Consider the following 57,671-nt stretch of genomic DNA (forward strand, 5'->3'; position numbering starts at 1 on the left):
CCCGCTTGTGTCTTGAGGAGGGAATAGAATCTAAGGTGAGAGCGGTGAATGGCAAGTTGATAGCCCGAGGTGCCTCGAGCACGTGTGGGAGCACAAGCTGCCATTCACCGTTCCACTTTGGCGAGAGCCCGAACAGTTGGATGAGGGCCAAATCTCGAACCACAAGCGTGGGCCAAGCCAAAGCGCTCTCACTCCTTGAGTCTAAGAGGGTTTGGCCATGTTTTCCTCTGTCGGCATCGATGTTTCCAGCACCACACTTGCCGTGCACATCCGCCCCGAAGGTTTGAACTTCAATGTTTCCAATGACCTGAACGGATTCAGTCAGCTTGTCGAAAAACTCGGCGAGTATCAGGTTTCAGCAATCATCCTTGAAGCGACCGGCGGTTACGAATGCAACGTCCTGCGGGCTCTACATGACGCTGGTCTTCCGGCGTACCGGATAAACCCCAGCCGCGTCCGGGCCTTTGCCAAATCCATGGGTAAACAAGCCAAGACCGACCCCATCGACGCTGCGGTGCTGGCTCACTTCGCCGAAGTGCTGCCGCCTCAACGGTATACGGTAATGACGCCTGAACGGGCCTTGCTGCGCGAGTTGCTGATGCAGCGGGATCGCTTCGTCCAGCAACGTGACGATGACAAACGTCGGCTGAAGCAGGCCCAGTCAACCAGCGTCTGCTTCCGTCTGGAGCGCCACATTGTTTACCTGAAAGGTGAAATCAAAGCGCTCGAACTCGAGATCGCTGAACAGGCCGTGAAGCTCAATGACGACCGTGTCCCACGCCTCTTGGAGGTCAAAGGCATTGGCTTGGTCACGGCAACCAAGCTGGTGGCTCTGCTGCCGGAGTTGGGCCAGGTGGACCGTAAGGAAATCGCGGCACTGGTGGGTGTTGCACCGTTCAACCAAGACAGCGGCAAACACGCGGGCAAGCGCGAGATCTGGGGTGGCCGGTCACGTGTCAGGCGAGCGCTGTACATGGCCTGCTGGATCGTCATCCGATACAACCAAGACTTCGGAGCCCGCTATGCGGCTTTGCGGGCCGAGGGGAAATGCGCGAAGGTGGCGATAGTGGCGTGCATGCGGGTCTTGATCATACGGCTGAATGCGATGCTAAAGGCCGGAACACCTTGGCAGGAGCAGGTGGCCCATCCGTAAGAGTCAGCCATGCTGGCGATGCCCGGCAGAGCCGGGCCAAGGGCGCTACGCGCCCCATCGCCAGCAAGGCCAGCTTCCACAAGAAGACAGTTGCTCCCACAGAACAACACATGACGCGTTGCAGCTAGAGCAAGCGCCCAGCGTCAGTACTTCATCAACCACGGCTGCAGGTCCTGGAGGTTGCTCACCACCAGTTGCTGGGCCTCGGGCAGTATCGCCATGTTGCGGTGGTCGATTTGATACCGCTGCAACACATACTTCACCAATGCCCTGCGGCTAGGCACCACCAATTGGCCATCGGTCATGCCGAAGTCGGTTTCGATGATTGCCTGCTGCGCCGTGTTCAACCGCCCATCAGGCGCGAAGATGACCGGCACCTCGACATTCCAGTCTTCATCCTGCTCACGCGTGTTCGGCGACGCGTCGAGCAAGCCTGGCTGCCCACGCAGGCGGCTGAGGACGAAGTCGCGGTACTGGCCGTTCTTTTCGCAGTAGGCCCGCACGTGCCAGCGCATGCCGGTGTACACCAGCGTGTGCGGGGCGATCAAGCGCACCTCGACGTTGGGGGTGTTGAAGGATACGTATTCGGTTTCCAGGCGCAGGCCTTCACGGCAAGCCTTGAGCAATGGGCGCAGCACCTCTGGCCGAATAGGGCGGTCAGGCACCTCCAGTACACGGGTGTGCGCGTAGGCCAGTGCCAACCCGTCGATGTGCGGCGCCCGTTCGTTGTTCTGGTAGAGCAGGTGCAGATAGGCGCTGGCGCTGTTATCGATGAACAGCGGCTCGAACTGCTCGCTCGGTACATAGCCCTTGATCTGCTTGTCATACGTCAAGTTTTCGGGCGCATGTTCGGTGATGTAGGTATTGATGTCCTTCGACGCCTGCTGGCGGCTGATGCCAAAGCTCTGCATCAGGTGGCCCGTGGTCAGCCGGCCTTCCCACCAGGCAACGGTTTCGATCAAACGATAGCGAAGTGCCAGGTCCCAGCGTACCTGCTCGATGGATTGCTTGCGTTTCATACCCTCTCCATGTGCGCGATTACTTTACCTGTATAAGTCTACATTCTAGACGTGTAGTTTTGCATTACATATCTTTGGTTCGTCTTCGGAACGCTCCGAAGGTAGCAAAGGACATGAGCATGACGATGCCGGAAGTGGTTGCGACGGTTGCCTTGGTGGCGATGGGGATCATCTTGCTGGTGCTGATTCAGCAGGGGTTGAGGCTGGGCGAGCTGGGCAAGAAGGTGGAGCACTGCCAGAAGGATTTGCGCTGGTTGCAGATTTGGGAGATGGAGAACCGCGAGCTGAGGGCGGCGTTGCGGGCGGAGCGGGAACATGTGGGGCAGTTGCGGCGCAAGGTGGAAATCTTGCAGGGCATGACCCATGCGAATGAGCGTTGAGTATGGGCAGCACTGAACGGATTGGAGACTGCTCAGGCAAGCCATGCTTGAACTGGCCGGGCATGGGGCTCATGTTCGAGCCCCTTATCAACGGTGCTGGCCAGTGAACTTACGCCGCTTCGAGCACTGCCATACGGCCATTGGGCAACGTGAGCAATAGTTGATTTTCTGTCGACTGAATCAGTTGCCGTGCCCTATCTTCGATGCGCTGCAGGACTACCGTCTTGTCGCCCATGTTTCCCCGTACCAACTCGCGATGTTGGGCATTGAGGAACCCCTTGTACTGTTGCATTGCACCCTGATACCGCTCTGCGCCATCTTCCAGTATCTGCTGGGCGAGCATCGGCTTGCCTACACGGGCGGCCAGCAAATATTCCGTGTGAATGCCCAGCGGCATGATCTCCAGCATCATGTGGGCGAAGTTGACCACCAGCTCGTAGTGCTTACTGCTTACCTCGCTGCTGTTTTGCGCCAATGCCAGGACGTTGTCGATGAACGACATCGCATGGTTACGCTTGGCTGCAGCTGATGCCAGCAAGGGGTAAGCCACATCCTTGATTTCGCTTGCCAGGCTGCGGTCTTTGAGCAAGGTGCGGGCGACTTCGATACTGCCGATGTAGTCGGTGACCTTGTCCATGTAATAGACGATGTTCTGGGTATGCAGCTCTTTGGCGATTTCGTCGACCGTGTTCTGAATCTTGTCGAGTTTTGCCGCCAGGTACTTGGTCTGGATGATCAGCGCCCCGAGAATCACGCAGGTGGACGCGGCGGTGGCCATGACGGTAGTCATCTGCGCGGCCTTGAGTGCTTCTTCGGCGGACTTGAACACGGCTTCTTTGAACGGCAGGTGCTGGATGACGCCCGTCTTGCCACTGCCCGCCGCGTAATACGCCACGCCGTCATGGATGACTGCCTTGCCTGCCGCCAGCGCATCCAGGAGGGGCTTCGAAAAGGCCGCCTCGTCGAGTACCCAGATTTTGCTCAGAAGTTCTGCTGCTGCCTGCATTAGAAGTGATCCTCTTTTTCATACTGGCGCCGCATGAACGCGATTTGAATGACTGCCGGGATCGTGACCCGATAGGCCGTACCGCTGAGCAGAGGAACGGTCACAGCGATCGCTGCCAAAGGCCCGGCGATGGCCGCTACCGCGCGCCCGCCTACCAGCGCTGCAGCACCGCCGAGGGTCACCCCGATCGCATTGCTGAATGACGCAGTGGTACCCCTTGCAAGCCACGATGACCACTGCAGCGAACCCAGACCACCTGCACGAATGGCATTGATGATCGCGGCCAGCGGCAGCGCGCCGAGCGCGCCATTGAGGTTCATTTCCTCGGCTGTGCTACGCCGCTGTTCCGGCGACATTTGTTCCCAGCTCTTTTCTACCAGTTTTTCGATGAGCTGGTTTTCGATGGCGTAGGCGCTGGCTTTGCTGTCGTACTTCACATCGGTCTTGTCGCAGACGTCGCAGAGCATTTCCTTGTAGAGCACACCCTGACGGCGGAACAGGTTGACGATGGAGTCACCCGCGAAATGCTGCAACTCACCGGCAACCAGTTGCCAGCAGCGACGCCATTGATCTGGCTGGCCCTGCAGTTTCTTGAATTGCGGCTCATCGGCGATTTCGCTTGCTCTGCGCTTTTCTCCGTCCTTGTCGAACATGAGATAGGCCGCCAGGTTGCGGATGTCGTCTTCCCGGCAGTATTGCAGGAAGGCCAGGTCATCATCCGCGCGGTAGCTGATACCCATTCTGAAGTCCCTATGGTTGTGTAAAGCGGTTGTCTGTAGAAGCCAGGATTACCCGGGTGGCCTCGCCAGCGCCGAGCGCCTGCAATTGCTTGCACCCGGCTTCGTTCTTCTTGACGTACGTTTCCCAACTCATTGCCTGGCGATAATGCAGTTCGTACTGCCGATCGATGCGACAGGCGTCCGGCCGCTGGTCGTAGATGCGGCACCCGGCGTTGGCTTCATCCAGGTGCCGGCATACACCGTCGCCGCGGTCCATCACCGCGGTCTCAGCAAGCAAGTGCACACGTCGGCAGCATTCCATGCAGCGGCTGCAGGCAAAGGGCGTGGGGGTATCAGGCATACTCACCCATCGCGGCCTGGGCCTGGACCAACCGTTCACGGTCCTCGCTGAGACGGCGCTGGTCCTGGCCAAGGCTGCCACGCAGGCTCTGCAGTTTGTCCTTGATATCGGCAAAGTTGGTCTTCAGGTGACTATCGACCATGGCGTTCAGCGACCGCGAGAATTCCCAGGCCGTTTCGTCGGCGAATGCTTGGATTGCCTGTTCGCGGCGCTCGCGCTCCTGCTCCTCGCGTTTGGCTTGTTCTTCCAGTCGCTGCTGCTCAGGGTCGCCGGCAAAGGCGGAATACAGCGCACTGCCTACCTGGAAAGCAATACCGATGACGGGGATGACCTTACCGACGATCTGTTCGGCAACCTTGCCCATGGTGACTGGCCCGACCCCTTTGAACAGTGTCGGCAGCCACTGTTTGCCGACTTTCAGCGCGCTGACGACATGCTCGGCCTTGAGCATGCTGCTGGCCTGACGGACACCGGATTCGAGCAGGCTCAAGTCGACGCCCTGCGATGCGGGCAACTGGTTGGCGGGGGCCTGCGCTGTATCGAGGTCGGGTGCAGCCTGAGCGTTGTAAGCCTGTGGTTGTACCTGTACCTCTCGAATGACCTCGTCGAGCATCTCGGAGGCGTCCAGGCCCAGGCGGGTGAGTGCGTCTTCGAGCTCGCTGCAGACTTGTTCGTTGGCCTGCCCGATAAGCTGCTCGACCTTGCCTTGAGCGCCTTCGATGTTTTGGTTAAGCGCTGTGATCGTGCTCTTGCCAATGTAGGCGGCCTTGGCTTCGATCAGCGATTTCAAACCATGGCGAATATCGATTTCGCGGCGCGCGATCTCGCCATAGAAGGCGTCCAGGCGTTTGATCGCAGCTTGGTCCTGGCGTTTGTCCAGCTCGGCTACCGTTGCATCGAGGAAGCTGCGCAGTTCGTTAGCGACACGCGCCACGATTGCCTTCTGCTCCACGGATGCGAAGAACCCTTCCAGATCGCGTTCAAACTTTGGAAAGCCCGAGCTGTTCAGCAGGTTCTGCTTGTTCTCCAGTTTCGCCTTGAGCGCGGAGCGGGCGTTAACCTCGACGATCGGGATATGCCCCAGCACCTTCTGGGAGCCGGCCTTTTGTTGAATGCGCTCGCTGAGTTCGTCCTTGATGCGGGCCAGGTCGATCGGGTCGAAGCGGCTTTTGCAGTTGAGCACCAGAAAGATCATCTTGCCGGCAAGCACCAGTTCCAGCAGCACATCGAGGGTTTTTTCCTCCTCGACCACACCCAGCGGGTTGACCACAAAGATCACCACATCCGACTGCACCAGCTGTTCGCGCGTGATGGCCTCGTGCTCCAGCGGCGCGTCGATGCCGGGTGTATCGAGCACTTCGAAGTCGCCCCAGCGATAGCCCTGCACACGGGCGGTCTCCGGCACATCGGCTACCGCAGCCAACTCTTTGCCAAGCAAGGCGTTGATCAGCGTGCTTTTACCGGCGTTATAGACGCCGTACACCATGATGCTCGCACCCGCTTGCGCCTTCTTCGCCCGGCTCAGTTCGCGAATGCTGGCGACAGTGTGCGGGTTGTAGGTTTCACACAGACCATCCACTTCGTCGTAGAGGGCTAGCAGTTGGGTCATCGGGCCTGGTTGAGTCATTGCGCGGTGCTCGTTTCAAGGGTTATGAGCGCCTGACGCAGGCGCTCCATTTCGATGGTCAGGATTTGGCAGTATTCGAGCATGGAGTCCCGTAGGGGATCGTAGATGCCACGTACCTGCTCGTTGAGGTAGGCAGGCAGGGCGTCGGCGTACTGCTCGAGAGCTGCCTGGCGTTGTTCTTCCAGGTTGTCGCCGACCACCACATTGTGTTTGGCGCGGATGGCCTCGGCGCTGCGACCAATCATGCTCGCGGCACTGCCCAGCGAAGCCCCGGCTGCGGCGCCTGCGGGGCCGCCGACGAAGAAGCCAATGACACCACCGACAACCGCCCCGCCCGCTCCCCAAGCGGTTTTGGTGCTGCTGCGAGTGCCGCTGATGTATTCCTTCTCGACCGTGACCTCGCGGTACGCCGGAATGGCGCCGATGCGGCTGGTATCGAAGGCACGTTGCAGCGCATTTTGCTGGCTTTCACCGATACCCTTCATGGCCTCGCCGGTCAGGCGGCCCAGCAGGGTGGCCAGGCGCTCGCGCAGCTGAGGCTGTGCGTCGCCGGGGCGTGGCCCGTTGTAGAGCTGGTTGACGAAACTGCGCATTTGCGTGACGCCCTTCTGGCTCAGGGTCCGCAGCTCGCGCTCCACTGCCTGCTCCTGCTTCTGGATCTGCAGCTCGAACGTCTCGGTCAGTTCCTTGATCAAGCTCAGGTCGTCGCAGGTTTCAGCCACGGCCTTGCGCAGGTTGTTCAAGGGGGTGGTCAGCTTGAGGTTGAGACCTTCACCTTGCGACAGCGTCTTGAGGGTTTGGAACAGGGTGCCCAGGCCACTTTCCTGCAAGTGCGAGGGGTGGCGCTCGGCGAAGCGGGTCGAGATGGGCAGGATGCGGACATGGCTGGCAGCGTCCTTCTGCATCTCCACCAGGTTGCCGGTGACTTCCTGGATTTGCCGCTGCTGGGTTTCCTTGGATTTCATCAATACTTCGGTGACGAGTTGCCCATCATCGTCTTCGTCTTCTTCGGTGATATCGCTGCCGGTCAGCAGAATCATCAACGAGCGTTTGCCATCGAGCAGGCTCCTGACCTCGCTCATGTCCGACTGGCGGCCAGGCGCTTGCGAGTTCATGGTGTAGAGAATCAGGTCCGCCTGGTCGACATACTTGCGCGCCAAGTTGCCATTGGCCGCATTGGTGGAATGCAGCCCAGGCGAGTCGACCCAGGTGAACCCAGGCAGCTTGAATCCTTGAATCGAACTGGTGGCCTCAGTGGCACCGACCCTGAATTGCTTGGAGCTGCATGCCTCGCCTTCTTTGTCGCCACTGGCGACGTCGGTTCGGTCATGAGAAAAGTAAGTGGGTTTCAGCGTGGCCTGGGCTTTCAGTTGCGCAGTGGGTTCACTGTGCCCCCAAGCCACGTAGTTGCCCAGCGAGCTCTTGCCTGATTTGACCTTGCCGTACACGAACACCAGTAAGGAGTCGTTGAAGTTCTCACGAAAGACCGCGCCCTTCGCACGCACCTCGGCGCGCTCTTCCCAGACCATGAACTGGTCAGTCAGGCGCTGCGCCATCTGGGTCGCACCTTCCTTGAGCGGATTGTTGTCACTGACCGCGCTGGCCATGCTCTCAGTTTGCTGACGCAAGTGCTTTACAAAACCGGTGCGCAGCGTGTCGAAGCTTTGCTGAGCCTGCGCGAGGCTTTGCTTCTGGCTGGCGAATTGACCCTGCAGTTGTTGAAAGACCTGCATCAATTCATCACGAGTAACGGTGCTCATCGATCTATCACGCCTTAAGCAGAAGTTGACGTTTCAGTTGCTGCAGGCGCTCGATACGTGCCTGGGCGACTTGCGCTTGGGCGAGCGCCGCCTGGTCGGAGGCAGATGCTTCGGCAGGGGCGGTCACGGATTCGAGCAGGTTCACGCCCTGCATGAAATGAACGATGTGCCCACCTTCCATAGCGGACGACGCCTGGAGAATGGCTTTGACCGTCTTACCGTAACTGGACGTCGATGACGCGGTGCTGCGGATACGTTGTTCAAGCTGATCCCCCGTCACCCCTTCGAGCGTCAAGCGCGTCATCTTGGTTACGCCTTCAGATACCGGGTTGTGCTTGCCCGGCGAGGCCGCCAGTGTCGATGCCGCCCCTCTGAGCTGGGCCTTGAGTTGTTCCCGCCGCTCACCGGCGAGAGACTGGACGCGGGCCTTGAGGTTTTCTTGCTCGCGCAGGCGCTTGGCTTCCCGCTCCTGCTCAAGCCGCTCGCTGTCGTCGTAGTGCGTGGTACTGCTTGAAGACGAAGGGGTGTCGTCACTGACCGCTTTAGCGATGGCGGCGGCGGCGGCGACTGCCGCAACGCCGATCAACCAAGGTAGAGGCATTGCAAGTCTCCTTACTTGAGGCTGTCGAGTTTGGTGCGTGCTTTCTGCATGTCGGACGTATGGGTCTTGAAGGTCCGGCGAGCGCTGTCGATGTGCTTGACGAAGGCTTTGGCCTTGACCACATACGGCTCGGTGATCTGCTCGATCAGCTTGAGGTCCTGTTCAATCAATGCGTCGATACGCGTGCCCAGCTCCAAGGCGCGCCGTGCCAGGCGCTGTTGCCGGGCGTCAGCGAGCGACTTGGCGAGGCGCTTCGAAAGCGATTGCAGGTGTTGCGCCAGCTGTGGAATGCCGCTTTTTTCGCAGAGCCCTTGCTTGTTTTTCTCTACACCGCTTTTGAAACGCGTGTTGGAAATGACAAAGCATTCAGGCGCCGTGCCTAGATGGATCAGGGCCTGACGTTCGATGGTGTCCTTGACTGCGGCGAGGTCGGCGTCTTGCAGCTTGTCCAGCTGGCTGATCACCAGCACCACGCGTTCACCCACGTCTTGGCCATAGGCGCTGCGCAACTGATCGAGCAGGGCCACTTCTTCCTGGTCAAGCTCACCAGGTGGGGCATGGACGAACAGCACGACATCAGCGGCATCAAGGCCCTGGTTCGCTTGCAGAGTGTCGTCCTGGTCATAGCCCAAGCCTGGGGTGTCCACTAGCACGTAGTGGTCTAGTTCCAGTGCCTGGTTGGTACGGGTGGTACGCACATCACCCGTTTGGAAATGCTCGTCGCTGGCATGGCCGCTGAGCATATTGAGCAGGGAGCTTTTCCCTGCTTTGACCAGGCCCCAGGCGGCAATGCGGGGCTTGGCCGGGGAAGCCTCGTCGCGCTGGCTGGCAAACAGCTGGTACTCCGCCTCCAGCGCCTCAAGTCGTTTGGTTCGGTCCATCAGTCAGCGTCTCCTGTCGCATCACTGTTGCTGCAGTGCATCAGTCCACTGCAAGGCTCCGGATGTTGGGTATGATGTCATATGGCTAGTAAATGTGCAGTTTGACTTTTGTTGAGCGGCGAGGGGGCGCTATGGCTGTTGCATAGCGTGGAACGGCTTGGGTTGAGGAGCAGCGGCTGGGTGCCAAGGCCGCCGCTGATAACGAACAGCAGATGCCTGCTTCAAGGCGCTGCGTTGATTGGATCAGGAGTTTGCAATGCCCACGCTTGAGTTCAAAGGTAAGCAGTTTATTTATTCCCATCACCTTGGGGTGCCGTTCCGAGAATTACAGGTGGTTCCCGAGAAGTCGCTACCCGCTGCAGGCAACGAACCATCGTTGGATGACAACCTGATTATTCAGGGCGACAACCTTGAGGCGCTCAAGGCGCTGTTACCCACTCACGCTGGCAAGGTCGATTGCATTTTTATCGATCCACCGTATAACACCGGTGAAGAAAAATGGTGTTACAACGATAACGTCCGCTCCCCCCTCATGAAGGAATGGCTGAAAAAATCAGCGGATCCGGTAGATAAGGAAGACCTGGAGCGACATGACAAATGGCTGTGCATGATGTGGCCAAGAATCAGTCTTCTCAAAGAGCTGATGTCCTCAAGGGGTAGCATATGGGTGACGCTGGACGATCATGAGCCTCACCGGCTGCGAATGTTGATGGACGAGGTGATAGGGGCGGATAAGTTTGTAGCAAACATCGTGTGGCAGCACGCTGTTCAAGGGAAGGGGTATAGCGATATTTTTTCCGTTCATCATAACCATATTATTGTGTATGGGAATGAAGACTTTTCTTTTGAAGGGTTGGACAGGACGGAAGAGGACAATGTTAATTATGCTAACCCGGACAATGACCCCAACGGGGCATGGCGACTTGGCGATGTCCGTAACGCGCTGTATCGCCCAAAGCTAAAGTATCCGCTAAAGACCCCGTCTGGAAAATATATCGACTCACCGGAAAATGGGTGGAGGTGGAAAAAGGAAACCTTCGAGAAAAAAATTGCCTCCGGGGAGGCGTTGTTTGTTGATGATGAGACCCGTGTCATTCGAAAGATTTACCTGAAGAATCAGGATAAACGAGCGCCGGAAACCATCTGGTTTGCATCAGAGGTTGGAAGTACACGGCACGCCAATACAACGTTGAAGAACATTTTTGGTGGCACGTCACCCTTTCCAACGCCGAAGCCCGTTGAGTTGGTGAGTCGGATTCTAAAACTCGCAGCCTATGAGGACTCGATAGTCCTTGATTCATTTGCCGGTTCGGGCACAACCGCTCACGCCGTGCTCGAAGCCAACAAGGCGGACGATGGCAATCGTCGTTTTGTACTTGTCGAATGTGAAAATTACGCTGATGAGATAACGGCTGAGCGTGTTCGCCGTGTAGTCAAAGGCTATTCCTATACGGGCACCCAGCGCGAAGAATTGCACCGGGAATCTATTAGCTGGAGCGTCTTCGGAAACGAAAAAAAACACAAAAAGGTGATGGAGCGGATTAATTCCATTGAAAAGCGCCATTGCGATAAGTACGACAAGATCACCAAAAAGATCAAGGATGACGTACTCACAGTGACGGGTGAGCGTGCGATAAAAGAAACCGCACCCGGCCTGGGTGGAAGCTTCACCTACTGCACCTTGGGTGAGGTCATTGATGTTGAAAGCCTGCTGACCGGCGAAGGGATGCCTAGCTTTGAGGCGCTGGCCCGCTACGTGTTCTATACCGCCACTGGCCAGTCTCTGGACAGGGTGGGTAAACCCACGGCGGATGGCCTGGTTGGCGAAACCGAGCTGTTCCGTATCCACCTGCTCTACAAACCTGATACGTCGTGGTTGCGCTCCAACGATGCGGCGCTCAATGCCGATCGGGTGGCCATCATTGAAGCCGGTAACAAGCATGGCAAACGGGCGATCGTGTTTGCGGTGGCCAAGTTCATGAGCCAGAAGGAGCTGACGACGCGGCGCATCGAGTTCTGCCAGTTGCCTTATGCCGTGCATCGGATTTTGGGAGATTAAGCATGGAGCTCAAAGAATATCAGCAGGGGGTACTCGAACGGCTGGAGCGTTACCTGGCTGTGCTGGCTGAGGCGCGTGAAGAAGCCGAGGACTTTGTAGCGTTTCAGAAGAGCAAAGGCAGAACGGCCAACGTGGGCGATTACTGCAAGGCGGCGTGGGATCAGCTGAACACGGAACGCTTGTTGCCCTACCTGTATCACGGTGGTAAGCCGGTGGTGGCCCCCTACCTGTCACGTCATGATGGCAAGGGCGACACGATCCCGACTATCTGCCTGAAAGTACCAACCGGCGGCGGTAAAACCCTATTGGCGACTGCCTCGCTTGAGCGCGTGCAGGCGGATTACTTCAAGCGCCAGACGGGCATGGTGTTATGGACCGTACCTTCGGATGCGATTTACCGGCAAACCTGGAAACAATTGGCCAATCGGGAGCACCCCTACCGGCAGATGCTGGAACGGGCATCGGGTGGCCGTGTAAAACTACTTGAGAAAGGGGATGCCTTCACCCGTAAAGAGGTGGAAGAGCAGTTGTGCGTCCTGCTGCTAATGCTGCCGTCGGCGGCGCGCCAGACCAAGGAAACACTGCGGATGTTCCGCGACAGTGGCCGCTTCACGTCTTTCTTCCCCTTGGAAGATGATCACGAAGCGAATGTGCAACTGCTCAAGCAAGTGCCCAACCTTGACCAGAATGACTTGGCCGACCTCGGGTATGCCGATGGCGTGGTTCCGGGGGCGGTATCGATCAAGCAAAGCCTGGGCAATGTGCTGCGGCTAGTACGCCCAGTGGTCGTGATTGATGAGGGCCATAAAGCCTATTCCAATACTGCGCGCGACACCTTGGCTGGCTTCAATCCACGCTTCATCCTGGAGCTGTCCGCAACACCCAATACCAATGGCAGGCATCACTCTAACGTGCTGGTCAACGTTCCAGGTACGGTCCTCAAAGATGAGGAAATGATCAAGCTGCCGATCAATGTCATTAACGAGGCCAAGGGTGGCTGGAAGCAAACGCTGTTGCTGGCTCATGCCAAACAGCAGGAATTGGAAGATGCCGCGTTGGCGTTCCAACGTGCGTCTGGCCGCTATATTCGTCCTATTGTACTTGTGCGTGTGGAGCGTACCGGCAAGGAGCAGCGTGATGCGGGGTTCGTGCATGCCGAGGACGCCCGCGAATACCTGCGTGATCAGCTGGGCGTGAGGGAAGAGCATATTCGGCTCAAGACCTCCAGCAACGACGAGCTGGCAGACGAAGACCTTCTGTCAGCCAATTCCGCGGTGCGCTTCATCATCACCAAAGATGCGCTGCGCGAAGGCTGGGACTGCCCCTTTGCCTACGTGCTGGCTATCCTTTCGCGTACAACGGCAACCACCGCCCTCACCCAAATGATAGGGCGCGTGCTGCGCCAGCCCCACGCACGGACAATCGGTGTAGGCGCGCTGGACGAGTGTTACATCTTCACCTTCGATCAGGATGTGATGGAGGCGGTCAAAGGGGTGCGTAAAGGGCTGGAAGGCGAAGGCATGGCGGACCTGGCGTCCAGCGTCAAAGCGTTGGATTCAGAGAGCGGCCAGGCCCGCAATGTGCGACGGGAAACGGTGCGGCGAAATGAAAAGTTCGCGGGGCTGCCCATTTTTCTACCCCGTGTTTTGCATCGGGACAGCAGCGCACCCCATGGCTACCGTGCATTGGACTACGAGCGCGATGTACTCGGCGAGCTGGATTGGGGGGGCTTGAAATTCCTGGCGGCTGACAAGGCCGTTATGGATGCCGATAAGTTGCAACGGACGGTTGCTCGCGTCAGTCTCAACCAACAAGTAAAAGAGCCTGGGGAAGCGGTCATCGACCTGGAGCAGTATGAAGTCAAGGCTATCCCGGATGAGGGGCTAGATGCTCCCTACCTGGTTCGACAGCTTTTGGACGTCGTCCCTAACCCATGGCAGGGCATGCGTTTGCTCGAGGAAACCCTGGAGGTGCTGCGCAGCAGCGGCATCAGCGATGACCTGCTTTATATCAACCGGCTCGACTTGGTAAACACCATGAAGACGGACCTTCGTGCGCAGGTGAATACCCTGGCAGAGGCCCTATTCCGCGCCAAGTTGGAGAGCGGTGACATCGCGTTGCGGTTGGTATCGTCCAATGACCCGGCGCTAAACTGGGAAATTGCTGAAACGCTGGATATAGACGTGGCTGATGTTGATCCGCTCCTTCATCGAAAGAATGGCGAGCCTTTGCAGAAAAACCTCTTCGAGAAGGTGTACCAGAAAGAGTTCAATAGCCTGGAAAAGAACACGGCCTGGTACCTGGATGAACATAAGTGCGTGTATTGGTGGCACCGTATAGCCGTGAATCAGCGCTCATACGCCTTGCAAGGCTGGCAACGCCACCGTATTTACCCCGACCTGCTGGCCTGCATACAAGGCACTGAGAATGGCAAGCTTCGCTTCTCGGTACTGGAAACCAAGGGCGACCACCTCAAAGGCAACGACGACACCGAATACAAGCGCAAGTTGTTCGAGCTGTTGACCCAGTATGCCGATGAGGCTGCCACGGTGGGTCAGCTTGATCTGGCAGGCCAAGGTGAGGAGATTCACTTTCAGCTGGTGATGGAAAACGATTGGGCGCAGGCCGTTTCAGCCACACTTCAATAATCTACGCTCGGCTTGATCTTCTGTTCGAGCAATAGAAGACAAGCCGCTTGTTTGATCCTGTTGCCTTTGTCTGCAGCCTGCAGTCCCTCGGCGTTGATCGTTTGGAAGAACAGGGGCCAAGCGCCTGCCGCTGACCCCTTGAAACATCACAGTACGTGATTCAACGCATCATGCCGAGTTCGGCATCATCCAGCAGTGCTTTGCCTAAAGCACAGAGGTAGTGCGCCGCCCAGATCAGCTTCGGTTTATCTTCCATCAGCCCGTCGATGGTCAGGTCCCTCGCATAGCCCATCAGTTCCGAGGCCTGTTCGCGGGCGTTTTGACACGGAATGCTGGCTTCGATGCGAAACAGTGGGTGGGTCTGGTTTTCGCCTTGAAAGAAGATAGTTTTACCGACTGTGCATTTTGTGTCTTCGGTAGTCATGGATCAATCTCCCTGGTCTTGTTGATACCTGGGTATGTCTATCGCCGGGAAGCCGGCTCCCACAGGCTTAATGCATCGGTCGCGAGTTGTCTGGCTGCTGTATTTGCGCCAACGCTGATTCGAGCAATCGACGCAGGGCTTCAAGCTCGTGCAGTGAGGCCATGAGCAAAACCGCTGCGGGCGACCTGGGCTGCATCAGCATCGCTTGCTGGGCTACGGCTTCTGCGCAGAGCGCGTAGTCCGAGGCCATGATGATCGTGTCTTCCAAGGAGTGGAGTGGGTGAGGCGGATCAGGAACTATCTTTAGCATCGTACTGTGTTCTCGATAGGGGCTACCGCCAATCCGCTGTCAAACGGAAGGGTGGCAGCTGCGCATGGGTTGACAGACCGGCGAACACAGAAACCGGCGCACGCGAGCGTGCCCCATGCACAACCGCCATGAACGGTTATGCGTGCTGTGTATCGTTGCGGCCTGTCAAAGCCGATCGTTGATGAGCAACGACCCACCGAGACTAAAACCCTGAAAAAATGACCGCAACGGAAAACAGGCGCTGGGAGTATCTTTGGGAAACGTCCTACTCGGAAGGGGTTAAATCCGCTTTTTCCACCTGCACATCCCTAAATCCAAGCACAAAAAAAGACGCCCGAGGGCGCCTTCTTCTTTGGATTTGGTGGAGCCGGGGGGATTTGAACCCCCGTCCGCCAGTACTCCGCTGTCGGTACTACATGCTTAGCCGTGTCTACTGATTTAATCCGCAGCCGCCCGACGGGCAGGGTGCTTTGGATGAGTTGTGTAAGTTTTAGTCACTTCGCCCACAACGTGCTACGCGACGATCCTGTTCTGTATGACAATCAGTTCGGGTTTACAGGCATCCCCTAGTGATTGCTGGAGCCGAAGCTACCAGAAGCAACGGGTCAAGAGGACCGCTTAAGCGGCCAGCTTGAACTCCGCGCCGTAGTTTTCGTCATTGGCAACTATAAAAGTTGCAACAGTGGATTTACGAGTTCTGTTACCAACTCGGCATGCACCTAGAGTTTCGCTACCGGCGTCGAATCCTAATCGGCCCCACACTAGCGTTACGCTAACGCACCTTACGGCGCGTGGGATGGAGTATACGGCATTGCGCGGGCGACGTCGACAGCCGGTCCTGTCGCCCGCTTTTGGGCTCATGCGCCGCCGCTGCCGGTGCCGCTGCCTTTCTCGGTTTTTTCCAGGCGCTCCAGCACTTTGCTGGTGATGGCGATGCATTCCTTGGTGTCGCCCGAGGCCTGGGCGGCCTTGGCTTTGTCGACGTGCTCGGTGATGGCTTTGTCCAGGCCCTCGGAGGTGGCGCCGGCAGTGGCCATGCTGTCGTCGATCTTTTGCAGGTTGGTGGTGCAAAGGTCTTCGGCGGCGAACACCGGCGAAGCCAGCAGGGTGGCGGCCGCGAACAGGGCCGAAAGCGCGGTACCTTTCATGGGTGTCTCCTCTGGGGCCTCTGGAAGGTGGGCCTGTAGGGTGGACTGTGGGGGAATGGCGGGGGTTCAATCGGGATGGTGGCGGGGCGATATGAGAAGGGGGGATGGCACCGGCTTTGCCGGTGTTCGCGGCTGAAGCCGCTCCCACTGGATCGTGCTTGGCCCGGGCTTGCGCTGTACCTGTGTAGGAGCGGCCTTGTGTCGCGATCGGGCCGCAAAGCGGCCCCACGATTTATGCACCCACGCTGACACCCTGGGGCTGCTTCGCAGCCCGATCGCGACACAAGGCCGCTCCTACAAAGGTGAAGGTGCCAGCCTTTAGATGCTGCGGGGGCGGGTGACGCGGTCTACTAGGTAGACCAGGCCGTGGTAGTCGATGCCGCTGTGGCTCGACAGGCCAATCTCGCAGGTGCGGCTGGTGGAGATGCCTTCGCTGCAATACTGCACGGCATCTTTCAGGCTGCGCAGCGAATGGGCGTTCAGCTCGGGGGTGGTGAAGCCTTTGTCGCCGGCAAAGCCGCAGCAATGAATGCCTTCGGGGATGACCACCTGTTTGCTGCAACGCCGCGCCAGGTCGATCAGCGCCTGGCTTTCACCCAGATGCTGGGTGCTGCAGGTCACGTGCACGGCTACGGGTTCGTCCTGGGGGGTGAATTCCAGGCGGTCGAGCAGGTGGGTGCGAATGAAGCGCACCGGGTCGTACAGGTCCAGCCGGGTGTCGCCCAGGTCTTGCACCAGGCGCAGGGTGCAGGGGCTGGTGTCGCAGTAGATCGGGTCGAGGCCGCCACGGCTGGCGTGCAGCAGGGCGTTGATCAGTTCCTGGCGCTTGTGTTCGGCTTGCTCGGGGTAACCTTTGGAGGCGAACGGCTGGCCGCAGCACAGGCTGTCGGCGTTGTCGGGGAACACCACCTGGTAGCCGGCCTTTTCCAGCAGGGCGCGGGTTTTGTCCAGCAGCGAACTTTGCTCGCGGTCGGCATAGGCCGGGCCCATCACCCGTGAAACGCAGGCCGCCAGGTACACCACGCGGGGGCGGGCATCGTTGCTGGCCGGGCCGAAGCTGATCGGGCGCAGCGGTTGCGGCATGGCCGGGGTCCACTGTGGCAGGCGGCCTTTGCTGGCTTTGCTCAGCGAGGCGCTCAAGCGGCCCAGGCGCGGGGCACCCAGCAGTTTGCGGGCGGTGTTGGCAGCGGTCAGGGTCAGGCGCGCACCGCTCAGGGCGGTGTGGAAATGTTCGGCCAGCCAATCGGCGGTTTTTTTGTGGTCGGCGGCCTGGCTGCGCAGTTTCTTCACCAGTTCACCGGTGTTGATGCCGACCGGGCAGCGCTGGGCACACAGGCCAGTGGCGGCGCAGGTGTCGATGCCTTGGTACTGGTAGGTGTGCATCAGGTCGCGGGTGTCGACGCCGGCGCGTTGCTTGGCCTTGATGTCGCGCCACATGACGATGCGCTGGCGTGGGCTGAGGGTCAGGCCCTTGGACGGGCACACCGGTTCGCAGAAGCCGCATTCGATGCACTTGTCGACGATTTCGTCGGCGGCAGGCAGTGGCTTGAGGTTTTTCAGGTGGATGTCCGGGTCTTCGCTCAGCACCACGTCGGGGTTGAGAATGCCGTTGGGGTCGAGCAGGCGCTTGAGCTGCCACATCAGCTGGTAGGCGTCATGGCCCCATTCCAGCTCCACGAACGGCGCCATGTTGCGCCCGGTGCCGTGTTCGGCCTTAAGCGAACCGCCAAACTCCACCGCCACCAGTTGTGCCACGTCGTCCATGAACGCCTGGTAACGGGCGATTTCTTCGGCGCTGTTGAAGCCCTGGGTGAAGACGAAGTGCAGGTTGCCTTCCAGTGCGTGGCCGAAAATGATCGCTTCGTCATAGCGGTGCTTGTCGAACAGCTGGATCAGGCGGTTGACGCCCTCGGCCAGTTGCTCGACGGGGAAGGTCACGTCTTCGATGATCACCGTGGTGCCGGTCTGGCGCACGGCGCCGACGGCGGGGAAGGTGTCCTTGCGGATTTTCCACAGCTGGTTGTACACGGCCGGGTCTTCGCTGAAGTCCACCTGTTGTTCCAGTGGGTAGTCGGCGATCGAGGCCATCACCTGTTGCAGTTGCTCGTGCAGCAGGCTTTGGCTGGCGGCGCGGGACTCGATCAGCAAGGCGCAGGCGTTGTCCGACAGGCCTTTTACCCACAGCGGCATGCCAGGCATGTTCTGCACCGAGCGCAGGCTGCGGCGGTCGAGCAGTTCCACGGCCGAGACTGGCTGGTGCTTGAGCACGGTCACCGCGCGGCAGCAGCTTTCGACGCTGGGGAACACCAGCAGGGCGCTGGCCTTGTGCGGGTGGTCGGGCACAGTGTCGTAGGTGACGGCGCTGATGAAGCCCAGGGTGCCTTCGGAGCCAACCAGCAGGTGTTGCAGGATATCCAGCGGCTGGTCGTAGTCCACCAGTGCGTTCAGTGACAAACCGGTGGTGTTCTTCAGCCGGTATTTGTGTCGGATGCGTTCGGCCAGCGCGGTGTTGGCGCGGGTTTCGCGGCCCAGGCGGGCCAGCGCCTCCAGCAGCTCGGCGTGGCTGGTTTCGAAGGCGGCCACGCTGGCCGGGTCTTCGCTGTCCAGGCGGGTGCCGTCGGCCAGCACCAGGCGCAGGCCGGCCAGGGTGTGGTAGGTGTTCTGCGCGGTGCCGCAGCACATGCCACTGGCGTTGTTGGCGACGATGCCGCCGATCTTGCAGGCGTTGATCGAGGCCGGGTCCGGGCCGATCTTGCGGCCGAAGGGGGCCAGCCAGGCGTTGGCCTGGGCGCCGATCACGCCAGGTTGCAGGCGGATCTGCTCGCCTTGGCCGCGGATTTCCTTACCCCCCCAGCTGTCGCCGAGTACGATCAGCACCGAGTCAGTGATGGCCTGGCCGGACAGGCTGGTGCCGGCGGCGCGGAAGGTGACCGGCACCCGCTCGCGCTGGGCCAGTTTGATCAGGCCGACCACTTCGTCCTCGGACTCGACGCGTACCACCAGCTTGGGGATCAACCGGTAGAAGCTGGCGTCGGTGCCGAAGGCCAGGGTGGAAGTGGGGTCGTCGAAGCGGCGTTCGGCGGGTATCAGGCGCTCGGCATCACGCAGGAACGCGGCGGGCAGGCTCATGCAATCTCCTCGCGGGGCTGTGGCGTCTGTGCGCCACATGCCCCGGGTCAATCAGGCGGTCGTTCTTGCAGGCGGTCAGGCGCCCAGTTCGCGTACCAGCGAGTCACGGGTGATCTCGCTGATCGACTTGGCACCGGTCAGCACCATGGCCACGCGCATTTCTTTCTCGAACAGCTCCAGCAAGTTCTTCACGCCAGCCTGGCCATGCACGGCAAGGGCGTAGAGGAAGGCGCGGCCGATCAAGACGGTGTCGGCGCCCAAGGCGATCATGCGCACCACGTCCAGGCCGCTGCGAATGCCGGAGTCGGCCAGAATCTTGAGGTCGCCCTTGACCGCGTCGGCAATCGCCGGCAGGGCGCGGGCACTGGACAGCACGCCGTCGAGCTGACGCCCGCCGTGGTTGGACACGACGATACCGTCGGCACCGAACTTGACCGCATCGCGGGCGTCGTCGGCGTCGAGGATGCCCTTGATGATCATCGGGCCGTCCCAGTACTCACGAATCCATTCCAGGTCTTTCCAGGAAATGGATGGGTCGAAGTTGTTACCCAGCCAGCCGATGTAGTCGGCAAGGCCGGTTGGGTTGCCACGGTATTTGGAAATGTTGCCCAGGTCATGCGGGCGGCCCATCACGCCGACATCCCATGCCCACTCTGGGTGGGTCATGGCTTGCAGCACGCGGCGCAGCGGGCCGTTCTTGCCGCTCATGCCGGAGTGGGCGTCGCGGTAGCGGGCGCCGGGCACTGGCATGTCGACGGTGAATACCAGGGTCTTGACCCCGGCAGCCTTGGCCCGCTCCAGGGCGTTACGCATGAAGCCGCGGTCCTTGAGCACATACAGCTGGAACCACATCGGCCGGTCGATGGCGGGCGCCACTTCTTCGATCGGGCACACCGACACCGTGGACATGGTGAACGGGATGCCATGGGCGGCCGCCGCACGCGCCGCCTGCACTTCGCCACGGCGGGCGTACATGCCGGTGAGGCCGACCGGGGCCAGGGCCACCGGCATGCTCAGGGTTTCGTCGAACAGGCGGGTGGAAAGGCTGAGCTCGGACATGTTGTTCAGCACGCGCTGGCGCAGGGCAATGCTGGCCAGGTCCGAGACGTTGTGGCGCAGGGTGTGCTCGGCGTAGGCGCCGCCATCGGCGTAGTGGAACAGGAAGGGAGGCAGCTTGCGTTGGGCCGCGGCGCGATAGTCGGTAGAGGCAGAAATGATCATGGATTCTCGCAGCGTTGCTTGTGGGGAGTGCCGGGCGCGCGATGGCGCCCGGCCCCTTTCACTTTAGTGATGAACCAGCATGCCGGTCAGCCAGTAAGCCTGGATCAGGGTGATCAGGCCGACGATGGTGGCGAAGAACAGGCTGTGCTTGACGGTGAAGCGGAACAGGTCCGATTCCTTGCCCACCAGGCCGGTGGCGGCGCAGGCCACGGCGATCGATTGCGGCGAGATCATCTTGCCGGTCACGCCGCCGCTGGTGTTGGCCGCTACCAGCAGGGTGTCGTTGACCCCGATCTGGTGCGCGGTGGTGGCCTGCAGCGAGCTGAACAGGGCGTTGGACGAGGTGTCCGAGCCAGTCAGGAACACGCCCAGCCAGCCGAGGAACGGCGAGAAGAACGGGAATGCAGCGCCGGTGCCGGCCAGCACCAGGGCCATGGTCGAGGACATGCCGGAGTAGTTGGTGACGAAGGCGAAGGCCAGCACCATGCCGATCGACAGAATCGGCCAGCGCAGTTCCCAGAAGGTTTCTTTGAAAGTGGTAAGACCAATTTTGAAGTTGATCTTCAGCACCGCCATGGAGATCAGTGCCGAGAGGAAGATCGCGGTGCCGGTGGCGGAGATCGGGTCGAGCTTGAACACCGCAGGCATGGCGGTCGGCGCGGCAACGATCGGTGCGGTCTTGATCACCAGCTGGTCGAGGTGTGGGATGGCGAAGTTGAACACGAAGTTGTACATCGCGCCGCCTGGGGCGAACGCTGCCTTGAACGGCTTCAGGGTCCAGATGGTGACCAGTACGGTCAGGATCAGGAACGGCGACCAGGCCTTGAAGATCTCGCCAAAGCTGTACGGGCTAGGCTGGCTGCCGCTTGGCTGCACCACGGCGGCGCCGACGCTGCCCTTGGCTTCGCTGAACGAACGCTTGGGCTGCCAGACCTTCAGGAACAGGGTGAGGCAGATCAGGCTGGCCAGTGCCGAGGTGATGTCTGGCAGCTCTGGGCCGATGAAGTTCGAGGTGAAGTATTGGGTGACGGCGAAGCTCAAGCCGGCGACCAGCGCTGCAGGCCAGGTTTCCTTCACGCCGCGCAGGCCGTCCATCATGAACACCAGCCAGAACGGCACGAACAGCGACAGCAGTGGCAGTTGGCGGCCGGTCATGGCGCCGATGTGGAAGGCGTCGATGCCGGTGACCTGGCCGGCCACGATGATCGGGATGCCCAGGGCGCCGAAGGCCACCGGTGCGGTGTTGGCGATCAGGCACAGGCCGGCGGCGTACAGCGGGTTGAAGCCCAGGCCCACCAGCAGCGCGGCAGTGATTGCCACGGGTGCGCCGAAGCCTGCAGCGCCTTCCAGGAAGGCACCGAAGCAGAAGCCGATCAGCAGTACTTGCAGGCGCTGGTCGTCGGTAATCGACAGCACCGAGCTGCGGATCACCTCGAACTGGCCGCTCTTGACCGTGAGTTTGTACAGGAACACCGCGGCAACGATGATCCAGGCAATTGGCCAGAGGCCGTAGAGGAAGCCGTAACCCGCGGAGGCGAAGGCCATGTCGACAGGCATCTGGAAGGCGAAGATGGCCACCAGGATCGACAACGCGAGGGTGATGCTGCCCGCTATGTGGCCCTTGAGGCGGAACACGGCGAGGGCCAGAAAGAAGAACACGATGGGGATGACCGCCGCCAGTGCGGACAGGCCAAGACTACCAAGCGGGCTATAGAGTTGTTGCCAGGTTTGCATATGGGGTGGCCCCTAATTGTTGTTGGTCAGCACTGGCATTGGATAATTGGTAAGACCAATTTACAATGGCTGGTCGCTAGGTTAAAAGCGCTGTCGTGGGTGTGTCAATTTGTCCTGCGCAAAACTTTGGTCGCGTGCCGATGAGCGGGCACCTGATGCGCTGGGAAAATCGCGGCTTGATGGGTGTGTGCGCGGCCTGGATCGGCGAGAATAGGCGCCCCTGAAATTTGCTGGGGGTTTGTGGAGAGCATGTGATGGTTTTTGATCAGGTCCGCCAACGGCGCCTGTCCGACGACATTGTCGATCGGTTGGAAGGGATGATTCTGGAAGGCACGCTGACCTCGGGGCAGCGGCTGCCGGCCGAGCGCGTCCTTGCCGAGCAATTTGGTGTGTCCCGCCCGTCACTGCGTGAGGCGATCCAGAAGCTGGTGGCCAAAGGGCTGCTGGTCAGCCGTCAGGGCGGGGGCAATTTTGTTGCCGAGTCGCTGGGGTCCACCTTCAGCGACCCATTGCTGCAGTTGCTCGAGCACAGTGCTGAGGCGCAGCGTGACCTGCTCGAATTCCGCCATACCCTGGAGGCGTCCTGTGCCTACTATGCTGCCCAGCGTGCCACCGAGCCTGACCGAGCGCGGTTGAAGGCGGCCTTCGATGTGTTGCAGGACTGCTATGCCAGGGTCGACGAAGTGACCCGGGCGGAGGAGGGCGCGGCGGATGCACGCTTCCACTTGGCAATTGCCGAGGCCAGCCATAACGCAGTGTTGCTGCATACCATTCGGGGGTTGTTCGACCTGCTCAAGCGCAACGTGGTGACTAACATTGGCGGCATGTACCAGCAGCGCACCGAAACCCGGGACATGCTGATCAGTCAGCACCGGGAGCTGTACCTGGCGATTGTCGAGGGCAGGGCGGAGGATGCGCGCGAGGTGTCCAGCCGGCACATTCTGTATGTGCAGGAGGTGCTGCAAGAGGCGCACGAAGAGGCGCAGCGGGTGGCGCGGGCAGAGCGGCGTAGCGGGCGTTGAGATTTGTGGTGGCAGTGCTGGCCTCTTCGCGGGTGAACCCGCTCCCACAGGGTTCTCACAGCCTTCAAGGGCAGTGATATACCTGTGGGGGCGGGTTTACCCGCGAAGAGGGCCGAACAGGCGAAAGAAGATCTAGTCTTCCTTGCCCTTGTTCCGCACAGCCCGCTGCAGCTCGCGGTTGGAGTCGCGCTCGCGCATGGTGTCGCGCTTGTCGAACTCCTTCTTGCCCTTGCCCAGTGCGATTTCGCACTTGATCAGGTGCTTGCTCCAGTACAGCGCCAAGGCCACGCAGGTGTAGCCTTTTTGCGCCACGGCCGCTTCCAGGCGCTCAAGCTCGCGCTTGTTCAGCAGCAGCTTGCGGGTGCGGATGGGGTCGGCGATGACGTGGGTGCTGGCGGTGGTCAGCGGGGTGATGTGGCTGCCGAACAGCCAGGCTTCACCGTCCTTGAGCAGCACGTAGCTGTCGGTCAGGTGCGCCTTGCCAGCTCGCAGGCTTTTTACTTCCCAGCCGGACAGGACCAGCCCGGCCTCGAACTTGTGTTCGATGAAGTAATCGTGTCGCGCTTTCTTGTTTTGCGCGATGGTCCCGGTCGGATGTTTTTTTTGCTTAGCCATAGGGGCGGCATTATAGGCAAGTCCGCGCGTCGTCCGCTATGGGATTTCGGTGTGCTTGAGCCACCGGAATGAATACCGGACAATACAACCCCTGTCATACGCACAGAACCTGTTTTCGGCACGCTGCGAAGCGCCGCCACCCAGCCTTGGAAGTGACGCCTGGATGACTACCCATATTCAACGCTCCGCCCTGCTGCCATACCCCGCCCAGGCGCTCTACGATCTGGTCAACGATGTGGCCAGCTACCCTGAGTTTCTGCCGTGGTGCTCGGCCTCGACGGTGATCGAAGCCAGTGACACGCACATGCGGGCCAAGCTCGAAGTGGCCAAGGGCGGCATGAGCCAGCACTTCGTCACGCGAAATGTGCTGGTGCCAGGGCAGTCCATCGAGATGAACCTCGAAGAGGGGCCATTCACTCAGCTGCATGGTGTGTGGGTGTTCAAACCGCTGGGTGAAAAAGCCTGCAAGATCAGCCTGGACCTGTCCTTCGATTATGCCGGGCCGATCGTGCGTGCCACGTTGGGGCCGCTGTTCAACCAGGCAGCCAACACCCTGGTCGACGCCTTCTGCCAGCGCGCCAAGCAATTGCATGCCTGACGGATAAGGCGCAAAAAAAAGCCCGGACCAGGTCCGGGCTTTTTTGTATCTGCTGTGCGATTACCGGGTTTCCAGTGGTGCTGGCGTCGGGACTGGGGTGGTCTCGATGGTATCGATTTCGCGCTGGATGGACTCTTCGGTCGAACCAGGCTTGGCTGGTTTTTCCACCGGCTGTGGTGCCGGCTGTTCGGCCTGGCCTGGCTCGGTGGCTGGGCTGACGGTGGTGTCGCTGCTGCCGCCGAGGATTTCCTGGTCGCGGCTTACGCCCGGCATGAAGTCGCCAGACAGGCTGACCAGTTGGTCGCTTTCGTTGAAGAAGATGCTCATGCGCTCTTGCTGGCGTTTACCGCCACCAGGCTGCAGGCTGTACAGGTAATCCCAACGGTTGGTGTTGAAGGTATCCTGAATCAGCGGGTTGCCCATGATAAACCTTACTTGCCGTCGGGTCATTCCCGGGCGTAATTGGTCTATCATGTCTTGCGTGACGACATTGCCCTGCTGGATGTCGATTTTGTAAACCCCGGGAAACGAGCAACCGGCGAGTGCGAGCAGTCCCACTAGGGTGAGGCTGGTTAGCAAGAGCTTGGTGTTTTGCATCGGTGGGCGACTTCCACTATCTTGGCTGGACAACGTAAACCCCGATCATACCCGTATTAAGAGAAGCTGCGAAGCAGCATCGGCGAGAAAGCTGACCATGGTTGAAAATAGCGAATTGCGCAAAGCCGGTCTCAAGGTGACCCTGCCTCGAGTAAAGATCCTTCAGATGCTCGACTCTACCGAGCAGCGTCACATGAGTGCAGAGGATGTCTACAAGGCGCTGATGGAGGCTGGCGAAGATGTGGGCCTGGCCACCGTCTATCGCGTGCTGACTCAGTTCGAAGCGGCGGGTCTGGTGGTTCGCCACAACTTCGACGGCGGCCACGCGGTGTTCGAACTGGCCGATGGCGGTCACCACGACCATATGGTGAACGTGGATACCAGTGAAGTCATCGAGTTCATGGATGCCGAAATCGAGAAGCGCCAGCGCGAAATCGTGGCCGAGCATGGCTACGAGCTGGTGGACCACAATCTGGTCCTGTACGTGCGTAAGAAGAAGTAACGATTTATATCGTTATGAATAGCAAAGGCGACCTTCGGGTCGCCTTTGTGCTTTCTGAGGGTCTTAAGGCAACGCAGGTCGCTTTCACAACAACTGCATTGGCCTGGTAGAGCAGCTCAAGCCTTTCCAGAAACCACCATCTTGCGCGCATGCGCCAAGGACTCTTTGGTCAGGTCGATGCCGCCCAGCATCCGCGCCACTTCTTCTACCCGCTCACGTTTGCCCAGGCTGGCCACGGCGGTGTGGGTGGTATCACTGTTGCGCACCTTGTGTACGAACAGGTGATGATGCCCTTGTGCTGCTACCTGTGGCAGGTGTGTCACGGTCAGCACCTGGCCACGCTCGCCCAGGCGACGCAGCAATTGGCCGACGATTTCGGCAGTGGGGCCGCCGATACCCACGTCGACTTCGTCGAATACCAGGGTCGGGATGCGCGAGGTCTGTGCCGTGATCACCTGGATCGCCAGGCTGATACGCGACAGTTCGCCGCCCGAGGCCACCTTCGCCAGGCCTTTGAGTGGTTGGCCGGGGTTTGCGCTGACCAGCAGCTCGATCTGCTCCAGGCCATGGGGTGAGAGGTCGGAGCCCTCGTTAGGTGTCAGCTCGATGCAGAAGCGACCGCCAGGCATGCCCAGGCGCTGGATTTCCTGTTCGACGGCGCCCGCCAGTTGCTGGGCTGCCTGCTGACGCAGGCCGCTGAGTTCGCGGGCCTTCTCTTTATAGTGCTGGGCGAAGGCGGCAAGCTCTTCACCCAGGCGCTCGATCGACTCGTCACTGGCGTTAAGGCCTTCGATTTCTTCCATCAGCCGTTGCTGCAGGTGAGGCAGTTCGGTGGGGTGCACGCGGTGTTTGCGCGCCAGCGTATAGAGGGTGTCGAGGCGCTCTTCCAAGGCCTGCAGGCGCATCGGGTCGGCATCGAAGTTGTCGAGGAAGCGGTTGAGTTCGCCCACGGCTTCCTCGACCTGGATTTGCGCGCTGGCGATCAGGTTGGCTGCTTCGCCCAGTGCCTTGGGTGAGTTGGTGGCGGCACCCAGACGATTGAGGCAGGAGGTGAGGGCACTGAGCACGTTGCCCGAGTCGCTCTCGCTGCACTGGTCGATGACCTGGCGACAGATGCCGAACAGGGCTTCGGCGCTGGTCAGGTTCTTGTGCTCCTGTTCCAGCTGCTCCAGTTCGTGCTCGCCAAGGCCCAGGTTGTCCAGTTCTTCCAGTTGGTAGCTGAGCAGTTGGTGGCGGGCGCGCTGCTCGTCGCCGGAATTGGACAGGCGCTCCAGCTCCAGGCGGGTTTGGTTCCAGCGCTTGGCTGCCAGCTGTACCTGGCGGGCCAGGTCGACGGCGCCCGCATACTCGTCGAGCAAGCGGCGATGGGTGTCGGTCTTGAGCAGCGACTGGTGCTCGTGCTGGCTATGGATGTCGATCAGCAGTTCGCCCAGCGCTTTAAGGTCGCCAAGCGGGCAGGGCGTGCCGTTGATGTAGCCGCGGCTGCGGCCTTCGGCGGTGATCACCCGGCGCAGGATGCACAGGCCGTCGTTGTCCAGGTCGCGCTCGGTCAGCCAGGCATGCGCCTCGGGGATGTCCAGCAGGTCGAAGGTGGCGAGGATGTCTGCCTTGTCGGTGCCGGGGCGCACCACGCCGCTGTCGGCCCGGTCGCCCAAGGCCAGGCCAAGGGCGTCGAGCATGATCGATTTGCCGGCGCCGGTCTCACCGGTGATGACAGACATGCCACGGGCGATTTCGAGGTCGAGGTGCTCGACGATGGCGTAATTGTGAATGGACAGGTGCACCAGCATGGGGCGGCTCCCGAAAGTCAGGTCTGGTTATTTATACAGTACTTTTTTCAGGCCTGCCAATGCCCCTTGGCAGATTCTGTTGCGGCCCTGAAAACCACCTTGCCCCTTGAAGCTGGTTTTTCAGGCCCCATATAGCCGGCAGACACGGCGAGCTTTGCTCGTACTACAGAAATTGCGGAGGAGAGAACCCATGGCTGACGATCAGCTGAACGAGAAAGACCTTAATGCCGAAGAAGCCGCTGCAGTGGATAACGGCGCCCGCGTTCAGGAGCTCGAGGAGCAGCTGGCCGCCGCCAAGGATCAGTCCCTGCGTGTCGCAGCAGAAGCGCAGAACAGCATTCGCCGCGCCGAGCAGGAAGTCGACAAGGCCCGCAAGTTCGCCCTCGAGAAATTCTCCAGCGACCTGCTGCCGGTGATCGACAGCCTGGAACTGGCCTTGGCTCACTCCAGCGCCGACGACGAGCACGTCAAGCAGATTCGTGAAGGCGTCGAGCTGACCCTGAAGATGTTCCAGGACACCCTCAAGCGCTACAACCTCGAAGCTGTCGACCCGCACGGTCAGCCGTTCAACCCTGAGCACCACCAGGCCATGGCCATGCAGGAAAACGCCGAAGTAGAGCCAAACAGCGTGCTGAACGTGTTCCAGAAAGGCTACCTGCTGAATGGCCGCCTGCTGCGCCCCGCCATGGTGGTGGTCAGCAAGGCGCCGGCTGCCCCGCAACCTTCTATCGACGAGAAGGCTTGAAATTAGTCCGGGCATCCCCATCTAGGTGTCAAGCGATCAAGTATTACCGCAGTTGGCCGAAGTAGCCGCTGCCGCCAAATTCAAGTTTCGGGAGAGTTAACATGGGCAAAATCATCGGTATCGACCTGGGGACCACCAACTCGTGCGTCTCCATTCTGGAAAACGGTAACGTCAAGGTCATCGAAAACGCCGAAGGCGCGCGTACTACCCCTTCGATCGTGGCTTATGCCAACGACGGCGAAATCCTGGTTGGCCAGTCGGCCAAGCGCCAGGCTGTGACCAACCCGCACAACACCCTGTTCGCAGTGAAGCGCCTGATTGGCCGCCGCTTCGAAGAAGAGGTCGTGCAGAAAGACATCAAGCTGGTGCCATACAAAATCGTCAAGGGCGGTAACGGCGACGCTTGGGTACAGGCCGGCGGCAAGGACATGGCGCCACCGCAAATCAGCGCCGAAGTGCTGAAAAAAATGAAGAAGACCGCCGAAGACTACCTCGGCGAGCCTGTCACCGAGGCGGTCATCACCGTTCCGGCCTACTTCAACGACAGCCAGCGCCAGGCCACCAAGGATGCCGGCCGCATCGCTGGTCTGGACGTCAAGCGCATCATCAACGAGCCGACCGCCGCTGCTCTGGCTTACGGCATGGACAAGGCCAAAGGCGACCACACCGTCATCGTTTATGACCTGGGTGGTGGTACCTTCGACGTTTCGGTCATCGAAATCGCCGAAGTCGACGGTGAGCATCAGTTCGAAGTACTGGCCACCAACGGCGACACCTTCCTGGGTGGCGAAGACTTCGACATGCGCCTGATCGACTACCTTGTCGACGAGTTCAAGAAAGAGTCCGGCATGGACCTGAAGAACGATCCGCTGGCCCTGCAGCGCCTGAAAGAAGCTGCCGAGAAAGCCAAGATCGAGCTGTCCTCGACTCAGTCGACCGACGTCAACCTGCCGTACATCACCGCAGATGCGACGGGTCCGAAGCACCTGAACGTGAAAATCTCCCGCGCCAAGCTGGAGTCGCTGGTAGAAGACCTGGTTCAACGTACCATCGAGCCTTGCCGCATCGCCCTGAAAGACGCCGGCATCGACGCCAGCAAGATCGACGACGTGATCCTGGTCGGTGGCCAGACCCGTATGCCGCTGGTGCAGAAAACCGTTGCTGACTTCTTCGGTAAAGAAGCGCGCAAGGACGTCAACCCGGACGAAGCAGTTGCCATGGGTGCTGCCATCCAGGGCGCGGTATTGGCCGGTGACGTGAAAGACGTACTGCTGCTGGACGTCAGCCCGCTGACCCTGGGTATCGAAACTATGGGTGGCGTGATGACCGCGCTGATCGAGAAGAACACCACCATCCCGACCAAAAAGTCGCAGGTGTTCTCGACCGCCGATGACAACCAGGGCGCCGTGACCATTCACGTGCTGCAGGGTGAGCGTAAGCAGGCTGCGCAGAACAAGTCGCTGGGCAAGTTTGACCTGGCTGACATTCCGCCAGCACCACGTGGCGTACCGCAGATCGAAGTGACCTTCGACATCGACGCCAACGGCATCCTGCACGTTGGCGCCAAAGACAAGGCCACCGGCAAGGCTCAGTCGATCGTGATCAAGGCCAACTCCGGTCTGTCGGACGAGGAAATCGAGCGCATGGTGCGTGACGCCGAGGCCAACGCCGAGGAAGACCGCAAGTTCGAAGAACTGGCCGCTGCCCGTAACCAGGGTGACGCGCTGGTGCACTCGACTCGCAAGATGGTCGTTGATGCCGGTGACAAGGTCACTGCTGAAGAGAAGACCGCGATCGAAGCTGCCGTGGTTGCCCTGGAAGCCGCTGTCAAAGGCGACGACAAGGCCGCAATCGACGCCAAGGTCGAAGAGCTGTCCAAAGTCTCTGCCCCGGTTGCCCAGAAGATGTACGCCGAGCAGTCGGCCGAACAGCCTCAGGGTGGCGCGCAGCAGGCCGAGCCGGAAGCCAAGCACGATGACGTGGTTGACGCCGAGTTCGAAGAAGTGAAAGGCGACGACAAGAAGTAATCGTTGCATGTTGTCGGCCAGTTCACCGGTGTTTGCCGGTGAACTGGTAGGATGTCGCCGCGCGGGGGCTTGCTCCCGCGTTGGCGTATCTGGAATTCGAGAATTTTTACAGCATCTGTCAGCGCTCCTTGGGGGTGGGCAGGTGCTGACGGCGCGGCGCAGATGCCTGACGCCTAACAAGGTGCAAATGACCTATGTCCAAGCGTGATTATTATGAGGTCCTGGGTGTCGAGCGCGGCGCCAGCGAAGCTGACCTCAAGAAGGCGTATCGCCGTCTGGCGATGAAGTATCACCCGGACCGCAACCCGGGCGATAAAGAGTCGGAAGACAAGTTCAAGGAGGCCAACGAGGCCTACGAAGTGCTGTCTGACGCGAGCAAGCGCGCGGCCTTCGACCAGTATGGCCACGCTGGCGTCGACCCAAGCATGGGTGGCGGCGGTGCCGGCTTCGGTGGCGCCAACTTCTCCGACATCTTCGGTGATGTGTTCAGCGATTTCTTCGGTGGCGGCCGCGGTGGCGGACGTGGCGGTGCCCAGCGCGGCAGCGACCTGCGCTACACCCTTGAACTGAACCTGGAAGAAGCGGTGCGCGGCACCACGGTCAGCATTCGCGTGCCTACCTTGGTCAACTGCCAGCCTTGCGACGGTTCCGGTGCCAAGAAGGGTTCGACCCCTTCGACCTGCCCGACCTGCGGCGGCATCGGCCAGGTGCGCATGCAGCAAGGCTTCTTCTCGGTGCAGCAGACCTGCCCGCGCTGCCACGGTCAAGGCAAGATCATTACCGACCCGTGCACCTCGTGCCACGGCGAAGGTCGTGTCGAGGAATACAAGACGCTGTCGGTCAAGGTGCCGGCGGGTGTCGATACCGGTGACCGCATTCGCCTGTCGGGCGAGGGTGAGGCCGGTACCCATGGTGGCCCGACCGGTGACCTGTACGTGGTGATCAGCGTGCGTGAGCACGAGATCTTCCAGCGCGACGGCAAGCACCTGTACTGCGAAGTGCCGATCAGCTACACCGATGCCGCCCTGGGCGGCGAGCTGGAAGTGCCGACCCTGGATGGCCGCGTGAAGCTGAAAATTCCGGAAGGCACCCAGACCGGCAAGCAGTTCCGTTTGCGCGGCAAGGGCGTTGCTCCGGTACGTGGTGGTGGTGCGGGCGACCTGCTGTGCCGCGTGGCGGTGGAAACCCCGGTCAACCTCAGCCGCCGCCAGCGCGAGCTGCTCGAGGAGCTGCGTGATTCGCTGGAAGGCGACAGCTCCCACTCGCCCAAGGCCAGTGGCTGGTTCGATGGCGTGAAGCGCTTCTTCGGCGATCTCTGACAAGGAAATGGCTATGCGACGTATTGCGGTAATGGGTGCGGCTGGGCGGATGGGCAAGACCCTGATCGAAGCCGTACAGCAAACCCCTGGTGCTGGGCTGACGGCGGCGATCGATCGCCCTGACAGCTCGCTGGTGGGCGCTGATGCTGGTGAGCTGGCGGCCCTCGGCCGGATCGGAGTGTTGCTCTCCGATGACCTGGCCAAGGTGGCTGACGAGTTCGACGTGCTGATCGACTTCACGCACCCTTCGGTGACCCTGAAGAACCTGGCGTTCTGCCGCAAGCACGGCAAAGCCATGATCATTGGCACCACGGGCTTCTCTGTCGAAGAGAAGCAGTTGCTGGCCGAGGCCGGCAAGGACATTCCAATCGTGTTCGCCGCCAACTTCAGTGTGGGTGTGAACCTTAGCCTCAAGTTGCTGGATATGGCGGCGCGGGTGCTGGGTGATGATGTCGATATCGAGATCATCGAGGCGCACCACCGGCACAAGGTCGATGCGCCGTCGGGTACTGCATTGCGCATGGGTGAAGTGGTTGCCAATGCGCTGGGGCGTAACCTGCAGGAAGTGGCGGTGTATGGCCGCGAAGGCCAGACCGGCGCGCGTGATCGCAAGACCATCGGCTTCGCTACCGTGCGGGCCGGCGACGTGGTGGGCGATCACACCGTGTTGTTTGCTGCCGAAGGCGAGCGCCTGGAAATCACTCACAAGGCCTCCAGCCGCATGACCTTCGCCAAGGGGGCCGTGCGTGCGGCGCTGTGGCTGGATGGGCGTGAGCCTGCGCTGTACGACATGCAGGATGTGCTCGAGCTGCGTTAAGCCGCTACGCGGTGTTGGTTTCTTCGCGGGTTTGCCCGCGAAGAAACCAACATGGACGTCAGCCTGTCGCATTCATGTGTTTTAGAGACACATCCACGGTAGACCGAAAACGCACTTTTCTGTAAGCTACAGCTTTAGTGTGTCCACTAAAAGCGCGCAGCGAATTGAATTCAGCACATGAAAGCGGGGTGACGTGTCCATACGTCACTCCGCTTTTTTGCAACCTGCGATCGCCCTTTCATGCTTGATTTACGGGAGGTCTTCTTGACAAAGCCAGCCATACTCGCCCTTGCCGACGGCAGTATTTTTCGCGGTGAAGCCATTGGTGCCGACGGTCAGACCGTTGGTGAGGTGGTATTCAACACCGCTATGACCGGCTACCAGGAAATCCTTACAGACCCTTCCTATGCGCAGCAAATCGTTACCCTGACCTACCCGCACATCGGCAACACCGGCACCACGCCGGAAGATGCCGAGTCGAACCGCGTCTGGTCCGCTGGCCTGGTCATCCGTGACCTGCCGCTGCTGGCCAGCAACTGGCGTAACACCCAGTCGCTGCCTGAGTACCTCAAGGCCAACAACGTCGTTGCCATTGCCGGCATCGACACCCGCCGCCTGACCCGTATCCTGCGTGAAAAGGGCGCCCAGAACGGTTGCATCCTCGCCGGTGACAACATCAGCGAAGAAGCCGCCATCGCCGCTGCCCGTGGCTTCCCAGGCCTGAAGGGCATGGACCTGGCCAAGGTTGTCTCCACCAAGGAACGCTACGAATGGCGCTCCAGTGTGTGGGAGCTGAAAACCGACAGCCACCCGACCATCGACGCTGCCGACCTGCCGTATCACGTGGTTGCCTTCGACTACGGCGTCAAGCTGAACATTCTGCGCATGCTGGTTGCCCGTGGCTGCCGCGTGACCGTGGTGCCGGCCCAGACCCCGGCCAGCGAAGTGCTGGCACTCAACCCGGACGGCGTGTTCCTGTCCAACGGCCCTGGTGACCCCGAGCCGTGCGACTACGCCATCCAGGCGATCAAGGAAATCCTCGAAACCGAGATCCCGGTATTCGGCATCTGCCTCGGTCACCAGCTGCTGGCCCTGGCTTCCGGCGCCAAGACCGTGAAAATGGGCCATGGCCACCATGGTGCCAACCACCCGGTCCAGGACCTGGACACCGGCGTGGTCATGATCACCAGCCAGAACCACGGCTTTGCCGTTGACGAAGCCACCCTGCCGGGTAACGTCCGCGCCATCCACAAGTCGCTGTTCGACGGCACCCTGCAAGGTATCGAGCGTACCGACAAGAGCGCGTTCAGCTTCCAGGGCCACCCTGAAGCGAGCCCAGGCCCGACCGACGTCGCGCCACTGTTCGATCGTTTCACCGATGCCATGGCCAAGCGCCGCTGAGCATCCTGCATCAAGGCCCCGGGCCGGCTCCTGCCGCGCCCGGAAGCGCCTGACCCAGATTGTTCAAAGCGGCTTGCCGACTGACCCCGGATTTGAGTGACCACCATGCCAAAACGTACAGACATCAAAAGCATCCTGATTCTCGGCGCTGGCCCGATCGTGATCGGCCAGGCCTGCGAATTCGACTACTCCGGCGCCCAGGCCTGTAAAGCCCTGCGCGAGGAAGGTTTCCGCGTCATCCTGGTGAACTCCAACCCAGCCACCATCATGACCGACCCGGCCATGGCCGACGCCACCTACATCGAGCCGATCAAGTGGCAGTCGGTGGCCAAGATCATCGAGAAAGAGCGCCCAGACGCCGTATTGCCGACCATGGGTGGCCAGACTGCACTGAACTGCGCCCTGGACCTGGAGCGCCACGGCGTTCTGGAGAAGTTCGGCGTAGAGATGATCGGTGCCAACGCCGACACCATCGACAAGGCTGAAGACCGTTCGCGCTTCGACAAGGCGATGAAGGACATCGGCCTGGAGTGCCCGCGCTCCGGTATCGCCCACAGCATGGAAGAGGCCAATGCGGTCCTCGAGAAGCTCGGCTTCCCATGCATCATCCGCCCGTCGTTCACCATGGGTGGCACTGGCGGTGGTATTGCTTACAACCGTGAAGAGTTCGAAGAAATCTGCACCCGTGGTCTGGACCTGTCGCCGACCAAAGAGCTGCTGATCGACGAATCGCTGATCGGCTGGAAAGAGTACGAGATGGAAGTGGTCCGCGACAAAAAGGACAACTGCATCATCGTCTGCTCCATCGAAAACTTCGACCCGATGGGTGTGCACACCGGTGACTCGATCACTGTCGCTCCGGCACAGACCCTGACCGACAAGGAATACCAGATCATGCGCAACGCCTCGCTGGCGGTGCTGCGTGAAATTGGTGTGGAAACCGGCGGTTCCAACGTGCAGTTCGGCATTTGCCCGAACACTGGCCGTATGGTCGTGATCGAGATGAACCCGCGCGTTTCGCGTTCGTCCGCCCTGGCTTCCAAGGCTACCGGCTTCCCGATCGCCAAGATCGCCGCCAAGCTGGCCATTGGCTACACCCTCGACGAGCTGCAGAACGACATCACTGGCGGCCGCACCCCGGCTTCCTTCGAGCCGTCGATCGACTACGTCGTCACCAAGCTGCCACGCTTCGCCTTCGAGAAATTCCCGAAAGCCGACGCCCGCCTGACCACCCAAATGAAATCCGTGGGTGAAGTCATGGCCATCGGCCGTACCTTCCAGGAATCCCTGCAGAAAGCCCTGCGCGGCCTGGAAGTCGGTGCTTGCGGCCTCGACCCTAAAGTCGACCTGGCCAGCCCGGAAGCTGCCAGCATCCTCAAGCGCGAGCTGACCGTGCCGGGTGCCGAGCGTATCTGGTACGTGGCTGACGCCATGCGTTCGGGCATGACCTGTGAAGAAATCTTCGCCCTGACCGGTATCGACATGTGGTTCCTGGTGCAGATGGAAGATCTGATCAAGGAAGAAGAGAAGGTCAAGACCCTGGCCCTGTCGGCGATCGACAAGGACTACATGCTGCGCCTCAAGCGCAAGGGCTTCTCGGATCAGCGTCTGGCTGTGTTGCTGGGCATCACCGACAAGAACCTGCGCCGTCACCGCCACAAGCTGGAAGTGTTCCCGGTGTACAAGCGCGTCGACACCTGCGCCGCCGAGTTCGCCACCGACACCGCCTACCTGTACTCCACCTATGAGGAAGAGTGCGAGGCCAACCCGTCGACCCGCGACAAGATCATGATCCTGGGTGGCGGCCCTAACCGTATCGGCCAGGGTATCGAGTTCGACTACTGCTGCGTACACGCTGCCCTGGCGCTGCGTGAAGACGGTTACGAGACCATCATGGTCAACTGCAACCCGGAAACTGTCTCTACCGACTACGACACTTCCGACCGTCTGTACTTCGAGCCGCTGACCCTGGAAGACGTGCTGGAAGTCTGCCGCGTCGAGAAGCCGAAAGGCGTGATCGTTCACTACGGCGGCCAGACCCCGCTGAAACTGGCCCGCGCTCTGGAAGAAGCTGGCGTACCGATCATCGGTACCAGTCCTGACGCCATCGACCGCGCCGAAGACCGTGAGCGCTTCCAGCAGATGGTTCAGCGCCTGAGCCTGCTGCAGCCGCCAAACGCCACCGTGCGCAGTGAAGAAGAAGCCATCCGCGCTGCGGGCGGCATCGGTTACCCGCTGGTTGTGCGCCCATCCTACGTACTGGGCGGCCGCGCCATGGAAATCGTCTACGAGCTGGACGAGCTGAAGCGCTACCTGCGTGAAGCGGTTCAGGTGTCGAACGACAGCCCGGTACTGCTCGACCACTTCCTCAACTGCGCCATCGAGATGGACGTGGATGCGGTGTGCGACGGCACCGACGTGGTCATCGGCGCGATCATGCAGCACATCGAACAGGCCGGCGTTCACTCCGGTGACTCGGCGTGCTCGCTGCCTCCTTACTCGCTGAGCAAGGAAGTGCAGGACGAAGTCCGCGTACAGGTCAAGAAAATGGCCCTGGAGCTGGGCGTGGTCGGCCTGATGAACGTGCAGCTGGCCCTGCAGGGCGACAAGATCTACGTGATCGAAGTCAACCCGCGTGCCTCGCGTACCGTGCCGTTCGTGTCCAAGTGCATCGGCACTTCCCTGGCCATGATCGCCGCCCGCGTCATGGCTGGCAAAACCCTGAAAGAGCTGGGCTTCACCCAGGAAATCATCCCGAACTTCTACAGCGTCAAGGAAGCCGTCTTCCCGTTCGCCAAGTTCCCAGGGGTTGACCCGATCCTCGGCCCTGAGATGAAATCGACCGGTGAAGTCATGGGTGTCGGTGACAGCTTCGGTGAAGCCTTCGCCAAGGCTCAGATGGGTGCGAGCGAAGTGCTGCCGACCGGCGGTACCGCGTTCATCAGCGTGCGTGACGACGACAAGCCACAAGTGGCAGGCGTTGCTCGCGACCTGATCGCCCTGGGCTTCGAAGTGGTTGCAACTGCTGGCACCGCCAAGGTTATCGAGGCGGCTGGCCTGAAAGTACGCCGTGTGAACAAGGTGACCGAAGGTCGCCCGCACGTGGTCGACATGATCAAGAACGACGAAGTGTCGCTGATCATCAACACCACCGAAGGCCGCCAGTCGATCGCCGATTCCTACTCGATTCGTCGCAATGCGCTGCAGCACAAGATTTACTGCACCACGACCATTGCGGCCGGTGAAGCCATCTGCGAAGCGCTGAAGTTTGGTCCGGAAAAGACCGTTCGTCGCTTGCAAGATCTGCATGCAGGACTGAAAGCATGAGCATTACCAAGTACCCGATGACCGTCCAGGGCGCTCGCGCCCTGGAAGAGGAGCACCTGTTCCTGAGCAAGACCGAGCGCCCACGCCTGAGCCAGGCGATCGGTGAAGCACGTGAGCTGGGTGACCTCAAGGAAAACGCCGAATACCATGCTGCCCGTGAAGAGCAGGGCATGGTCGAGGCGCGTATCCGCGATATCGAAGGCCGTCTGCAGAATTCGGTCGTGATCGACGTGACCACGATCCCTCACACCGGCAAGGTGATTTTCGGTACCACCGTGGTACTGGCCAACACCGAAACCGATGAAGAGGTGACCTATCAGATCGTCGGCGAGGATGAAGCCGACGTGAAACAGGGCAAGCTCTCAAGCGGTGCGCCGATTGCCCGTGCCATCATCGGCAAGGAAGAAGGTGATACTGTCGTCGTCAAGACGCCTAGCGGCACGGTCGAGTACGAGATTGTCGAAGTCAAGCACATCTGACCGGCGCCTGCGGGCGCCATCCCTCGAGGGGATCCTCTGGCAATTGGCCCAGGTGTTCTGGGTCGGTGGCCTGTGGGTGTTCCATGTGGGGCTGGTGCCTGCGCTCAAGGTCAGTGGCCTGGCGCCGCTGCTGGTGCAGGATATCGCCGGGCAGATCGACCGCTGGTTGATCGGCGTGGCGTTGCTTGGTTTGTTGACCCAGCTGGCGGTGCTGGCGAGGGTGGACGGCCTGGCGGCCTGGTGGCGGCAGTTTCGTGGCCAGATGTTGTTGCTCGGTTTCGGTGCGTGCGTGGGGTATTACACCTTGCGCTACGGTATTTCCGTAGGCGAGCGCTGGCAGATGTTCTGTTTCCTGGTGCTGGGTTTTTCCGGCATCGTGCTGGTGGCCCAACCGGTCCCGGTCAGGGCGCGTTCACCGCGCCACTGATCGGAGCTACCGTTACTTGTAACGGTGGATGTTGGACAGCTGCTTGTTCGGCTGTGGGTTCTTGCGGTAGATCAGGGCTTTCTTGCCGATGGTCTGCACCAGCTCGGCACGGCCGGCCTTGCACAGTTCTGCAATGGTTTCGGCACGTTCTTCGCGGTCTTCCGAGCGAATTTCGACCTTGATCAGCTCATGGTCGACCAGCGCGCGCTCCAATTCGGCGATGACGCCTTCATTCAAACCGTTGCCAGCAACGATCAGGACCGGCTTCAGGTCATGACCAATGGACTTGTATTGCTTCTTCTGCTCGTTATTGAGCGGCATAATCTGACCCTTTCCGTCTGATTCTGTAAAATTGACCGGCATTTTACCCGAGGGCCACCGGCTCCGCCCAGTCAATCACGACGCATATCATCGAGGTGCCCCGTGGTACAACGTTCCAAAAGCAGCGCCAACTGGCTGCGAGAGCATTTTAACGACCCTTTTGTGAAGCAGGCGCAGAAGGATGGCTACCGCTCGCGTGCGAGCTACAAACTGCTGGAGATCCAGGAGAAGGACCGTCTGATCCGCCCTGGCATGAGTGTGATCGACCTCGGCGCCGCGCCTGGTGGCTGGTCCCAGGTGACCAGTCGTCTGATTGGTGGCCAGGGTCGCCTGATCGCTTCCGACATTCTGGAAATGGACTCGATCGCTGATGTGACCTTCATTCAGGGTGACTTCACTCACGATGAAGTGCTGCAGCGCATTCTCGAGGCGGTCGGCGATTCGCACGTAGACCTTGTGATTTCCGACATGGCCCCCAATATGAGTGGTACGCCCGCGGTGGACATACCGCGTGCCATGTTCCTCTGTGAGCTGGCCCTCGATCTGGCGACCCGCGTACTCAAGCCCGGCGGCGACTTCCTGATCAAGATTTTCCAGGGCGAAGGTTTTGACGTGTACCTGAAGGACGTGCGCAGCAAGTTCGACAAAGTGCAAATGCGCAAGCCATCTTCGTCGCGGGATCGCTCCCGTGAGCAATACCTGTTGGGCAGAGGCTTCAAAGGGGCATGAAAGGTGTGAAGCGGGGTGGCCGATAGTTAATTCCAATCGGCCACTGCGTCAGGATCGTCCGAACTTCGTGTAGTCTAGCTTTCACAAAGGGTTACAGACGGTGCCTGCGGCTGCGTAGGTAATGTAGTAAGTTAGGGCGATGAATATCATGCGAGGCACGGCTGCGTCGTGCGCCGGCCTCAGAGGGTAGCGAATTGAACGACATGGCAAAGAATCTGATCCTGTGGTTGATCATCGCAGCTGTCCTGGTGACAGTGATGAACAACTTCTCCAGCCCTAACGAGCCGCAGACCCTCAACTACTCCGACTTCATCCAGCAGGTCAAGGATGGCAAGGTCGAGCGTGTGACCGTAGACGGCTACATCATTACCGGCAAGCGCGCCGACGGCGACAGCTTCAAGACCGTGCGTCCGGCCATTACCGACAATGGCCTGATCGGCGACCTGGTCGACAACCATGTGGTTGTCGAAGGCAAGCAGCCTGAGCAGCAGAGCATCTGGACGCAGCTGTTGGTGGCGAGCTTCCCGATCCTGGTGATCATTGCCGTGTTCATGTTCTTCATGCGCCAGATGCAAGGCGGCGCAGGCGGAAAGGGCGGGCCGATGAGCTTTGGCAAGAGCAAGGCGCGCCTGCTGTCCGAAGACCAGGTCAAGACCACGCTGGCCGACGTTGCCGGCTGCGACGAAGCCAAGGAAGAGGTTGGCGAGCTGGTCGAGTTCCTGCGCGATCCAGGCAAGTTCCAGCGCCTGGGTGGCCGCATTCCACGTGGTGTGCTGATGGTTGGCCCGCCCGGTACCGGTAAGACCTTGCTGGCCAAGGCCATTGCTGGCGAAGCGAAAGTGCCGTTCTTCACCATTTCCGGTTCGGACTTCGTGGAGATGTTCGTCGGTGTCGGTGCCAGCCGTGTGCGCGACATGTTCGAGCAGGCCAAGAAGCACGCCCCGTGCATCATCTTCATCGACGAGATCGACGCCGTTGGTCGCCACCGTGGCGCCGGCATGGGCGGCGGTCACGACGAGCGTGAGCAAACCCTCAACCAGTTGCTGGTGGAGATGGACGGCTTCGAGATGAACGATGGCATCATCGTTATCGCTGCTACCAACCGTCCGGACGTACTCGACCCTGCGCTGCTGCGTCCGGGTCGCTTCGACCGCCAGGTGGTGGTCGGCCTGCCGGATATCCGTGGTCGCGAACAGATCCTCAAGGTGCACATGCGCAAAGTACCGGTTGGCGAGAACGTCAACCCGGCGGTCATTGCCCGTGGTACCCCAGGCTTCTCCGGTGCCGACCTGGCCAACCTGGTCAACGAGGCTTCGCTGTTTGCCGCACGCTCCAACAAGCGCCTGGTCGAAATGAAAGAGTTCGAACTGGCCAAGGACAAGATCATGATGGGCGCCGAGCGCAAGACCATGGTCATGTCCGAGAAAGAAAAACGTAACACTGCCTACCACGAGGCTGGCCATGCCATCGTTGGTCGCCTGGTGCCAGAGCACGACCCGGTCTACAAGGTTTCGATCATTCCGCGCGGTCGTGCCTTGGGCGTGACCATGTTCCTGCCGGAAGAAGACCGTTACAGCCTGTCCAAGCGCGCGCTCATCAGCCAGATCTGTTCGCTGTACGGTGGTCGTATCGCCGAAGAAATGACCCTGGGCTTCGATGGCGTGACTACCGGTGCGTCCAACGACATCATGCGTGCCAGCCAGATCGCCCGAAACATGGTGACCAAGTGGGGCTTGTCGGAAAAACTCGGCCCGCTGATGTACGCAGAAGAAGAGGGTGAGGTATTCCTCGGTCGTAGCGCCGGCAGCCAGCACGCCAGTGTGTCCGGCGAGACTGCCAAGCTGATCGACTCCGAAGTGCGCAGCATCATCGATCAGTGCTACGCCACTGCCAAGCAGCTGCTGATCGAGAATCGAGACAAGCTTGAAGCGATGACCGAAGCGTTGATGAAGTACGAAACCATCGATGCCGATCAGATCGACGACATCATGGCTGGGCGTACGCCACGCGAGCCGCGTGACTGGGACGATGACAAGGACTCGGGTACGCCTGCGGCCCAGAATGATCGTCCGGAATCGCCAATCGGCGGCCCAGCAGCTCAACACTAAGGGCATCTATGAGCTCAGTGCAGTACCCGACCCGGTTGCCTTGCGGCAACCGGGTTCTTGATTTGTCACGTACCCATGTCATGGGTATTCTCAATATCACCCCCGATTCCTTCTCCGATGGCGGGCGCTTCAGTCAGCGTGACGAGGCCCTGCGCCATGCCGAGGCAATGGTTGCCGCCGGCGCTACGCTGATCGACATCGGCGGCGAGTCCACGCGGCCGGGCGCACGCGCAGTATCGGTGACCGAAGAGCTGGAGCGGGTGGCGCCAATGGTTGAGGCGATCAATAGTCGCCTTGACGTGGTCATCTCGGTCGATACCTCGACGCCTGCCGTCATCCGCGAGTCCGCGCGTCTAGGCGCCGGGCTGATCAATGACGTGCGCGCCCTGGAGCGCGATGGCGCTCTGGACGCCGCGGCCGATACTGGCCTGCCGGTGTGCCTCATGCACATGCGTGGCGAGCCGGGTAACATGCAGGATGACCCGCATTACGAAGATGTGACCGCCGACGTTGCGCGTTATCTTGAGCAGCGGATGGCCGCCTGTTCGGCGGCGGGCATCGATTCAAACAGAATCATTCTTGATCCGGGCTTTGGTTTCGCCAAGACACTGGCGCACAACCTGAGCCTGTTCAAGCACATGGAAGCGCTCTATCGCCTTGGGCGCCCACTGCTGGTGGGTGTTTCACGAAAGAGCATGATCGGCCTGACGCTGGAACGTCCGGTCGGCGAGCGCTTGTACGGCAGCCTTGCGCTGGCGGCGTTGGCCATGACCAAGGGGGCGAGCATACTTCGTGTCCATGACGTGGCTGAAACTGTCGATGTAGTGCGCATGATCGCTGCAGTGCAAAACGCCGAATAAGAACATTGGAGTCCCTATGAGCAGAAAATACTTTGGTACCGACGGCATTCGTGGCCGCGTCGGCGAATACCCGATCACGCCTGACTTCATGCTGAAGCTTGGCTGGGCGGCCGGCATGGCGTTCCGCAAGCAGGGCCATTGCCGGGTGCTGGTGGGCAAGGACACGCGTATCTCCGGTTACATGTTCGAGTCCGCGCTCGAAGCCGGCCTGGCCGCCGCGGGTGCCGATGTCATGCTGCTGGGGCCAATGCCTACACCGGCCATCGCCTACCTGACGCGCACATTCCATGCCCAGGCGGGCATTGTCATCAGTGCCTCGCACAACCCGCACGAAGACAACGGCATCAAGTTCTTCTCCGGTCAGGGCACCAAGCTGCCTGACGAAGTCGAGCTGATGATCGAGGAACTGCTCGACCAGCCGATGACGGTTGTCGATTCGAGCAAGCTGGGCAAGGTGTCGCGCATCAACGACGCGGCGGGCCGCTACATCGAATTCTGCAAGAGCAGCGTGCCGAGCAGCACCAGCTTCGATGGCCTCAAGCTGGTGGTCGATTGCGCCCACGGCGCCACCTACAAGGTCGCGCCAAGCGTGTTCCGCGAGTTGGGTGCCGATGTGACCGTGCTGCATGCGCAACCAGACGGCCTGAACATCAACGAAGGCTGCGGCTCGACCCACATCGAATCGCTGCAGGCTGCCGTGCTGGTGGGCCATGCCGACCTTGGCATTGCCTTCGATGGCGACGGTGATCGGGTGCTGATGGTCGACCACACCGGCGCCATCGTCGACGGTGACGAACTGCTGTTCATCATTGCTCGCGACTTGCACGATCGTGGCAAGCTGCAAGGTGGGGTAGTCGGCACGCTGATGAGCAACCTGGGCCTGGAGCTTGCACTGAAAGACCTGGATATCCCGTTCGTGCGGGCCAAGGTCGGCGACCGTTATGTCATGGCTGAGCTGCTGGAGCGCGAGTGGCTGGTTGGTGGCGAAAACTCCGGCCATGTCGTGTGCTGCAACCACACCACCACCGGTGACGCGATCATTGCCGCTTTGCAGGTGCTGATGGCGCTCAAGCGCCGTGGCGAAACCTTGGCGCAGGCCCGTCAGGCGCTGCGCAAGTGCCCGCAGGTGTTGATCAACGTGCGCTTCGGCGCCAGCAAGGTCGACCCGCTGGAGCACCCGGCCGTCAAGGATGCCAGTGCCAAGGTCACTGAAGCGTTGGCCGGTCGCGGTCGTGTGCTGTTGCGCAAGTCTGGTACCGAGCCGCTGGTGCGGGTCATGGTCGAAGGCGAAGACGAAACCCAGGTGCGTGGCCATGCTGAAGCACTGGCCAAACTGGTTGGCGAAGTTTGTGTCTGATGGCGCTTGCCAGCGCAGATCTGGTTGGGTAAGATCTGCGCCCACTTTGACCGACGAGGTAAAGCATGCGTCGCCCTATGGTAGCTGGTAACTGGAAGATGCACGGTACCCGCGCTAGCGTCGCTGAGCTGACCGAAGGCTTGAGCAATCTCGCCTTGCCGAGCGGAGTGGAAGTCGCGGTATTTCCACCAGCCCTGTTCATCAATCAAGTGATCGATGGCTTGGCGGGTAAAGAAATTACTGTCGGCGCACAGAATTCTGCTGTACAACCCGAACAGGGTGCGCTGACCGGGGAAGTTGCTCCGGAGCAGCTGGTTGAAGCAGGTTGCAAGTTGGTGTTGATTGGTCACTCGGAGCGTCGCCAAGTCATTGGTGAAACCGACGAAGTGCTCAATCGCAAGTTTGCAGCGGCCCAGGCCAAAGGTTTGAAGCCAGTGCTTTGCATCGGGGAAACCCTTGAAGAGCGCGAGGCTGGCAAAACGCTTGAAGTTGTCGGGCGTCAACTAAGCAGTATCATCGAAGCATTCGGTGTTAAGGCTTTTGCCAATGCAGTAATCGCCTATGAGCCTGTATGGGCCATCGGCACTGGCCTTACGGCCACGCCACAGCAGGCCCAGGATGTGCACGCCGCCATCCGCGGCCAGTTGGCGGCAGAAGATGCTGAAGTAGCTGCGAAGGTGCAGTTGCTCTACGGCGGCAGCGTGAAGGCGGCCAATGCGGCCGAACTGTTCGGCATGCCGGATATCGATGGGGGTCTCATTGGTGGGGCTTCCCTGAACGCAGACGAATTCGGTGCAATTTGTCGCGCCGCAGGAAACTGAACAAATGCTGGAAACAGTCATCGTTGTTTTTCATCTGTTGGCAGCGCTGTCGCTTGTAGTGCTGGTTCTGTTGCAACAGGGTAAAGGTGCTGAAGCAGGTGCATCTTTCGGCGCGGGTGCCTCAAACACCGTGTTCGGGAGCCAAGGCTCTGCAACGTTCCTAAGTAAATTAACTGCTATACTCGCTGCCACTTTCTTTTTGACAGCACTTGGGTTAGGATACTTCGCGAAGCAACAAGCTCACCAGCTTAGCCAAGCAGGTCTTCCAGATCCAGCAGTGCTAGAAGTGAAAGAGCCGCAAAAACCGGCAGTTAATGATGATGTACCGGTGCTCCAACAGCAGAAGAGCGAAACCACCAATAACACGGGTGATGTACCTCCTCCGGCAGAAGAGCAGAAGTAACGGGTTTCAAGTAGTAGTATTGCCGAGGTGGTGGAATTGGTAGACACGCAACCTTGAGGTGGTTGTGCCCATAGGGTGTAGGGGTTCGAGTCCCCTTCTCGGTACCAATTAAAGCTTGAGAGCCCGCTTTAGCGGGCTTTCTTGTAGGTGAATGTTTGGATTTGACCCTCAGTAGGGTTCGGTCTTATACTTTTGCCCCAGCTTTGTCGCGGGGTGGAGCAGCTTGGTAGCTCGTCGGGCTCATAACCCGAAGGTCGTTGGTTCAAATCCAGCCCCCGCAACCAGCTTCAGCGGAGCCCCTTTTCAGGGGCTTTTTGCTAACCGAACAGTTTTCGGCGTCGTTGTCCAACGGCGCTTTCAGGGATGGGCGCTTCGCCCATTTTTTATTTGCACAGCATGCACGAGGGGGTTCAGGTGTCGAGCAAGCTAGAACAGTTGCAGGCCTTGTTGGCCCCGGTTGTCGAGGGTCTGGGCTATCAGTGCTGGGGGATCGAATACGTTTCCCAGGGTAAGCATTCGGTACTGCGCATCTACATCGACAAGGAAGGCGGCATTCTGGTGGAGGACTGCGAAGCGGTCAGTCGTCAGGCCAGCGCAATCCTCGATGTGGAAGATCCAATCAGCAGTGAGTACACCCTCGAGGTGTCTTCTCCAGGCATGGATCGCCCACTGTTCACTCTGGAACAGTTTGCCTCGCATGCCGGCGAACAAGTGAAGATCAAGCTGCGCTCACCCTTCGAGGGTCGTCGTAACTTCCAGGGCCTTCTCCGTGGTGTGGAGGAGCAGGATGTGGTGGTCCAGGTGGACAACCAAGAGTTCCTGTTACCGATCGACTCGATCGACAAGGCCAATATTATTCCCAGTTTTGACTGAGACGTGCCGGGCCCGGCGGACTATCCGGGCCCAATGGCTTGCGCAAGGCGAGGCGTACGATGAGCAAAGAAGTACTGCTGGTTGTTGAATCGGTATCCAACGAAAAAGGTGTACCGCCCGGCGTCATTTTCGAAGCGCTGGAAGTGGCCCTGGCCACTGCAACCAAAAAACGTTTTGAAGACGAAGTCGACCTGCGTGTGGAAATCAATCGCCACACCGGTAGCTACGAGACTTTCCGTCGTTGGACCGTGGTCGACGAAGCCGATCTTGATGATCCGGCAATCGAGACCTGGCTGGACAAGATCAAGGACACCCACCCTGAAGCCAAGGTCGGTGACGTGATCGAGGAGAAGATCGAGTCCATCGAGTTCGGTCGTATCGCCGCCCAGACCGCCAAGCAGGTCATCGTGCAGAAGGTCCGTGAGGCCGAGCGCGCCCAGGTGGTCGATGCCTACCGCGAACGCGTGGGCGAGATCATCTCCGGTACCGTTAAAAAGGTTACCCGCGACAACGTCATCGTTGACCTGGGCAACAATGCCGAGGCCTTGCTGGCTCGCGAAGACATCATTCCGCGCGAAACCTTCCGTGTTGGCGTGCGCCTGCGTGCGCTGCTCAAGGAAATTCGCACTGAAAACCGTGGCCCACAGCTGATTCTGTCGCGCACCGCGCCGCAGATGCTGATCGAGCTTTTCCGCATTGAAGTGCCGGAAATCGCCGAGGGCCTCATCGAAGTCATGGCTGCTTCCCGTGATCCGGGTTCGCGAGCCAAGATCGCCGTCCGCTCCAAGGACAAGCGTATCGACCCGCAAGGTGCCTGCATCGGCATGCGTGGTTCGCGCGTCCAGGCCGTATCCGGGGAGCTGGGTGGTGAGCGTGTGGATATCGTCCTGTGGGACGATAACCCGGCGCAGTTCGTCATCAACGCCATGTCGCCGGCCGAAGTCGCGGCGATCATCGTTGATGAAGATGCCCATGCCATGGACATCGCCGTCGCCGAGGACAACCTGGCCCAGGCCATTGGCCGTGGCGGTCAGAACGTTCGCCTGGCCAGTCAGTTGACCGGCTGGACCCTGAACGTGATGACCGAGAAGGACATCCAGGCCAAGCAACAGGCCGAAACCGGTGACATCCTGCGCAATTTCATCGATGAACTGGAAGTCGACGAGGAGCTGGCCCAAGTGCTGGTCGACGAAGGCTTCACCAGCCTCGAAGAAATTGCCTACGTACCGTTGGAAGAAATGCTCAACATCGATGGCTTTGACGAAGATATCGTCAATGAGCTCCGCGCTCGAGCCAAGGACCGTTTGTTGACCAAGGCCATCGCTACCGAAGAAAAACTGGCAGACGCCCACCCGGCCGAAGACCTGCTCTCCCTCGAGGGCATGGACAAGGACCTGGCGGCTGAACTGGCGGTGCGCGGCGTGGTTAACCGCGAAGACCTGGCCGAGCAGTCGATCGACGATCTGCTCGACATCGACGGCATCGACGAAGAGCGTGCCGGCAAGTTGATCATGGCCGCCCGAGCCCACTGGTTCGAGTAATTAGGCGCGGCCTGAGGAGAGAAGTGCATGACGCAAGTCACGGTGAAAGAACTGGCCCAAGAGGTCGAGGCACCGGTAGAGCGCCTGCTGCAGCAGATGCGTGAGGCAGGTCTGCCGCACACCGACGCCGGTCAGGTAGTGACCGACAATGAGAAGCAGACCCTGCTGACTCATTTGAAAAGCAGCCACAAGAGCAAGGCGGAAGAGCCGCGCAAGATTACCTTGCAGCGCAAAACCACCAGCACCCTGCGTGTCGCCGGTAGCAAGAGCATCAGCGTAGAAGTACGCAAGAAGAAAGTTTTCGTGCAGCGCAGCCCGGAAGAAATCCAGGCTGAGCAGAAGCGTGAGCTGGATGAGCGCCGCGCGGCTGAAAATGCCGCTCGCGACAAGGTCGAGGCCGAAGTTCGCCAGCGCAACGAAGAGCAAGCCCGTCGTCAGGCGGCCGACTCCGCTGTAGCCGCCCCTGCGCCTGCCGCCAAGCCAGAGCCGGCTCCTGCCGCTGCCCCGGCCCCGGTAGTCGCCGACGCTCCGGCCTCCGAAGACGCTGCAGCCCGTGCTGCCGAGCGCAAGAAGGACGAGACCCGTCGCAACGAAAGCCGTACTCGCGATGACGACCGTCGTCGTGGCGAGGCGCCTCGTGTGTCGATCAAGGTCAAGGTCAAGGAGAAGGAAAAGGCGCCGACTCCGCGTGCTGCTCCGCGCACTACCGACGAAGAGAGCGATGGCGCTCGTCGTGGTCGTGGCGGCAAGGGCAAGCTGAAAAAGCGTAATCAGCACGGCTTCCAGAACCCGACTGGCCCCGTCATCCGTGACGTGACCATCGGCGAGACCATCACGGTCTCCGAGCTGGCCAACCAGATGTCCGTCAAGGGCGCTGAAGTGGTCAAGTTCATGTTCAAGATGGGTACTCCGGTCACCATCAACCAGGTGCTCGACCAGGAAACCGCTCAGCTGATCGCAGAAGAGCTGGGCCACAAGGTCACCCTGGTCAGCGACACCGCGCTGGAAGACTCCCTGGCCGAATCGCTGAAATTCGAAGGCCAGACCGAGTCGCGTGCACCGGTGGTTACTGTCATGGGTCACGTTGACCATGGTAAGACCTCGCTGCTCGACTACATCCGTCGTGCCAAGGTTGCCGCTGGCGAAGCCGGTGGTATCACCCAGCACATCGGTGCCTACCACGTGGAAACCGACCGCGGTATGGTCACCTTCCTCGACACCCCGGGCCACGCAGCTTTCACCCAGATGCGTGCACGCGGTGCCAAGGCGACCGACATCGTCATCCTGGTGGTGGCAGCGGACGACGGCGTGATGCCTCAAACCCGCGAAGCCGTTCAGCATGCCAAGGCAGCTGGCGTTCCGCTGGTGGTTGCGGTGAACAAGATCGACAAGCCAGGTGCTGACCTCGATCGCATCCGCAACGAACTGTCCGTCGAAGGCGTAACCTCCGAGGACTGGGGTGGTGACACTCCGTTCGTCAAGGTTTCGGCGAAGATGGGTACCGGCGTCGACGAACTGCTCGAAGCTGTCCTGCTGCAGGCCGAGATCCTCGAACTGACTGCAACCCCGACCGCCCCAGGTCGTGGCGTGGTCGTCGAATCGCGCCTGGACAAGGGCCGTGGCCCAGTGGCGACCATCCTGGTTCAGGACGGTACCCTGCGTCAGGGCGACATGGTTCTGTGCGGTTCCAACTATGGCCGCGTGCGTGCCATGCTCGACGAGAACGGCAAGCCTGTGAAGGAAGCCGGCCCGTCGATCCCGGTCGAAATCCTCGGCCTGGACGGTACCCCGGAAGCCGGTGACGAGCTGTCCGTGGTTGCCGACGAGAAGAAAGCCCGTGAAGTTGCCCTGTTCCGTCAAGGCAAGTACCGCGAGGTCAAGCTGGCCCGTGCTCACGCCGGCAAGCTGGAAAACATCTTCGAGACCATGGGTCAGGAAGAGAAGAAAACCCTCAACATCGTTCTCAAGACCGATGTGCGTGGTTCTCTGGAAGCACTGCAGGGCTCGCTTGGCGGCCTGGGCAACGACGAAGTGCAGGTGCGTGTGATTGGTGGTGGCGTCGGTGGTATCACCGAAAGCGACGCCAACCTGGCACTGGCTTCGAACGCAGTACTGTTCGGCTTCAACGTGCGTGCCGATGCCGGTGCGCGCAAGATCGTCGAGCAAGAAGGTCTGGATATGCGTTACTACAACGTGATCTACGACATCATCGAAGACGTCAAGAAGGCCCTGACCGGCATGCTCGGCAGCGATGTTCGCGAGAACATCCTGGGTGTCGCCGAAGTGCGTGACGTGTTCCGTTCGCCGAAGTTCGGCGCCATCGCTGGCTGTATGGTCATCGAGGGTACCGTTTACCGCAACCGTCCGATCCGCGTACTGCGCGACGACGTTGTGATCTTCGAAGGCGAGCTGGAATCGCTGCGTCGCTTCAAGGACGACGCCTCCGAAGTGCGTTCGGGCATGGAGTGCGGTATTGGCGTCAAGAGCTACAACGACGTCAAGGTCGGCGACAAGATCGAAGTCTTCGAGAAAGTCCAGGTGGCTCGTACCCTTTAAGGGCGAGCGAGCCGCAAGCGCCCGCTACAGGGCGGCTTGCGGTACCTCTTCAGGTAGCGCCCGGTCAGGCATTCGTCTGTCCGGGCGTTTGCCGCTTTAAGTTACAGGTAGCAAGAATGGCCAAAGAATATAGCCGTACCCAACGTATTGGCGATCAGATGCAGCGCGAGCTGGCCGAACTGATCCGTCGCGAAGTCAAGGACCCACGCGTCGGTCTGGTGACCATCACCGCCGTGGACGTCAGCCGTGACCTGGGCCATGCCAAGGTGTTCATCACCGTCATGGGCGAGGAAACCCCGGACGCCGTGCAGCAGTCGCTCAAGGCATTGAACAGCGCTGCCAGCTTCCTGCGTCTGCACCTGGGGCGTTCGATGCAACTGCGCAGCGTGCCGCAGCTGCACTTCCACTTCGATGAAAGTGTCAGCCGTGGTGTGCACCTGTCGGCGCTGATCGAGCGTGCAGTGGCCGAAGACCGCCTGCACAAGGATGCCGACGAGTCGGGCACCAAGGAGTAAGTGGTGGCCCAGGTCAAACGTATCCGCCGCAATGTCAGCGGCATCATCCTGCTCGACAAGCCGCTGGGCTTCACGTCCAACGCCGCCCTGCAAAAGGTGCGCTGGCTGCTCAATGCGGAAAAGGCCGGCCACACCGGTAGCCTCGATCCGTTGGCAACCGGCGTGCTGCCGCTGTGCTTCGGCGAGGCGACCAAGTTTTCGCAGTACTTGCTCGATTCCGACAAGGGCTACGAAACCGTCATGCAGATGGGGCAGACTACCAACACCGGCGATGCCGAGGGCGAGGTACTGCAGACTCGCGACGTGACCGTTGGTCGCGCCGATATCGAGGCGCTGCTGCCACGTTTTCGTGGCCCCATCAGCCAGATACCGCCCATGTACTCGGCGCTCAAGCGTGATGGCCAGCCGCTGTACAAACTGGCGCGTGCAGGAGAGGTAGTGGAGCGCGAGGCGCGTTCTGTTACTATTAACCGCTTGGAGTTGCTCGAGTGCGAAGGCACCCGTGCACGGTTGAGCGTAGGATGCAGCAAAGGCACCTATATCCGCACCCTGGTGGAGGATATCGGTGAAGCCCTAGGCTGCGGCGCTTATGTCGCCGAGCTGCGCAGGACCCAGGCCGGGCCCTTCGCGCTGGCACAGACGGTTACCCTCGAGGAACTCGAACAGGCCCATGCCGACGGTGGCAACGAAGCGCTCGACCGCTTCCTGATGCCATCTGACAGCGGGCTGCAGGACTGGCCGATGGTCAGCCTGTCGGAACACAGTGCGTTCTACTGGCTGCATGGGCAGGCGGTACGCGCGCCGGACGCGCCACAATTTGGCATGGTCCGGGTACAGGATCATAATGCGCGCTTCATCGGTATCGGTGAAGTGAGCGAAGACGGGCGCATTGCGCCGCGTCGGCTGATTCGGTCGGAATGACCGAAACCGCGGGGCCAGGCTGTTGCCGGGTCTCACGGAATCAAGGGTGGCTGTCAGTAGGCACGGTCACACCTTTTTTATTAATACAGGGATTTGTCCCTGGCCTATTGGACCCCGCATGCGGGATCCGTTATCAGGAGAAGCCAAATGGCCCTCAGCGTTGAAGAAAAAGCTCAAATCGTTACCGACTTCCAGCAAGCCGCTGGCGACACTGGTAGCCCAGAAGTTCAGGTTGCTCTGCTGACCGCGAACATCAACAAGCTGCAAGGCCACTTCAAGGCCAACGGTAAAGACCACCACTCGCGTCGTGGCCTGATCCGTATGGTAAACCAGCGTCGTAAGCTGCTGGACTACCTGAAGGGCAAAGACACCACTCGTTACAGCGCCCTGATCGGTCGCCTGGGCCTGCGTCGCTAATAGCGGCCTGGTCAGTGGTGTGCATGGCGTGTCTCATGCATTGGCAACGCTGCCTGGCAGCGTTGTCTATGAGCATGTCATGCGTATCTCCGAGGTTGGCAGCCTGGTGAAGTTGAGCGGTTTTCCGCTCTTCAGCCAGGCTCCCAACCTCGTGTTGTATCTGGACGGTCAATGGGGCCGATTCCCCGTTCTGCCCAAGAATTCGCAAGAAACCAGTTCCCCCAAGAGCCACTGAAAAAGGTAGGAAACCGTGAACCCGGTAATCAAGACTTTCCAGTTCGGTCAATCGACCGTTACTCTCGAAACGGGCCGTATCGCCCGTCAGGCAACCGGCGCCGTGCTGGTTACCGTCGACAACGACGTCACCGTGCTGGTGACTGTGGTAGGCGCCAAACAGGCTGATCCAGGCAAGGGCTTCTTCCCCCTGTCGGTTCACTACCAGGAAAAGACCTACGCCGCCGGCAAGATCCCGGGTGGCTTCTTCAAGCGTGAAGGCCGTCCTTCCGAGAAAGAGACGCTGACCTCGCGCCTGATCGACCGTCCGATCCGTCCGCTGTTCCCGGAAGGCTTCATGAACGAAGTGCAGGTTGTCTGCACCGTGGTTTCCACCAGCAAGAAGACCGACCCGGACATCGCTGCGATGATCGGTACCTCGGCTGCCCTGGCCATTTCCGGCATCCCGTTCGAAGGCCCGATCGGCGCCGCTCGCGTTGCTTTCCACGAAAGCACCGGCTACCTGCTGAACCCGACCTACGAGCAACTGGCTGCCTCGAGCCTGGACATGGTCGTTGCCGGTACCGCCGACGCCGTACTGATGGTTGAATCGGAAGCTCAAGAGCTGACCGAAGACCAGATGCTGGGCGCTGTACTGTTCGCCCACGACGAATTCCAGGCTGTGATCCAGGCTGTCAAAGAGCTGGCCGCCGAAGCTGCCAAGCCGACCTGGGACTGGAAACCTGCAGTTGCCAACACGGAGCTGTTCAACGCTATCCGCGCCGAGTTCGGCGAAGCGGTTTCGCAGGGCTACACCATCACCGTCAAGGCCGACCGCTATGCGCGTCTGGGCGAGCTGCGCGATCAGGCGATCGCCAAGTTCTCCGGTGAAGAAGGCCAGCCTTCGGCTTCCGAAGTGAAAGAAATCTTCGGCGAAATCGAATACCGCACCGTTCGCGAAAACATCGTAAACGGCAAGCCACGTATCGACGGTCGCGACACCAAGACCGTTCGCCCGCTGAACATCGAAGTCGGCGTGCTGCCGAAGACTCACGGTTCGGCGCTGTTCACCCGTGGCGAAACCCAGGCCCTGGTCGTTGCGACCCTGGGTACTGCCCGTGACGCCCAGCTGCTGGATACCCTCGAAGGCGAGAAGAAAGACCCCTTCATGCTGCACTACAACTTCCCGCCGTTCTCGGTAGGTGAGTGTGGCCGTATGGGCGGTGCTGGCCGTCGCGAAATCGGCCACGGCCGTCTGGCCCGTCGTTCGGTTCAGGCCATGCTGCCTGCCGCTGACGTGTTCCCGTACACCATTCGCGTGGTTTCGGAAATCACCGAATCCAACGGCTCCAGCTCCATGGCTTCGGTCTGTGGTGCTTCCCTGGCGCTGATGGACGCTGGTGTGCCGATGAAGGCACCGGTTGCCGGTATCGCCATGGGCCTGGTCAAGGAAGGCGAGAAGTTCGCGGTCCTGACCGACATCCTGGGTGACGAAGACCACCTGGGCGACATGGACTTCAAGGTAGCCGGTACCGCCAAGGGCGTGACCGCGCTGCAGATGGACATCAAGATCAACGGCATCACTGAAGAGATCATGGAAATCGCCCTGGGCCAAGCCCTGGAAGCGCGCCTGAACATCCTCGGTCAGATGAACCAGATCATTGGCCAGTCGCGTACCGAACTGTCGGCCAACGCCCCGACCATGATCGCGATGAAGATCGATACCGACAAGATTCGTGACGTTATCGGCAAAGGCGGCGCCACCATTCGCGCCATCTGCGAAGAGACCAAGGCCTCGATCGACATCGAAGACGACGGCTCGATCAAGATCTTCGGCGAAACCAAGGAAGCGGCAGAGGCTGCCAAGCAGCGCATCCTGGGCATCACCGCAGAGGCCGAGATCGGCAAGATCTACGTCGGCAAGGTTGAGCGCATCGTCGACTTCGGCGCCTTCGTCAACATCCTGCCTGGCAAGGACGGCCTGGTGCACATCTCCATGCTGAGCGATGCTCGCGTCGAGAAAGTCACCGACATCCTCAAAGAAGGCCAGGAAGTCGAAGTGCTGGTACTGGACGTGGACAACCGCGGCCGTATCAAGCTGTCGATCAAGGACGTAGCCGCGGCCAAGGCCTCGGGCGTTTAAGCGACGGTTGCACGCAACACGGAAAGGGCCCTTCGGGGCCCTTTTTTCATGCGCGACGGGAACCTTTAGCGGACTTGCATCTTGCATGCAGGTTTCCCACGCTGATTGCAAAATGCACGAACGCTCAAGTGATGGCGTTTAGCTAAGTCATTGATTTATAAAGGTTCAAGCGAAGCGGTAAAGCTGGCACAGCACATGCAACTACCCTCATACCTGACGCCAGGACATACGGCGCAGACCTTTCGAAAAACAGGAGTGACCCACATGAAGAAGTTCGCCATTGCTGCCGCTACTGCTACCGCTCTGACCCTGACCATGGCTAACGCGGCATTCGCCCAGCAATCCACCCAGGCGCCGATGACACTGGCGGCTGGTGAGGTGACCAAAGCCAAGGAAGCTACCTCCGACACCTGGATCACCACCAAGGTGAAGGCTGACCTGATGACCGAGAAAGGTGTGCCTGGCAGCGACATCAAAGTCGAAACCAACAAGGGTGTCGTGTCGCTGTCGTCCGATGTGGCGGTGACCGATGCACAGAAAGAGATGGCTGTTGCCATCGCCAAGAAGATCAAAGGTGTGCAGGCCGTTTCGGCTGATGGCCTGAAATCCGAATAAGGAATGTCCCGTCGGCCAAACGGATTTGGCCACTTATGCACAAAGCCCCGGCCTGAGCCGGGGCTTTTTCATCTCAGCTAGTACATCGGGTTGCGCGTGATCACATCGCTTTCGAAGCATTCCTGTTCGGCGATCAGGGGCTCGACCAATGGGCGGCTATCGCGGAAATGTGCGGTCTGGGTGTGCGCGTCATACGCCGCATCATCGCGATAGATTTCGTAGAGGTAGATCACGTCTGGGTCGAACCGGTCCTGCGACACATCGAACACCAGGCAGCCTGGCTCGCTGGCGACGGAAGCTGCGGCATTGACTTTGATCGCGGTCAGGAAAGCTTCGGCGCAGCCGGGCTTCACTCGGGTCTTGATAAACAAGCTATACACAAAGCGCTCCTTTTGTTTTAAATTCTGTTTTGAATTGTATACAAAAATGGAGCCCCGCCAATGTCCGAATTGCCTGCACGCCCTGGCCGCCTGAATGGCCTGCGCCACATCGCCTTGCTGGTACCCAACCTTGAAGAGTGTGAGCGTTTCTACGTCGATGTGCTGGGCATGGAAGTGCTGAACCGCGCCAACGAGGACCTGGTGTACCTCACCTGCGGTAACGACAACTTGTCGCTGGGGCGGGGGGCAGGGGCGGCCAATGGGTTGCAGACCCTGGATCACTACGGGTTCATCGTGGACAGCGTGGAGGAGTTGGAGGCCTGGTACCAGTACTTCAAGGCCCATGGCGTGACCTTGTTGGACCGGCCTTTCAACCATGGTGATGGGGCGCGCAGCTTCCACCTGCTGGACCCGGCGGGGAACAAGGTGCAGCCGCTGTATCACCCGGCGGTGTCGGGGCAGCGGTTAGTGAGTGCCTGAATTGATATCACCTGATCGGGCCCCTTCGCGGGTAAACCCGCGAAGAGGCCGGGCCTGCCTTAAGCGATTATTCGGCATCCAGATGCATCGGCGTCACCACCCGGCCATCGCTTTCAGGCTGCCCCAGGCTGGTATCGATGAAGTACACTCGGTCATCTTCCAGCTTGCCCTTGTCCACCAGGTAATCCTTGATACTGCTGGCCCGCTCCTGGCCCAAGGTACGGAGCAGTGCGGTGCTCTCTGCCCAGGACTTGATCACGGCCTCACGTAGCTTGGCGGTGCGCTCGTCGCGGCCCAGTTGCTCCCATTCGGCAGGCGGCTGCTGTTTAAGGCGAGTGCGATAGATGCCCTCAAGCATTGCCGGCTTGTCGCTGTCGTCGACCACCAGCATCGAGGCATTGGCCGGTACTTTGTCGCCACGGCGCTGCAGGATCTTGTACCAGGTAGCCTGGTACTCACGCTCCAGGCGTTGCTGGGCGATCAGCGGGCCATCGCTGGCCTGGGCGCTGGTGCCTTCGATTTCCAGACGCAGTTCCGGGCGCTCCTTAAGTGCTGATGCCAGTTTGTCCAGGGACGACTGGGCATCGCCGCTGAGTTCGCTGGAACCCGGGGCGAACGCTACGTTGCCGAGGTCTTCCGCGCCCCCGCCGCTAATCAGCCCACCAATGAACTTGAACGGTGCCTGTGCCGCACGCAGCACCAGGTTACGCAGGGTTTGCCAAACAATCGGCATCACGCTGAACTGCGGGTTGTTGAGGTCGCCGGTGACCGGCAGTTCGATCGAGATCTTGCCCTCGGTATCCTTAAGCAGTGCCACTGCCAGGCGGATCGGCAGGTCGACCGCGTCCGGGCTGTCGACTTTTTCACCCAGTTGCAGCTGCTCCACCACGACCTTGTTCTCGGCCTTGAGCTGGCCGTTGGTGATCAGGTAGTGCAAGTCGAGGTTGAGCCGGCCTTTGCGGATGCGGAAGCCGGCAAATTTACCGGAGTAGGGCGTCAACGTGGTCAGCTCGACGCGCTTGAAGCTGGTGGCGATGTCCAGGCTGGCCAACGGGTTGAACGGGTTGAGAGCGCCCTTGATGGTAACCGGTGCGTAGCGGTCGACCTTGCCCTTGACGTCCACCTTGGCCGGCAGCGGCTTGCGGTTGTCGATGGTGCCGATCTGGCCATTGAGCTGCTGGATGGCCGTGGCGAAGTTGGGGGTGAGCGACAGGTCGGCGAAGTTGGCCGAGCCGTCGTTGATGTCGATCTGGCCGATGTGAATGCCCAGTGGCTTGCCGCTGCTGGCCGAGGCCTGCTTTGACGTGTTGCTCGCCGGGGCGCCGGCCGGCTGTGGGATCAGCAGGTCATTGACGTTGGTGGTGCGGTCTTCGTTGATGATGAAACGCGCATAGGGCTGCAGCAGGGTTACCTTGTCGATCGACAGTGCATCGCCGTGCACGTAGGACAAGCCGTCGACGTTCACTTGCTGCCATTTGACGAAGTCGCGGCTTTTGATGGTGTCGAGGGTGTGCAACTGGCTGACTTGCGCCTTGCCGGTGACATTGAACGCCAGCGGCGCGGTGTTCTTCAGGTCTACCTTGAGGTCGCTGGAAAGCATGCCGCTGCGCAGCTCCAGCAGGATGAACGGGCTGATGTAGGCTTGGGCCACGCGCAGGTCGATGTCACGGGTGCTCACATCCAGCTTGGCCCAAATTGGCGCCAGGTTGACCTGGCCAGCCGCTTGCAGCTTGCCTTGCTTGCCCACGCCGGTGTCGAGCTTGAGGGTGAAGGGCGACTGGTTGAGGCTGTCGAAACCTTGCAGGTCGGCGTTGAGCGGGCCAATGTCCAAGGCTACCGGTTCTTTCTGGCTGCGGTCCGCCAGGTGCACCAGGTAGTTGCGCAGTTGCACATCCTTGAGCAGCACTTGCCAGGGCTTGCTGGGCGCCTTGGCGGCTTTCTCTTCAGGCGTAGGCTCGGCGGCGGCAGGTTCGGCCTTTTCCTTCGGCGTGGCCTTGGCCGGTTGGCTGGCGAACAGCTTCTGCCAGTCGAGTTGGCCGTCCTTTTCCAGTGCGGCCCAGGTTTCCAGTTTTTCGCTGCGGATCTTGCCCACGGTGACCAGTTGCTTGACCAGATCGACAGAGGTTTCGCTCACCTCCAGGCTGGCCAGGCGTGCCAACGGGCGGCCATCCGGCGCCTTGATGGCGAACGGCGCGATGCGCACGGAGGCGTTGTCCAGTTGCAACTCGGTCTGCTGGGCGAGGTTGAGCTTGTAGTGGGTGTCGAGGCTGATCACGCCGTCTTCCAGCACCAGCGGCACGGCGTCACGGACATAGGGCCAGAACGCCTTCATCTTGCCTTCGGTGACCTTCAGCGTGCCTTCGGAGGCGATCGGCGCCAGGCTGAGGGTGCCTTTCCAGTCGATACGCCCGCCGTTGGGGCCAAGGGCCACCAGGGACATGTCGGCATTGTCGTTGGGCAGGGTGCTGAGGTTTTTCAGCTCCAGGTTCATGTTGTCGTAGAGGAATTCGATCGGCTCGCTAGGGCGCTGGTCCTCGAAGTGCAGGTAGCCGTCGACCAGCTTGATGCTGCC

The 57,671-nt window shown here is 60.2% G+C and carries 50 protein-coding genes, 2 tRNA genes and 1 other RNA gene (1 of these 53 running past the window's edge); 32 read left to right on the top strand and 21 right to left on the bottom strand.

Annotation, left to right across the window (positions count from 1 at the left end):
* The first annotated feature begins 217 nt into the window (after window positions 1–217).
* The gene (locus DM807_RS10365) at window positions 218–1,153 is read left to right on the top strand and encodes an IS110 family transposase (RefSeq protein WP_179026968.1); all 936 of its coding nucleotides are present in this window, start codon (window positions 218–220) and stop codon (window positions 1,151–1,153) included.
* A 143-nt stretch (window positions 1,154–1,296) separates the two neighbouring features.
* Here DM807_RS10365 and DM807_RS10370 read toward each other — a convergent pair whose 3' ends face one another.
* Window positions 1,297–2,172 (bottom strand): BrxR family helix-turn-helix transcriptional regulator, encoded by an 876-nt coding sequence (locus tag DM807_RS10370; RefSeq protein ID WP_060493991.1) that lies wholly within the window; start codon window positions 2,170–2,172, stop codon window positions 1,297–1,299.
* 119 nt (window positions 2,173–2,291) lie between these two features.
* On the opposite strand from DM807_RS10370, the gene DM807_RS10375 reads away from it, so the two are divergent.
* On the top strand, window positions 2,292–2,552 hold the full coding sequence (locus tag DM807_RS10375) for a hypothetical protein (RefSeq protein WP_179027366.1): 261 nt from the start codon (window positions 2,292–2,294) through the stop codon (window positions 2,550–2,552).
* A gap of 109 nt (window positions 2,553–2,661) precedes the next feature.
* Here DM807_RS10375 and DM807_RS10380 read toward each other — a convergent pair whose 3' ends face one another.
* Genes DM807_RS10380 through DM807_RS10410 form a run of 7 tightly spaced genes read right to left on the bottom strand, consistent with a single transcriptional unit; the run spans window position 2,662 to window position 9,507 of the window.
* The gene (locus DM807_RS10380; RefSeq protein ID WP_069942901.1) at window positions 2,662–3,558 is read right to left on the bottom strand and encodes a hypothetical protein; all 897 of its coding nucleotides are present in this window, start codon (window positions 3,556–3,558) and stop codon (window positions 2,662–2,664) included.
* On the bottom strand, window positions 3,558–4,298 hold the full coding sequence (locus DM807_RS10385) for a DUF3944 domain-containing protein (RefSeq protein WP_069942900.1): 741 nt from the start codon (window positions 4,296–4,298) through the stop codon (window positions 3,558–3,560). Before DM807_RS10385 ends, DM807_RS10380 begins: the two co-directional genes overlap by 1 nt.
* A 10-nt stretch (window positions 4,299–4,308) precedes the next feature.
* On the bottom strand, window positions 4,309–4,638 hold the full coding sequence (locus DM807_RS10390; protein WP_069942899.1) for a YkgJ family cysteine cluster protein: 330 nt from the start codon (window positions 4,636–4,638) through the stop codon (window positions 4,309–4,311).
* Complete coding sequence (locus DM807_RS10395; protein WP_179027352.1) at window positions 4,631–6,265, bottom strand: dynamin family protein; 1,635 nt, start codon at window positions 6,263–6,265, stop codon at window positions 4,631–4,633. The genes DM807_RS10390 and DM807_RS10395 overlap by 8 nt, the downstream gene beginning before the upstream one ends.
* Window positions 6,262–8,025, bottom strand: a complete 1,764-nt coding sequence (locus tag DM807_RS10400; RefSeq protein WP_179027353.1) for a dynamin family protein — start codon at window positions 8,023–8,025, stop codon at window positions 6,262–6,264. Before DM807_RS10400 ends, DM807_RS10395 begins: the two co-directional genes overlap by 4 nt.
* Before the next feature lie 7 nt (window positions 8,026–8,032).
* Complete coding sequence (locus tag DM807_RS10405) at window positions 8,033–8,626, bottom strand: hypothetical protein (RefSeq protein WP_179027354.1); 594 nt, start codon at window positions 8,624–8,626, stop codon at window positions 8,033–8,035.
* 11 nt (window positions 8,627–8,637) lie between these two features.
* Entirely contained in the window at window positions 8,638–9,507 is an 870-nt protein-coding gene (locus DM807_RS10410) for a GTPase (RefSeq protein ID WP_179027355.1), read from the bottom strand.
* Window positions 9,508–9,763: 256 nt separating this feature from the next.
* On the opposite strand from DM807_RS10410, the gene DM807_RS10415 reads away from it, so the two are divergent.
* Window positions 9,764–11,566 carry a site-specific DNA-methyltransferase gene (locus DM807_RS10415; RefSeq protein WP_179027356.1) on the top strand — a complete coding sequence of 601 codons (1,803 nt, stop codon included), beginning with the start codon at window positions 9,764–9,766 and terminating at the stop codon, window positions 11,564–11,566.
* 2 nt (window positions 11,567–11,568) lie between these two features.
* A complete protein-coding gene (locus tag DM807_RS10420; protein WP_179027357.1) occupies window positions 11,569–14,214 on the top strand; it encodes a DEAD/DEAH box helicase in 2,646 nt (881 codons plus the stop codon).
* Window positions 14,215–14,374: 160 nt separating this feature from the next.
* Here the strand turns inward: DM807_RS10420 and DM807_RS10425 are convergent, their stop codons facing one another.
* The 7 genes from DM807_RS10425 to DM807_RS10450 form a co-directional block, all read right to left on the bottom strand.
* On the bottom strand, window positions 14,375–14,638 hold the full coding sequence (locus tag DM807_RS10425; RefSeq protein WP_179027358.1) for a DUF3077 domain-containing protein: 264 nt from the start codon (window positions 14,636–14,638) through the stop codon (window positions 14,375–14,377).
* 67 nt (window positions 14,639–14,705) lie between these two features.
* A complete protein-coding gene (locus DM807_RS27670; RefSeq protein WP_069942891.1) occupies window positions 14,706–14,948 on the bottom strand; it encodes a hypothetical protein in 243 nt (80 codons plus the stop codon).
* A 359-nt stretch (window positions 14,949–15,307) separates the two neighbouring features.
* Window positions 15,308–15,706: a transfer-messenger RNA gene (ssrA, locus tag DM807_RS10430) on the bottom strand.
* A gap of 99 nt (window positions 15,707–15,805) precedes the next feature.
* Window positions 15,806–16,096 (bottom strand): hypothetical protein, encoded by a 291-nt coding sequence (locus tag DM807_RS10435; protein ID WP_012274266.1) that lies wholly within the window; start codon window positions 16,094–16,096, stop codon window positions 15,806–15,808.
* 318 nt (window positions 16,097–16,414) lie between these two features.
* Window positions 16,415–19,225 (bottom strand): FAD-binding and (Fe-S)-binding domain-containing protein, encoded by a 2,811-nt coding sequence (locus DM807_RS10440; protein ID WP_179027359.1) that lies wholly within the window; start codon window positions 19,223–19,225, stop codon window positions 16,415–16,417.
* A gap of 75 nt (window positions 19,226–19,300) precedes the next feature.
* Window positions 19,301–20,446, bottom strand: a complete 1,146-nt coding sequence (gene lldD / locus DM807_RS10445; protein WP_012274264.1) for an FMN-dependent L-lactate dehydrogenase LldD — start codon at window positions 20,444–20,446, stop codon at window positions 19,301–19,303.
* A gap of 63 nt (window positions 20,447–20,509) precedes the next feature.
* Window positions 20,510–22,180, bottom strand: coding sequence for a lactate permease LctP family transporter (locus tag DM807_RS10450; RefSeq protein WP_179027360.1), 1,671 nt, complete (start codon window positions 22,178–22,180; stop codon window positions 20,510–20,512).
* Window positions 22,181–22,434: 254 nt separating this feature from the next.
* Here DM807_RS10450 and DM807_RS10455 point away from each other — a divergent pair, with 254 nt between their 5' ends.
* Window positions 22,435–23,202, top strand: a complete 768-nt coding sequence (locus DM807_RS10455) for an FCD domain-containing protein (RefSeq protein ID WP_012274262.1) — start codon at window positions 22,435–22,437, stop codon at window positions 23,200–23,202.
* A gap of 132 nt (window positions 23,203–23,334) precedes the next feature.
* On the opposite strand, the gene smpB is transcribed toward DM807_RS10455, so the two are convergent.
* Window positions 23,335–23,817: an SsrA-binding protein SmpB gene (gene smpB, locus DM807_RS10460; protein WP_012274261.1), complete on the bottom strand. Its 483-nt coding sequence runs from the start codon at window positions 23,815–23,817 to the stop codon at window positions 23,335–23,337.
* A 163-nt stretch (window positions 23,818–23,980) separates the two neighbouring features.
* On the opposite strand from smpB, the gene DM807_RS10465 reads away from it, so the two are divergent.
* The gene (locus tag DM807_RS10465) at window positions 23,981–24,415 is read left to right on the top strand and encodes a type II toxin-antitoxin system RatA family toxin (RefSeq protein WP_012274260.1); all 435 of its coding nucleotides are present in this window, start codon (window positions 23,981–23,983) and stop codon (window positions 24,413–24,415) included.
* Window positions 24,416–24,475: 60 nt separating this feature from the next.
* Here the strand turns inward: DM807_RS10465 and DM807_RS10470 are convergent, their stop codons facing one another.
* Window positions 24,476–25,012 carry an outer membrane protein assembly factor BamE gene (locus DM807_RS10470; protein WP_012274259.1) on the bottom strand — a complete coding sequence of 179 codons (537 nt, stop codon included), beginning with the start codon at window positions 25,010–25,012 and terminating at the stop codon, window positions 24,476–24,478.
* 97 nt (window positions 25,013–25,109) lie between these two features.
* On the opposite strand from DM807_RS10470, the gene fur reads away from it, so the two are divergent.
* Window positions 25,110–25,514 carry a ferric iron uptake transcriptional regulator gene (gene fur / locus DM807_RS10475; protein WP_012274258.1) on the top strand — a complete coding sequence of 135 codons (405 nt, stop codon included), beginning with the start codon at window positions 25,110–25,112 and terminating at the stop codon, window positions 25,512–25,514.
* 116 nt (window positions 25,515–25,630) lie between these two features.
* On the opposite strand, the gene recN is transcribed toward fur, so the two are convergent.
* Entirely contained in the window at window positions 25,631–27,304 is a 1,674-nt protein-coding gene (gene recN, locus DM807_RS10480; RefSeq protein ID WP_179027361.1) for a DNA repair protein RecN, read from the bottom strand.
* A gap of 190 nt (window positions 27,305–27,494) precedes the next feature.
* Here recN and grpE point away from each other — a divergent pair, with 190 nt between their 5' ends.
* From grpE to DM807_RS10520, 8 genes are all read left to right on the top strand, one after another.
* Window positions 27,495–28,049, top strand: coding sequence for a nucleotide exchange factor GrpE (gene grpE / locus DM807_RS10485; protein WP_012274256.1), 555 nt, complete (start codon window positions 27,495–27,497; stop codon window positions 28,047–28,049).
* A gap of 101 nt (window positions 28,050–28,150) precedes the next feature.
* A complete protein-coding gene (gene dnaK / locus DM807_RS10490) occupies window positions 28,151–30,076 on the top strand; it encodes a molecular chaperone DnaK (protein WP_060494570.1) in 1,926 nt (641 codons plus the stop codon).
* Between the two features lie 194 nt (window positions 30,077–30,270).
* On the top strand, window positions 30,271–31,395 hold the full coding sequence (gene dnaJ / locus DM807_RS10495) for a molecular chaperone DnaJ (RefSeq protein WP_012274254.1): 1,125 nt from the start codon (window positions 30,271–30,273) through the stop codon (window positions 31,393–31,395).
* Between the two features lie 13 nt (window positions 31,396–31,408).
* Window positions 31,409–32,212, top strand: coding sequence for a 4-hydroxy-tetrahydrodipicolinate reductase (gene dapB / locus DM807_RS10500; protein WP_012274253.1), 804 nt, complete (start codon window positions 31,409–31,411; stop codon window positions 32,210–32,212).
* Window positions 32,213–32,476: 264 nt separating this feature from the next.
* On the top strand, window positions 32,477–33,613 hold the full coding sequence (gene carA / locus DM807_RS10505; RefSeq protein ID WP_003249935.1) for a glutamine-hydrolyzing carbamoyl-phosphate synthase small subunit: 1,137 nt from the start codon (window positions 32,477–32,479) through the stop codon (window positions 33,611–33,613).
* 105 nt (window positions 33,614–33,718) lie between these two features.
* A complete protein-coding gene (gene carB / locus DM807_RS10510; RefSeq protein ID WP_012274252.1) occupies window positions 33,719–36,940 on the top strand; it encodes a carbamoyl-phosphate synthase large subunit in 3,222 nt (1,073 codons plus the stop codon).
* Between the two features lie 2 nt (window positions 36,941–36,942).
* Window positions 36,943–37,419, top strand: a complete 477-nt coding sequence (gene greA / locus DM807_RS10515; protein WP_024717413.1) for a transcription elongation factor GreA — start codon at window positions 36,943–36,945, stop codon at window positions 37,417–37,419.
* The gene (locus DM807_RS10520; protein WP_012053750.1) at window positions 37,397–37,846 is read left to right on the top strand and encodes a hypothetical protein; all 450 of its coding nucleotides are present in this window, start codon (window positions 37,397–37,399) and stop codon (window positions 37,844–37,846) included. Before greA ends, DM807_RS10520 begins: the two co-directional genes overlap by 23 nt.
* 12 nt (window positions 37,847–37,858) lie before the next feature.
* Here DM807_RS10520 and yhbY read toward each other — a convergent pair whose 3' ends face one another.
* A complete protein-coding gene (yhbY, locus tag DM807_RS10525; RefSeq protein ID WP_003249945.1) occupies window positions 37,859–38,167 on the bottom strand; it encodes a ribosome assembly RNA-binding protein YhbY in 309 nt (102 codons plus the stop codon).
* A 102-nt stretch (window positions 38,168–38,269) separates the two neighbouring features.
* Here yhbY and rlmE point away from each other — a divergent pair, with 102 nt between their 5' ends.
* The 16 genes from rlmE (at window position 38,270) to DM807_RS10605 (ending at window position 54,239) form a co-directional block, all read left to right on the top strand.
* On the top strand, window positions 38,270–38,896 hold the full coding sequence (gene rlmE / locus DM807_RS10530; protein WP_012274251.1) for a 23S rRNA (uridine(2552)-2'-O)-methyltransferase RlmE: 627 nt from the start codon (window positions 38,270–38,272) through the stop codon (window positions 38,894–38,896).
* Window positions 38,897–39,099: 203 nt separating this feature from the next.
* A complete protein-coding gene (ftsH, locus tag DM807_RS10535) occupies window positions 39,100–41,004 on the top strand; it encodes an ATP-dependent zinc metalloprotease FtsH (protein ID WP_012274250.1) in 1,905 nt (634 codons plus the stop codon).
* An 8-nt stretch (window positions 41,005–41,012) separates the two neighbouring features.
* Window positions 41,013–41,864, top strand: coding sequence for a dihydropteroate synthase (gene folP, locus DM807_RS10540; protein ID WP_012274249.1), 852 nt, complete (start codon window positions 41,013–41,015; stop codon window positions 41,862–41,864).
* A gap of 16 nt (window positions 41,865–41,880) precedes the next feature.
* On the top strand, window positions 41,881–43,221 hold the full coding sequence (gene glmM / locus DM807_RS10545) for a phosphoglucosamine mutase (protein WP_012274248.1): 1,341 nt from the start codon (window positions 41,881–41,883) through the stop codon (window positions 43,219–43,221).
* 65 nt (window positions 43,222–43,286) lie between these two features.
* A complete protein-coding gene (tpiA, locus tag DM807_RS10550) occupies window positions 43,287–44,042 on the top strand; it encodes a triose-phosphate isomerase (protein WP_012274247.1) in 756 nt (251 codons plus the stop codon).
* A gap of 4 nt (window positions 44,043–44,046) precedes the next feature.
* Complete coding sequence (gene secG, locus DM807_RS10555) at window positions 44,047–44,445, top strand: preprotein translocase subunit SecG (RefSeq protein WP_012274246.1); 399 nt, start codon at window positions 44,047–44,049, stop codon at window positions 44,443–44,445.
* A 21-nt stretch (window positions 44,446–44,466) separates the two neighbouring features.
* A tRNA-Leu gene (locus tag DM807_RS10560) sits at window positions 44,467–44,552 on the top strand.
* Between the two features lie 100 nt (window positions 44,553–44,652).
* Window positions 44,653–44,729: transfer RNA gene (locus DM807_RS10565), tRNA-Met, on the top strand.
* A 130-nt stretch (window positions 44,730–44,859) separates the two neighbouring features.
* The gene (gene rimP / locus DM807_RS10570; protein WP_012274245.1) at window positions 44,860–45,318 is read left to right on the top strand and encodes a ribosome maturation factor RimP; all 459 of its coding nucleotides are present in this window, start codon (window positions 44,860–44,862) and stop codon (window positions 45,316–45,318) included.
* A gap of 59 nt (window positions 45,319–45,377) precedes the next feature.
* Window positions 45,378–46,859: a transcription termination factor NusA gene (nusA, locus tag DM807_RS10575; RefSeq protein ID WP_009685349.1), complete on the top strand. Its 1,482-nt coding sequence runs from the start codon at window positions 45,378–45,380 to the stop codon at window positions 46,857–46,859.
* A 27-nt stretch (window positions 46,860–46,886) separates the two neighbouring features.
* A complete protein-coding gene (infB, locus tag DM807_RS10580) occupies window positions 46,887–49,415 on the top strand; it encodes a translation initiation factor IF-2 (protein WP_012274244.1) in 2,529 nt (842 codons plus the stop codon).
* A gap of 116 nt (window positions 49,416–49,531) precedes the next feature.
* Entirely contained in the window at window positions 49,532–49,930 is a 399-nt protein-coding gene (rbfA, locus tag DM807_RS10585) for a 30S ribosome-binding factor RbfA (protein ID WP_012274243.1), read from the top strand.
* Between the two features lie 3 nt (window positions 49,931–49,933).
* Entirely contained in the window at window positions 49,934–50,851 is a 918-nt protein-coding gene (gene truB, locus DM807_RS10590) for a tRNA pseudouridine(55) synthase TruB (protein ID WP_012274242.1), read from the top strand.
* Between the two features lie 147 nt (window positions 50,852–50,998).
* Window positions 50,999–51,268: a 30S ribosomal protein S15 gene (gene rpsO, locus DM807_RS10595; RefSeq protein WP_012274241.1), complete on the top strand. Its 270-nt coding sequence runs from the start codon at window positions 50,999–51,001 to the stop codon at window positions 51,266–51,268.
* Between the two features lie 250 nt (window positions 51,269–51,518).
* Window positions 51,519–53,624, top strand: coding sequence for a polyribonucleotide nucleotidyltransferase (gene pnp / locus DM807_RS10600; RefSeq protein WP_012274239.1), 2,106 nt, complete (start codon window positions 51,519–51,521; stop codon window positions 53,622–53,624).
* 264 nt (window positions 53,625–53,888) lie between these two features.
* Window positions 53,889–54,239 (top strand): BON domain-containing protein, encoded by a 351-nt coding sequence (locus DM807_RS10605; RefSeq protein ID WP_012274238.1) that lies wholly within the window; start codon window positions 53,889–53,891, stop codon window positions 54,237–54,239.
* 77 nt (window positions 54,240–54,316) lie between these two features.
* Here DM807_RS10605 and DM807_RS10610 read toward each other — a convergent pair whose 3' ends face one another.
* Window positions 54,317–54,619 (bottom strand): heme-binding protein, encoded by a 303-nt coding sequence (locus tag DM807_RS10610; RefSeq protein ID WP_041166592.1) that lies wholly within the window; start codon window positions 54,617–54,619, stop codon window positions 54,317–54,319.
* Window positions 54,620–54,679: 60 nt separating this feature from the next.
* Between DM807_RS10610 and DM807_RS10615 the strand changes: the two genes are divergently transcribed.
* Entirely contained in the window at window positions 54,680–55,099 is a 420-nt protein-coding gene (locus DM807_RS10615; RefSeq protein WP_012274236.1) for a VOC family protein, read from the top strand.
* Window positions 55,100–55,166: 67 nt separating this feature from the next.
* On the opposite strand, the gene DM807_RS10620 is transcribed toward DM807_RS10615, so the two are convergent.
* Window positions 55,167–57,671: the 3' portion of a DUF748 domain-containing protein gene (locus tag DM807_RS10620; protein WP_179027362.1), read on the bottom strand. Its footprint extends 432 nt past the window's final position; only the last 2,505 of its 2,937 coding nucleotides appear in the window; its start codon lies off the right edge, out of view; the stop codon is at window positions 55,167–55,169.

Source organism: Pseudomonas hunanensis, from assembly GCF_013393325.1.
GTDB classification, from domain to species: Bacteria; Pseudomonadota; Gammaproteobacteria; order Pseudomonadales; family Pseudomonadaceae; genus Aquipseudomonas; species Aquipseudomonas putida_P.

Excerpts from the sequence above, each read along its gene's own strand:
- DM807_RS10365 (WP_179026968.1), top strand. The coding sequence starts at position 218 with ATGTTTTCCTCTGTCGGCATCGATGTTTCCAGCACCACACTTGCCGTG.
- DM807_RS10370 (WP_060493991.1), bottom strand. The coding sequence starts at position 2,172 with ATGAAACGCAAGCAATCCATCGAGCAGGTACGCTGGGACCTGGCACTT.
- DM807_RS10375 (WP_179027366.1), top strand. The coding sequence starts at position 2,292 with ATGACGATGCCGGAAGTGGTTGCGACGGTTGCCTTGGTGGCGATGGGG.
- DM807_RS10380 (WP_069942901.1), bottom strand. The coding sequence starts at position 3,558 with ATGCAGGCAGCAGCAGAACTTCTGAGCAAAATCTGGGTACTCGACGAG.
- DM807_RS10385 (WP_069942900.1), bottom strand. The coding sequence starts at position 4,298 with ATGGGTATCAGCTACCGCGCGGATGATGACCTGGCCTTCCTGCAATAC.
- DM807_RS10390 (WP_069942899.1), bottom strand. The coding sequence starts at position 4,638 with ATGCCTGATACCCCCACGCCCTTTGCCTGCAGCCGCTGCATGGAATGC.
- DM807_RS10395 (WP_179027352.1), bottom strand. The coding sequence starts at position 6,265 with ATGACTCAACCAGGCCCGATGACCCAACTGCTAGCCCTCTACGACGAA.
- DM807_RS10400 (WP_179027353.1), bottom strand. The coding sequence starts at position 8,025 with ATGAGCACCGTTACTCGTGATGAATTGATGCAGGTCTTTCAACAACTG.
- DM807_RS10405 (WP_179027354.1), bottom strand. The coding sequence starts at position 8,626 with ATGCCTCTACCTTGGTTGATCGGCGTTGCGGCAGTCGCCGCCGCCGCC.
- DM807_RS10410 (WP_179027355.1), bottom strand. The coding sequence starts at position 9,507 with ATGGACCGAACCAAACGACTTGAGGCGCTGGAGGCGGAGTACCAGCTG.
- DM807_RS10415 (WP_179027356.1), top strand. The coding sequence starts at position 9,764 with ATGCCCACGCTTGAGTTCAAAGGTAAGCAGTTTATTTATTCCCATCAC.
- DM807_RS10420 (WP_179027357.1), top strand. The coding sequence starts at position 11,569 with ATGGAGCTCAAAGAATATCAGCAGGGGGTACTCGAACGGCTGGAGCGT.
- DM807_RS10425 (WP_179027358.1), bottom strand. The coding sequence starts at position 14,638 with ATGACTACCGAAGACACAAAATGCACAGTCGGTAAAACTATCTTCTTT.
- DM807_RS27670 (WP_069942891.1), bottom strand. The coding sequence starts at position 14,948 with ATGCTAAAGATAGTTCCTGATCCGCCTCACCCACTCCACTCCTTGGAA.
- DM807_RS10435 (WP_012274266.1), bottom strand. The coding sequence starts at position 16,096 with ATGAAAGGTACCGCGCTTTCGGCCCTGTTCGCGGCCGCCACCCTGCTG.
- DM807_RS10440 (WP_179027359.1), bottom strand. The coding sequence starts at position 19,225 with ATGAGCCTGCCCGCCGCGTTCCTGCGTGATGCCGAGCGCCTGATACCC.
- lldD (WP_012274264.1), bottom strand. The coding sequence starts at position 20,446 with ATGATCATTTCTGCCTCTACCGACTATCGCGCCGCGGCCCAACGCAAG.
- DM807_RS10450 (WP_179027360.1), bottom strand. The coding sequence starts at position 22,180 with ATGCAAACCTGGCAACAACTCTATAGCCCGCTTGGTAGTCTTGGCCTG.
- DM807_RS10455 (WP_012274262.1), top strand. The coding sequence starts at position 22,435 with ATGGTTTTTGATCAGGTCCGCCAACGGCGCCTGTCCGACGACATTGTC.
- smpB (WP_012274261.1), bottom strand. The coding sequence starts at position 23,817 with ATGGCTAAGCAAAAAAAACATCCGACCGGGACCATCGCGCAAAACAAG.
- DM807_RS10465 (WP_012274260.1), top strand. The coding sequence starts at position 23,981 with ATGACTACCCATATTCAACGCTCCGCCCTGCTGCCATACCCCGCCCAG.
- DM807_RS10470 (WP_012274259.1), bottom strand. The coding sequence starts at position 25,012 with ATGCAAAACACCAAGCTCTTGCTAACCAGCCTCACCCTAGTGGGACTG.
- fur (WP_012274258.1), top strand. The coding sequence starts at position 25,110 with ATGGTTGAAAATAGCGAATTGCGCAAAGCCGGTCTCAAGGTGACCCTG.
- recN (WP_179027361.1), bottom strand. The coding sequence starts at position 27,304 with ATGCTGGTGCACCTGTCCATTCACAATTACGCCATCGTCGAGCACCTC.
- grpE (WP_012274256.1), top strand. The coding sequence starts at position 27,495 with ATGGCTGACGATCAGCTGAACGAGAAAGACCTTAATGCCGAAGAAGCC.
- dnaK (WP_060494570.1), top strand. The coding sequence starts at position 28,151 with ATGGGCAAAATCATCGGTATCGACCTGGGGACCACCAACTCGTGCGTC.
- dnaJ (WP_012274254.1), top strand. The coding sequence starts at position 30,271 with ATGTCCAAGCGTGATTATTATGAGGTCCTGGGTGTCGAGCGCGGCGCC.
- dapB (WP_012274253.1), top strand. The coding sequence starts at position 31,409 with ATGCGACGTATTGCGGTAATGGGTGCGGCTGGGCGGATGGGCAAGACC.
- carB (WP_012274252.1), top strand. The coding sequence starts at position 33,719 with ATGCCAAAACGTACAGACATCAAAAGCATCCTGATTCTCGGCGCTGGC.
- yhbY (WP_003249945.1), bottom strand. The coding sequence starts at position 38,167 with ATGCCGCTCAATAACGAGCAGAAGAAGCAATACAAGTCCATTGGTCAT.
- ftsH (WP_012274250.1), top strand. The coding sequence starts at position 39,100 with ATGGCAAAGAATCTGATCCTGTGGTTGATCATCGCAGCTGTCCTGGTG.
- folP (WP_012274249.1), top strand. The coding sequence starts at position 41,013 with ATGAGCTCAGTGCAGTACCCGACCCGGTTGCCTTGCGGCAACCGGGTT.
- glmM (WP_012274248.1), top strand. The coding sequence starts at position 41,881 with ATGAGCAGAAAATACTTTGGTACCGACGGCATTCGTGGCCGCGTCGGC.
- tpiA (WP_012274247.1), top strand. The coding sequence starts at position 43,287 with ATGCGTCGCCCTATGGTAGCTGGTAACTGGAAGATGCACGGTACCCGC.
- secG (WP_012274246.1), top strand. The coding sequence starts at position 44,047 with ATGCTGGAAACAGTCATCGTTGTTTTTCATCTGTTGGCAGCGCTGTCG.
- nusA (WP_009685349.1), top strand. The coding sequence starts at position 45,378 with ATGAGCAAAGAAGTACTGCTGGTTGTTGAATCGGTATCCAACGAAAAA.
- infB (WP_012274244.1), top strand. The coding sequence starts at position 46,887 with ATGACGCAAGTCACGGTGAAAGAACTGGCCCAAGAGGTCGAGGCACCG.
- rbfA (WP_012274243.1), top strand. The coding sequence starts at position 49,532 with ATGGCCAAAGAATATAGCCGTACCCAACGTATTGGCGATCAGATGCAG.
- rpsO (WP_012274241.1), top strand. The coding sequence starts at position 50,999 with ATGGCCCTCAGCGTTGAAGAAAAAGCTCAAATCGTTACCGACTTCCAG.
- DM807_RS10605 (WP_012274238.1), top strand. The coding sequence starts at position 53,889 with ATGAAGAAGTTCGCCATTGCTGCCGCTACTGCTACCGCTCTGACCCTG.
- DM807_RS10615 (WP_012274236.1), top strand. The coding sequence starts at position 54,680 with ATGTCCGAATTGCCTGCACGCCCTGGCCGCCTGAATGGCCTGCGCCAC.